Annotated in this window: 56 protein-coding genes (2 of these 56 running past the window's edge); 55 read left to right on the top strand and 1 reads right to left on the bottom strand. The window is 53.4% G+C overall.

Translation table 11 applies throughout. From position 1 onward, the window contains the following. The 6 genes from ispE to KZ483_RS01065 all read left to right on the top strand — a co-directional run. Positions 1 to 725, top strand: the 3' portion of a protein-coding gene (ispE, locus tag KZ483_RS01090) for a 4-(cytidine 5'-diphospho)-2-C-methyl-D-erythritol kinase (RefSeq protein WP_220350968.1). 130 nt of this gene lie to the left of the window's left edge; the window shows 725 of its 855 coding nt (coding positions 131–855); the start codon falls outside the window, past its left edge; the stop codon is at positions 723 to 725. A gap of 81 nt (positions 726 to 806) precedes the next feature. Beyond that, complete coding sequence (gene purR / locus KZ483_RS01085) at positions 807 to 1,637, top strand: pur operon repressor (protein WP_220350967.1); 831 nt, start codon at positions 807 to 809, stop codon at positions 1,635 to 1,637. 29 nt (positions 1,638 to 1,666) lie between these two features. Then, complete coding sequence (locus KZ483_RS01080; protein ID WP_220350966.1) at positions 1,667 to 2,059, top strand: RidA family protein; 393 nt, start codon at positions 1,667 to 1,669, stop codon at positions 2,057 to 2,059. 139 nt (positions 2,060 to 2,198) lie between these two features. Further along, on the top strand, positions 2,199 to 2,483 hold the full coding sequence (gene spoVG, locus KZ483_RS01075) for a septation regulator SpoVG (RefSeq protein WP_018759486.1): 285 nt from the start codon (positions 2,199 to 2,201) through the stop codon (positions 2,481 to 2,483). A 242-nt stretch (positions 2,484 to 2,725) separates the two neighbouring features. Beyond that, positions 2,726 to 4,126 carry a bifunctional UDP-N-acetylglucosamine diphosphorylase/glucosamine-1-phosphate N-acetyltransferase GlmU gene (gene glmU, locus KZ483_RS01070; RefSeq protein WP_309568623.1) on the top strand — a complete coding sequence of 467 codons (1,401 nt, stop codon included), beginning with the start codon at positions 2,726 to 2,728 and terminating at the stop codon, positions 4,124 to 4,126. Positions 4,127 to 4,325: 199 nt separating this feature from the next. Then, positions 4,326 to 4,976 (top strand): 50S ribosomal protein L25, encoded by a 651-nt coding sequence (locus KZ483_RS01065; protein ID WP_220350965.1) that lies wholly within the window; start codon positions 4,326 to 4,328, stop codon positions 4,974 to 4,976. 44 nt (positions 4,977 to 5,020) lie between these two features. Here KZ483_RS01065 and KZ483_RS01060 read toward each other — a convergent pair whose 3' ends face one another. Further along, positions 5,021 to 5,221 (bottom strand): hypothetical protein, encoded by a 201-nt coding sequence (locus tag KZ483_RS01060; RefSeq protein ID WP_220350964.1) that lies wholly within the window; start codon positions 5,219 to 5,221, stop codon positions 5,021 to 5,023. 379 nt (positions 5,222 to 5,600) lie between these two features. On the opposite strand from KZ483_RS01060, the gene pth reads away from it, so the two are divergent. The 49 genes from pth to lysS form a co-directional block, all read left to right on the top strand. Beyond that, entirely contained in the window at positions 5,601 to 6,161 is a 561-nt protein-coding gene (gene pth / locus KZ483_RS01055) for an aminoacyl-tRNA hydrolase (RefSeq protein ID WP_220350963.1), read from the top strand. A gap of 54 nt (positions 6,162 to 6,215) precedes the next feature. Next, positions 6,216 to 6,446, top strand: coding sequence for an anti-sigma-F factor Fin (locus KZ483_RS01050; RefSeq protein ID WP_220350962.1), 231 nt, complete (start codon positions 6,216 to 6,218; stop codon positions 6,444 to 6,446). 298 nt (positions 6,447 to 6,744) lie between these two features. Beyond that, the gene (mfd, locus tag KZ483_RS01045; RefSeq protein ID WP_220350961.1) at positions 6,745 to 10,293 is read left to right on the top strand and encodes a transcription-repair coupling factor; all 3,549 of its coding nucleotides are present in this window, start codon (positions 6,745 to 6,747) and stop codon (positions 10,291 to 10,293) included. Then, positions 10,280 to 11,386, top strand: a complete 1,107-nt coding sequence (locus KZ483_RS01040; RefSeq protein ID WP_220350960.1) for a peptidylprolyl isomerase — start codon at positions 10,280 to 10,282, stop codon at positions 11,384 to 11,386. Before mfd ends, KZ483_RS01040 begins: the two co-directional genes overlap by 14 nt. A gap of 160 nt (positions 11,387 to 11,546) precedes the next feature. Then, positions 11,547 to 12,596 (top strand): lactonase family protein, encoded by a 1,050-nt coding sequence (locus KZ483_RS01035; protein ID WP_220350959.1) that lies wholly within the window; start codon positions 11,547 to 11,549, stop codon positions 12,594 to 12,596. Positions 12,597 to 12,926: 330 nt separating this feature from the next. Beyond that, positions 12,927 to 14,204 carry an urea ABC transporter substrate-binding protein gene (urtA, locus tag KZ483_RS01030; RefSeq protein WP_220350958.1) on the top strand — a complete coding sequence of 426 codons (1,278 nt, stop codon included), beginning with the start codon at positions 12,927 to 12,929 and terminating at the stop codon, positions 14,202 to 14,204. A 131-nt stretch (positions 14,205 to 14,335) separates the two neighbouring features. After that, positions 14,336 to 15,241 carry an urea ABC transporter permease subunit UrtB gene (gene urtB / locus KZ483_RS01025; protein WP_220350957.1) on the top strand — a complete coding sequence of 302 codons (906 nt, stop codon included), beginning with the start codon at positions 14,336 to 14,338 and terminating at the stop codon, positions 15,239 to 15,241. A gap of 18 nt (positions 15,242 to 15,259) precedes the next feature. After that, positions 15,260 to 16,351 carry an urea ABC transporter permease subunit UrtC gene (urtC, locus tag KZ483_RS01020; RefSeq protein WP_220350956.1) on the top strand — a complete coding sequence of 364 codons (1,092 nt, stop codon included), beginning with the start codon at positions 15,260 to 15,262 and terminating at the stop codon, positions 16,349 to 16,351. Then, entirely contained in the window at positions 16,314 to 17,099 is a 786-nt protein-coding gene (gene urtD, locus KZ483_RS01015; RefSeq protein ID WP_258881491.1) for an urea ABC transporter ATP-binding protein UrtD, read from the top strand. Before urtC ends, urtD begins: the two co-directional genes overlap by 38 nt. Then, on the top strand, positions 17,077 to 17,772 hold the full coding sequence (urtE, locus tag KZ483_RS01010) for an urea ABC transporter ATP-binding subunit UrtE (protein ID WP_220350955.1): 696 nt from the start codon (positions 17,077 to 17,079) through the stop codon (positions 17,770 to 17,772). The genes urtD and urtE overlap by 23 nt, the downstream gene beginning before the upstream one ends. 316 nt (positions 17,773 to 18,088) lie before the next feature. After that, positions 18,089 to 19,099: an ABC transporter substrate-binding protein gene (locus tag KZ483_RS01005; RefSeq protein ID WP_220350954.1), complete on the top strand. Its 1,011-nt coding sequence runs from the start codon at positions 18,089 to 18,091 to the stop codon at positions 19,097 to 19,099. A gap of 6 nt (positions 19,100 to 19,105) precedes the next feature. Further along, positions 19,106 to 19,906 carry an ABC transporter permease gene (locus KZ483_RS01000; protein ID WP_220350953.1) on the top strand — a complete coding sequence of 267 codons (801 nt, stop codon included), beginning with the start codon at positions 19,106 to 19,108 and terminating at the stop codon, positions 19,904 to 19,906. Between the two features lie 194 nt (positions 19,907 to 20,100). Next, on the top strand, positions 20,101 to 20,949 hold the full coding sequence (locus KZ483_RS00995) for an ABC transporter ATP-binding protein (RefSeq protein WP_220350952.1): 849 nt from the start codon (positions 20,101 to 20,103) through the stop codon (positions 20,947 to 20,949). 178 nt (positions 20,950 to 21,127) lie between these two features. Next, the gene (locus tag KZ483_RS00990) at positions 21,128 to 22,279 is read left to right on the top strand and encodes an agmatinase family protein (protein ID WP_220350951.1); all 1,152 of its coding nucleotides are present in this window, start codon (positions 21,128 to 21,130) and stop codon (positions 22,277 to 22,279) included. A gap of 103 nt (positions 22,280 to 22,382) precedes the next feature. Continuing rightward, positions 22,383 to 23,021 (top strand): energy-coupling factor ABC transporter permease, encoded by a 639-nt coding sequence (locus KZ483_RS00985; protein ID WP_220350950.1) that lies wholly within the window; start codon positions 22,383 to 22,385, stop codon positions 23,019 to 23,021. Then, positions 23,014 to 23,415 (top strand): PDGLE domain-containing protein, encoded by a 402-nt coding sequence (locus KZ483_RS00980; protein WP_258881490.1) that lies wholly within the window; start codon positions 23,014 to 23,016, stop codon positions 23,413 to 23,415. Before KZ483_RS00985 ends, KZ483_RS00980 begins: the two co-directional genes overlap by 8 nt. A gap of 5 nt (positions 23,416 to 23,420) precedes the next feature. After that, the gene (gene cbiQ, locus KZ483_RS00975) at positions 23,421 to 25,046 is read left to right on the top strand and encodes a cobalt ECF transporter T component CbiQ (protein ID WP_220350949.1); all 1,626 of its coding nucleotides are present in this window, start codon (positions 23,421 to 23,423) and stop codon (positions 25,044 to 25,046) included. A 264-nt stretch (positions 25,047 to 25,310) separates the two neighbouring features. Then, entirely contained in the window at positions 25,311 to 25,853 is a 543-nt protein-coding gene (gene spoVT / locus KZ483_RS00970) for a stage V sporulation protein T (RefSeq protein ID WP_220350948.1), read from the top strand. A gap of 143 nt (positions 25,854 to 25,996) precedes the next feature. Further along, positions 25,997 to 27,976 (top strand): oligosaccharide flippase family protein, encoded by a 1,980-nt coding sequence (locus KZ483_RS00965; RefSeq protein ID WP_220350947.1) that lies wholly within the window; start codon positions 25,997 to 25,999, stop codon positions 27,974 to 27,976. Positions 27,977 to 28,271: 295 nt separating this feature from the next. Then, entirely contained in the window at positions 28,272 to 29,747 is a 1,476-nt protein-coding gene (mazG, locus tag KZ483_RS00960) for a bifunctional methyltransferase/pyrophosphohydrolase YabN (RefSeq protein WP_220350946.1), read from the top strand. A 305-nt stretch (positions 29,748 to 30,052) separates the two neighbouring features. Further along, positions 30,053 to 30,325: an HU family DNA-binding protein gene (locus tag KZ483_RS00955; RefSeq protein ID WP_132490962.1), complete on the top strand. Its 273-nt coding sequence runs from the start codon at positions 30,053 to 30,055 to the stop codon at positions 30,323 to 30,325. A gap of 3 nt (positions 30,326 to 30,328) precedes the next feature. Then, the gene (locus KZ483_RS00950) at positions 30,329 to 30,610 is read left to right on the top strand and encodes an RNA-binding S4 domain-containing protein (protein ID WP_220350945.1); all 282 of its coding nucleotides are present in this window, start codon (positions 30,329 to 30,331) and stop codon (positions 30,608 to 30,610) included. 287 nt (positions 30,611 to 30,897) lie between these two features. Beyond that, positions 30,898 to 31,182, top strand: coding sequence for a sporulation protein YabP (yabP, locus tag KZ483_RS00945; RefSeq protein ID WP_220350944.1), 285 nt, complete (start codon positions 30,898 to 30,900; stop codon positions 31,180 to 31,182). Then, positions 31,179 to 31,817 carry a spore cortex biosynthesis protein YabQ gene (gene yabQ, locus KZ483_RS00940; protein ID WP_258881489.1) on the top strand — a complete coding sequence of 213 codons (639 nt, stop codon included), beginning with the start codon at positions 31,179 to 31,181 and terminating at the stop codon, positions 31,815 to 31,817. The genes yabP and yabQ overlap by 4 nt, the downstream gene beginning before the upstream one ends. Before the next feature lie 27 nt (positions 31,818 to 31,844). After that, positions 31,845 to 32,156: an FtsB family cell division protein gene (locus tag KZ483_RS00935; RefSeq protein ID WP_258881690.1), complete on the top strand. Its 312-nt coding sequence runs from the start codon at positions 31,845 to 31,847 to the stop codon at positions 32,154 to 32,156. Positions 32,157 to 32,316: 160 nt separating this feature from the next. Beyond that, positions 32,317 to 32,880: a S1 domain-containing RNA-binding protein gene (locus KZ483_RS00930; protein WP_220350942.1), complete on the top strand. Its 564-nt coding sequence runs from the start codon at positions 32,317 to 32,319 to the stop codon at positions 32,878 to 32,880. Between the two features lie 397 nt (positions 32,881 to 33,277). Then, on the top strand, positions 33,278 to 35,773 hold the full coding sequence (gene spoIIE / locus KZ483_RS00925; RefSeq protein ID WP_220350941.1) for a stage II sporulation protein E: 2,496 nt from the start codon (positions 33,278 to 33,280) through the stop codon (positions 35,771 to 35,773). A 287-nt stretch (positions 35,774 to 36,060) separates the two neighbouring features. After that, entirely contained in the window at positions 36,061 to 36,786 is a 726-nt protein-coding gene (locus tag KZ483_RS00920) for a vWA domain-containing protein (RefSeq protein ID WP_220350940.1), read from the top strand. Next, complete coding sequence (locus tag KZ483_RS00915) at positions 36,770 to 37,699, top strand: serine/threonine protein kinase (RefSeq protein ID WP_220350939.1); 930 nt, start codon at positions 36,770 to 36,772, stop codon at positions 37,697 to 37,699. The genes KZ483_RS00920 and KZ483_RS00915 overlap by 17 nt, the downstream gene beginning before the upstream one ends. 28 nt (positions 37,700 to 37,727) lie before the next feature. Next, positions 37,728 to 39,173 (top strand): tRNA lysidine(34) synthetase TilS, encoded by a 1,446-nt coding sequence (gene tilS / locus KZ483_RS00910; protein ID WP_258881488.1) that lies wholly within the window; start codon positions 37,728 to 37,730, stop codon positions 39,171 to 39,173. A 50-nt stretch (positions 39,174 to 39,223) separates the two neighbouring features. After that, on the top strand, positions 39,224 to 39,763 hold the full coding sequence (hpt, locus tag KZ483_RS00905) for a hypoxanthine phosphoribosyltransferase (RefSeq protein WP_220350937.1): 540 nt from the start codon (positions 39,224 to 39,226) through the stop codon (positions 39,761 to 39,763). 130 nt (positions 39,764 to 39,893) lie between these two features. Beyond that, positions 39,894 to 41,894 carry an ATP-dependent zinc metalloprotease FtsH gene (gene ftsH / locus KZ483_RS00900; RefSeq protein WP_220350936.1) on the top strand — a complete coding sequence of 667 codons (2,001 nt, stop codon included), beginning with the start codon at positions 39,894 to 39,896 and terminating at the stop codon, positions 41,892 to 41,894. A 303-nt stretch (positions 41,895 to 42,197) separates the two neighbouring features. Continuing rightward, on the top strand, positions 42,198 to 43,136 hold the full coding sequence (gene nadA / locus KZ483_RS00895) for a quinolinate synthase NadA (RefSeq protein WP_220350935.1): 939 nt from the start codon (positions 42,198 to 42,200) through the stop codon (positions 43,134 to 43,136). A gap of 31 nt (positions 43,137 to 43,167) precedes the next feature. Continuing rightward, a complete protein-coding gene (gene nadB, locus KZ483_RS00890; RefSeq protein WP_220350934.1) occupies positions 43,168 to 44,784 on the top strand; it encodes an L-aspartate oxidase in 1,617 nt (538 codons plus the stop codon). Then, positions 44,777 to 45,670, top strand: coding sequence for a carboxylating nicotinate-nucleotide diphosphorylase (nadC, locus tag KZ483_RS00885; protein WP_220350933.1), 894 nt, complete (start codon positions 44,777 to 44,779; stop codon positions 45,668 to 45,670). Before nadB ends, nadC begins: the two co-directional genes overlap by 8 nt. After that, complete coding sequence (locus tag KZ483_RS00880; RefSeq protein ID WP_220350932.1) at positions 45,667 to 46,437, top strand: type III pantothenate kinase; 771 nt, start codon at positions 45,667 to 45,669, stop codon at positions 46,435 to 46,437. The genes nadC and KZ483_RS00880 overlap by 4 nt, the downstream gene beginning before the upstream one ends. 590 nt (positions 46,438 to 47,027) lie before the next feature. Then, a complete protein-coding gene (gene hslO, locus KZ483_RS00875) occupies positions 47,028 to 47,936 on the top strand; it encodes an Hsp33 family molecular chaperone HslO (RefSeq protein WP_397376140.1) in 909 nt (302 codons plus the stop codon). Positions 47,937 to 47,954: 18 nt separating this feature from the next. Beyond that, complete coding sequence (locus KZ483_RS00870) at positions 47,955 to 48,902, top strand: peptidylprolyl isomerase (RefSeq protein ID WP_220350930.1); 948 nt, start codon at positions 47,955 to 47,957, stop codon at positions 48,900 to 48,902. A 137-nt stretch (positions 48,903 to 49,039) separates the two neighbouring features. Continuing rightward, entirely contained in the window at positions 49,040 to 49,978 is a 939-nt protein-coding gene (gene cysK, locus KZ483_RS00865; protein ID WP_220350929.1) for a cysteine synthase A, read from the top strand. A gap of 202 nt (positions 49,979 to 50,180) precedes the next feature. After that, positions 50,181 to 51,767, top strand: coding sequence for an anthranilate synthase component I family protein (locus KZ483_RS00860; protein WP_220350928.1), 1,587 nt, complete (start codon positions 50,181 to 50,183; stop codon positions 51,765 to 51,767). A 5-nt stretch (positions 51,768 to 51,772) separates the two neighbouring features. Further along, positions 51,773 to 52,354, top strand: a complete 582-nt coding sequence (gene pabA / locus KZ483_RS00855) for an aminodeoxychorismate/anthranilate synthase component II (protein WP_220350927.1) — start codon at positions 51,773 to 51,775, stop codon at positions 52,352 to 52,354. Then, positions 52,351 to 53,235, top strand: a complete 885-nt coding sequence (pabC, locus tag KZ483_RS00850) for an aminodeoxychorismate lyase (RefSeq protein ID WP_220350926.1) — start codon at positions 52,351 to 52,353, stop codon at positions 53,233 to 53,235. The genes pabA and pabC overlap by 4 nt, the downstream gene beginning before the upstream one ends. A gap of 35 nt (positions 53,236 to 53,270) precedes the next feature. Beyond that, the gene (folP, locus tag KZ483_RS00845) at positions 53,271 to 54,149 is read left to right on the top strand and encodes a dihydropteroate synthase (RefSeq protein ID WP_220353185.1); all 879 of its coding nucleotides are present in this window, start codon (positions 53,271 to 53,273) and stop codon (positions 54,147 to 54,149) included. 109 nt (positions 54,150 to 54,258) lie between these two features. After that, entirely contained in the window at positions 54,259 to 54,621 is a 363-nt protein-coding gene (gene folB, locus KZ483_RS00840; protein WP_220353184.1) for a dihydroneopterin aldolase, read from the top strand. Beyond that, positions 54,596 to 55,261 (top strand): 2-amino-4-hydroxy-6-hydroxymethyldihydropteridine diphosphokinase, encoded by a 666-nt coding sequence (gene folK / locus KZ483_RS00835; protein ID WP_258881487.1) that lies wholly within the window; start codon positions 54,596 to 54,598, stop codon positions 55,259 to 55,261. The genes folB and folK overlap by 26 nt, the downstream gene beginning before the upstream one ends. Next, complete coding sequence (locus KZ483_RS00830; protein WP_220350925.1) at positions 55,213 to 55,431, top strand: helix-turn-helix domain-containing protein; 219 nt, start codon at positions 55,213 to 55,215, stop codon at positions 55,429 to 55,431. Before folK ends, KZ483_RS00830 begins: the two co-directional genes overlap by 49 nt. Positions 55,432 to 55,463: 32 nt before the next feature. Beyond that, entirely contained in the window at positions 55,464 to 56,495 is a 1,032-nt protein-coding gene (dusB, locus tag KZ483_RS00825) for a tRNA dihydrouridine synthase DusB (RefSeq protein WP_220350924.1), read from the top strand. 277 nt (positions 56,496 to 56,772) lie between these two features. Continuing rightward, positions 56,773 to 57,249 carry a transcription elongation factor GreA gene (gene greA / locus KZ483_RS00820; protein ID WP_220350923.1) on the top strand — a complete coding sequence of 159 codons (477 nt, stop codon included), beginning with the start codon at positions 56,773 to 56,775 and terminating at the stop codon, positions 57,247 to 57,249. A 124-nt stretch (positions 57,250 to 57,373) separates the two neighbouring features. Next, a protein-coding gene (gene lysS, locus KZ483_RS00815; RefSeq protein WP_397376139.1) for a lysine--tRNA ligase crosses the window boundary here: on the top strand, positions 57,374 to 57,671 show its 5' portion. Its footprint extends 1,208 nt past the window's final position; 298 of the gene's 1,506 nt are visible here — the first part of the coding sequence; its start codon is at positions 57,374 to 57,376; its stop codon lies off the right edge, out of view.

Raw genomic sequence — 57,671 nt, 5'->3', positions numbered from 1 at the left:
AAGAGCTCCCGCGGGATACGATTATTATATCTAGTCAGGCCGGTTACATTCCGTTGGATGAGAAGAATCTAGCGTTTCAAGCGGCTAAACTTATCAAAGACCGTTACGACGTCCGAAGAGGCGTTTATATCCATTTGGACAAAAAAATCCCCGTCGCTGCGGGCTTGGCAGGCGGAAGCAGCGATGCGGCCGCCACGCTTCGGGGCCTAAACCGGCTGTGGGGGCTCAGTATCCCGGAGAGCGAGCTATGCACGCTCGGGGCCGAGCTCGGTTCGGATGTGCCGTTCTGCGTGACTGGCGGTACTGCAATTGCGCGCGGGCGGGGCGAGAAGCTTGAGCGCATCGATAACCCGCCCCAGTGCTGGGTTGTGCTTGCCAAGCCGCCGATTAACGTTTCGACGGCTGACGTGTACGGTAAGCTGCGGGCATCGGAACTGAAGAACCATCCTTCAACAGCAGGAATGCTTCGTGCGATCGCGGAAGGGTCATTTGCCGGGATTTGCGAGCATCTCGGCAATGTCCTCGAGAATGTGACGCTCCAGCTGTATCCGGAGGTTATGCAGCTGAAGGAGATCATGCATCGTCTAGGCGCCGACGGGGTACTGATGTCGGGCAGCGGACCGACGGTTTTCGGGCTGGTAAACAAGGAAGCGAAGGTATCACGGATCTATAACGGACTTCGGGGTTTCTGCAAAGAAGTGTATGTGGTAAGAATGCTGACATGAGAAGACGTTCTTCTTGATTAAATCCGTATAAAAATGCTATATTATCATTATAATATTCGGATTTAGCCGGGGGGAGTACCTGTGAAGAAATTAAAACGAAGTGCCAGGTTAGTAGAAATGACGCAGTACCTTCTTAACCGCCCCCATACGTTAATTTCTCTTACAGCATTCGCTGACCGCTATCAATCTGCCAAATCCTCCATTAGTGAAGACCTGGCTATCATTAAAGAGGTGTTCGAGGAAGAAGGGCTTGGCGAGCTGCATACGCACGCCGGCGCGGCAGGCGGCGTCAAATTTACTCCGATGATGGGCAAGAGCCATGCGCTTTCAATAATCAACAACATTTGCCGCCAGCTGGAACAGCCCGAAAGAGTGCTTCCGGGCGGCTATTTGTATATGACCGACATGCTTGGGATGCCGGGCCTTCTGGCCGATGTGGGCAGAATGTTTGCAACCGCCTTCGCGTCATCGGATATCGATTTGATCATGACGGTAGAAACCAAGGGTATACCGCTTGCCTACGCGACGGCATCCTATATGAACCTCCCGGTCGTTATCGTACGGCGGGACAACAAGGTAACGGAGGGCTCCGCTGTAAGTATCAATTACGTGTCGGGCTCGAACAAGCGGATTCAGACGATGTCGCTCGCCCGCCGGGCGGTTAAAGAGCAATCTCGGGTGCTCATTATCGACGACTTTATGAAAGCCGGGGGCACCGTGCAGGGAATGATGGATTTGTTGTATGAGTTTAACGCGATGGTAGCCGGAGTCGGCGTGTTTGTTGAATCCGGCGAGGTAGGGACGGAGGAGCGGCTGCTGGAGGATTATGTGTCGCTCGCGAAGCTGACGGCGGTTGATCTCAAGCTGAAGCACACGACCGTTGTTCCCGGGAATTATTTTGACAATAAATAAATTTTAATAAATGGAGGAAATTACCAATTATGAAGCATGTACCGCAAATCGTCTCGACGGAAAAAGCACCGGCCGCAATCGGCCCCTATTCGCAAGCCATAAAGCTCGGCAATCTGTTGTTCACATCCGGGCAAATACCGCTGAACGCGGAAGGTCAGTTGGTCGAAGGCGGCATCGAGGAACAAACTCACCAGGTGTTCCGCAACCTGGAAGCGGTTCTGGCGGAAGCAGGAGCAACGTTCTCGGATGTGGCTAAAGCGACGGTATTTATCAAAGACATGAATCAATTCGCAGCGCTAAATTCGATTTACGCTACATACTTCGGCGACCATAAGCCGGCACGCTCAACCGTAGAAGTGGCAAGGCTTCCGCGAGACGTCCTTGTCGAAATTGAACTGATTGTATCAATAAAAGTCGAATAGAAGTCGAATAAAATCGAATGATTTTTGTAATAAAAAAATATTTTATTTTGGAGCAGAATTTTCCAAAAATATAAAGGATTTTGCATCAGAATGTGGAATTATACACCAAGTCTTTGAGAGGCAAAGGTGGTGAACACAAGTGCAAATTACTGATGTCAGACTCCGCCGTGTGAATTCCGAAGGGCGCATGAAGGCGATCGCTTCCATTACCATTGACAATGAATTTGTCGTTCACGATATTCGTGTCATCGACGGCAACAATGGAATGTTTGTGGCCATGCCGAGCAAGCGGACTCCAGATGGAGAGTTCCGCGACATCGCGCATCCAATCTCTTCCACGACCCGTGAGAAGATTCAGGCAGCCGTTCTCGCTGAGTACGAGCGCGCCGCCACGGAGGAAGAAGTGATTGAAGAAGGAGCGTAATTAGGAAATTGGGGCATTGCAGGAACTGGTCAAGAGCGAAGCGAGATCATTTGCCTTCCAGCATTCTTGGAGAGAGGGAGCCTTTACGGGCTCTCTTTTCTTTTTGTGCGGAATACGCTATATTCAGTAGAGAATTTATGAGGCAGGAGTTTGTTCCGGCCGCCCGGCGAGGTGCATCAGTATCTCATACGAAAGGTGTTCCAGGACTCACTCAACGCCTGTCTACGCCAGGAGGGACTATTTTGAAAGTAATGGCAATCGTACTCGCTGCCGGACAAGGTAAGCGGATGAAATCGAAATTATATAAAGTGCTGCACCCGGTATGCGGGAAGCCGATGGTCGGCCATGTACTGGAAACAGTCAAAGAGGCTGCTTGCGAGCGGACGGTTGTCGTCGTAGGCCATGGCGCGGAAGCGGTGCAGTCTTATGTCGGAAACGAAGCCGAATTTGTGCTGCAGGAGAGGCAGCTCGGTACAGGGCATGCGGTGCAGCAGGCGGAATCGCTGCTTGGGGGCGAACAAGGCACAACCGTGATATTGTACGGCGATACGCCGCTTGTCACATCGGGGACGATCAGAGCGCTGCTCGAGCTCCACGAGCGTAAGAAATCGGCAGCGACCGTGCTCACTGCCGTCGTCCCGAATCCGCAGGGACTAGGCCGCATCATTCGGGATGAGTCCGGCCTCGTACAGGGAATCGTGGAGCAGAAGGATTGTTCCGAGGAGCAGACTGCGATCACGGAGATCAATACCGGCATGTACTGCTTTGATAACGCAAAGCTGTTCGATGCCCTCAAACAAGTGAAAAACGATAACGCACAAGGCGAGTACTACCTCACGGATGTCATGGGAATTTTGAAAAATGCAGGCGAGACGATTGAAGCTTACAGGGCGTCTGATTTTGCCGAGGGCATCGGTGTAAATGATCGGGTCGGCCTCGCCGAAGCCGAGCAGCTTATGCGGGCGCGGATTGTGCGGAAGCATCAAATAGCAGGCGTGACAGTGATTGACCCGGCCGCCACATATATTGAAGCTGATGTAGTTATCGGTGCGGACACCGTTATATATCCGGGAACGATGCTCAGAGGCCGTACCAGCATTGGGGAAGACTGCGTTATCGGACCTCAGGCTGATATTACGGACACGACGATCGGCAGCGGCGTTACGGTGAAGCACTCGGTGACGGCGGAGGCGGTTATCGGCGATGAAAGCTCCGTCGGCCCTTATGCCTACATGCGCCCAGGCTCCAAGATCGGCGCCCGCTGCAAGATCGGCGACTTCGTCGAATTGAAGAATGCGGAGCTTGGAGACGATACCAAAGTATCCCATCTAAGTTATGTGGGTGACGCCAAGGTCGGCAAAGACGTCAATATCGGGTGTGGTGCGATAACCGTCAATTATGACGGTTACAACAAATCTATCACGGAAATCGGCGACAATGCATTTGTAGGGAGCAACGTCAATTTGATCGCACCGGTGAAGGTCGGGGACGGAGCTTACGTTGTCGCGGGCTCTACGATAACGCATGACGTTCCGGCAGGCGACCTCGCGATCGCGCGCGAGCGCCAAGTAAATAAGCCGGCTTATGCCGATAAGCTTCGAGCCAGAGCGAGAGCAAGGAAGGACAACGCAGGTAAACAGTAGTGCAAGCGTAAGATTCTTTAACCGGGAGAAGCGGTGCTATAACATGCCGATCCCGGTTTTTGTTTATTTCTGGCCCGTAGTGGGTATGAATATATGGTGATTGATCGTAATGTGACCGTTTCTCAAGCGAGATTTTTGAGCTTTCGAGGTCGCTATGCGAGGAAGACTCTCAAAAACAATTTTTTAGGAGGTTCCCATCATGGCCATACCTTTTAAGGCGCAGGAACGGACAGTTGGATCGCAGGGACAATTAAGAAAGTTGCGGCTTGCGGGGATCATACCCGGTGTCGTGTACGGCAAGAAGCTGAACGCGCCGCTGCCCGTCTCAGTGGATGAAAAAGAATTGATGGCGTTATTGCGCTCTCATCCGCATGCTCTGCTTGAAATAGAGCTGCCTGGCTCCGGCAAGCAGCCTGTTATTTTGACGGACGTCCAGCGCGATGCTCTCTCGCAAAGCGTACTCCATATTGATTTTCACCAAATAAATATGAATGAAACCGTCAAGACGCCGGTCCGAATCGACCTAGTGGGTGATTCGCAAGGGGTAAGGGAAGGCGGCGTACTGCAGGCCATGCTTCATGAGATTGAAGTACAGTGCTTGCCAGGCAGCATTCCGGAAGCGCTTGAGCTCGATGTAACCAACCTTCTGGTCGGCGAGAACTTGCTCGTCAGCGACCTGAAGCTGCCGGAAGGCGTTACCACGAGACTTGATCCGGATCAGGTTGTCGTCACTATTCTGGCACCGCAGAAAGAAATCACGGCCGAAGAAGCGGAGGATGCATCCGTGGAAGCGGAAGAAGCGGACAAGCGTGCGAAGGAAGCTAATATGGAAGAGGTTCATACGGAGTAAAACGTGGGAAAAAAGGGCTGCGAGAGCAGCCCTTTTATTTTTTTTCAGTAACCGGGACGGGAAACAAAGGTAAATTGCCTTCGATTGTAGAAAACATTATTAATCTTGATGTACTCAGGGCAGAATTGTTCGACGAAGCCGATATCGCTATGCTCCGCGCCCCAATAGATTTGGACCGGAACATTGGCTTCGCAATGATCCTTGAAATGAAAATCATCAAAAATCAATTGACCGTTTAAATACATCGAGTACGCTCCTTTGTATTCGAAGTTCATGGGCAATTTGCCGTCTATATACATATGACAATTGGCGTGAATGATTCGTTGCATCATTACAAAATAATTACAACAAACGCAAAACCTAAGCATATGCTTTCGAAGTGAGTTTTTGCTCAGACAGCCGCACGCTATGGCGGCAGAGTGGGCCAAGCCACGCAAAACCTAAGCATATGCTTTCGAAGTGAAGTTTTTGCTCAGACAGCCGCACGATATGGCGGCAGAGTGGGTCAAGCCACGCAAAACCTAAGCATATGCTTTCGAAGTGAGTTTTTGCTCAGATAGACGTCGCTGTGCTGGTCTATTGGGCAAAGCCACGCAAAACCTTTTTAGGAGTTGAACGATTTAAATGAAATGGATTGTCGGATTAGGCAACCCGGGCACGGCTTATCAAGGGACGCGCCACAATATAGGGTTTATGGCCGTTGATGCACTCGCGAAGCGGTGGGGTATAAGCGTAACGCAAAATAAATGTAAGGCGCTGCTGGGGGAAGGTATTGCGGCGGGCACCAAGGTCGTGCTGATCAAGCCCATGACCTACATGAATTTGTCCGGGGAAACGGTACGCGGCTTCATTGACTATTTTAAAGCGGACCTGGCAGACTGCATAATCGTATATGACGACCTCGATACCGAAATCGGTAAAATCAGGCTCCGCTATCAAGGCAGCGCAGGAGGCCATAACGGGATCAAGTCGATCATCGCGCATACGGGCACGCAAGTGTTCAACCGTGTGAGGATGGGAATTTCGAGACCGCAGCCAGGCATGAACATCGCCGATTACGTATTGTCCAATTTTCCTAAAGGAGATACGGACAAGGTTGCCTCAATGGTGGAAGAGGCTTGTGACGCAATTGAGTTCGCGCTCGGGCATCCATTCGACCAAACTATGGCCAAATTCAACCGTTAAAGTTGGCTGCAGCCGGGCATACTGAGGGTATAACGAACCTTCAGGAGGCATAATATGGCTGTAAATTATATTTGCCGGCATTGCAAGTCGGCTATCGGTTCCATTGACAGTACTACGGTTTCGGAATTTCAACTCGGGTTCCATTTCTTGACCCCTGAGGAGCGCAGCGATATAATAGCGTATAATCCAAACGGAGACGTGACGGTTAAAGTCATTTGCGACTATTGCCGAGAGGCGATTGAAACGAATCCGGAACTATCACTTGTGAGCAGTCCTTTGCAATAAGGGAAGGGTCCCGGATATCGACAAGTGAGCCTTGGCGCACGGCTGAGGCTCCTTTTGTGACGGAAACCCGCCGCTCCTTTTCCACCGTGCCCTTTTCTTGAAATTATCAGATCGTAAGGAATCCGCTGATCCCTGTTCTGGTATATTTGAGGGAAGAAACTTATATCGCAGCCGCCACACGGCGCGAGAGGTTCTTCTTGAAATATCAGAATAATAAATTTCCCCCATTCTTTTCTGATATTTCTTGGGAAGAAACTTGCATCACCGCAAGGAAGGCGATGCCGTTTCTTCTTGTGGAATGAAACGAGGTGCAGCAAAGTTGAAAGCTTTACTAGAGGCTTACGCCGCGGATATGGACTTTCAGTCGGTCGTATCCGGAATACGAAAAGGAATGCGGGAGCAGCTTGTATCGGGTCTTGCCGGATCTTCGCGGCAGGTAATGATCGGCGCGCTCATGCGGGAGCTGGGCAGGCCGATGCTGGTCGTGACCCACAATATGTTCGCAGCGCAGAAGATCGCGGAGGATTTGCTCGAATGCCTATCCGCCGAAGATGTACTCCTGTATCCCGCCAATGAATTGGTCGCCGCGGAAGCGGCTATATCCAGCCCGGAAACGCTGGCGCAGCGGATGGATGTGCTTATCCGATTGTCGCAAGGCTTTCGCGGGATTATTGTCGTGCCCTTCTCCGGCATCCGCCGGTATTTACCGATAAGAGGCGTCATGGCCGAGGCGCGCATCGAGCTGCGGGTCGGCGAGACGATGACTATGGAAGCGTTTTTACAACAAATGATAGAGCTTGGCTACGTACGGGTCGATAAGGTTGAAGGTAAGGGCGAGATGAGCGTACGCGGCGGCATCGTTGATTTCTACCCGCTCACCACTGCTCATCCTTATCGTATCGAATGGTTCGACGATGAAATTGACTCCATACGGACCTTCGATTCCTCCGACCAACGATCGATAGATAAGCTGGAGAGTTACGTGGTACCCCCATGCCAAGAAATAACAGCCGAGGCCGGCCGGTTTCAAAATGCGGCTCAGCATGCGTCCGAGCTGCTCGAGCAGCAGCTGCAGAAGATGACGGACCGGACGGCAAAGGACCGGCTGCGTGCCGAGATTGGCGCGGAGATCGATAAGCTCCGGGAGCATCAATATTTTCCGGAAATCTATAAATATATTTCACTGCTGTATCCGGAGAGACAGACACTGTTCGACTATATGCCCGAGGATACGCTGCTTATTTATGATGAGCCCACAAGGCTTATTGAAACAGGAAAACAACTGGAGCGCGATGAGGCGGAATGGGCGATGCACCTGCTGCAGAATGGGAAGTCGCTGCCCGGACTTGCGATTGCGCGGCCGTCGGAGGATGTACTCTATCACCGGCCGTTTCCGACGCTGTTCCTCTCGCTCTTTTTAAGGCAAATTCCGCATACTCAGCCGCAAAATATTTTGAACGTCGTGTGCCGCTCAATGCAAAATTTCCACGGTCAGATGAATGTTCTGAAGGCCGAGATGGAACGCTGGCGCAAATCGGGCGCCCAGGTCATGATGCTGGCGGGCAGCACGGAACGGATGGACAGGATTCGCAGGGTACTCCATGATTACGGCATTGAGCCGCCGATTCTTATTGAGGGCAACCTTCAATCGGGGTTCGAGCTTCCGTCGATTCATCTCATTGTTATCACCGAGGGCGAGATGTTCTCGCAGAAGCAGCGCAAGGCCCGGCGGATAGACAAGAAAATCGATAACGCCGAGCGGATCAAAAGCTATACCGAGCTGAAGGTCGGCGACTACGTCGTGCACCAGAACCACGGGATCGGCAAATACATGGGCATCGGCACGCTGGAAATCGCCGGTATTCATAAGGACTATATTCATATCTTGTATGCGGGCGGCGATAAGCTGTCCGTTCCGATCGAACAAATCGACCTGATCCAGAAGTATGTGGGGTCGGAGGAAAAGGAACCGAAGGTATACAAGCTAGGCGGCAGCGAATGGACGCGTGTGAAGACCAAGGTGCGCTCCTCCGTGCAGGATATCGCCGACGAACTCATCAAGCTGTACGCTGAGCGGCAGGCGACGAGCGGGTTCGCGTTCGGGTCAGATACGTCTTATCAGCAGGAATTCGAAGCGATGTTTCCCTATGACGAGACACGCGATCAGCTGCGGGCAATCGAGGAAATCAAGAAAGATATGCAGACGCCGCGTCCGATGGACCGGCTGCTCTGCGGGGACGTCGGATACGGCAAGACGGAGGTCGCCGTTCGCGCCGCGTTCAAGGCGGCTATCGAAGGGAAACAGGTCGCGATTCTGGTTCCTACTACGATTCTGGCCCAGCAGCACTACGAGACGTTCCGCGAGAGGTTCTCGGGATTTCCGTTCAACGTTCAGGTGCTGAGCCGCTTCCGCTCCAAGAAAGAGCAGACCGATACGATGAAAGGGCTGAAAGCCGGAACCGTCGATGTTGTTATCGGTACCCACCGGCTGCTTTCTCAGGATATTATTTTTAAGGATCTGGGCCTGCTCATCGTCGATGAGGAACAGCGGTTCGGCGTCTCCCACAAAGAGAAGCTGAAACGGCTGAAAACAAATGTCGACGTTCTGACGCTGACGGCAACGCCGATACCGCGTACGCTGCATATGTCCATGCTTGGGGTGCGGGATTTGTCCGTTATCGAGACGCCGCCGGAGAACCGGTTCCCGGTACAGACATACGTTGTGGAATACAGTCCGTCGCTGGTAAGGGAATCGATCGAGCGCGAGTTGGCTCGGGGCGGCCAGGTCTATTACCTTTATAATCGTGTACAGGGCATCCATCAGATTGCGGAGCAAATCAACGCTCTGGTGCCCGATGCCCGCGTTGCGGTCGGCCACGGCCAGATGTCCGAGCAGGAGCTCGAGAAGACGATTCTCGACTTCCTTGACGGCGAATCCGATGTGCTCGTCAGCACAAGCATTATCGAGACGGGCGTCGATATACCGAACGTAAATACGCTTATTGTACACGATGCGGACAAAATGGGGCTTTCCCAGCTTTATCAGCTGCGTGGACGGGTGGGTCGCTCCAACCGGATCGCTTACGCCTATTTCACCTACCAGCGCGACAAAGTGCTGACAGAGGTGGCCGAGAAGCGGCTGCAGTCGATCAAGGAGTTCACGGAGCTCGGTTCCGGGTTTAAAATCGCGATGCGCGATCTGGCCATCCGGGGAGCGGGAAACCTTCTGGGCGCCGAGCAGCACGGATTTATCGCTTCCGTCGGCTTCGACCTATATTCACAAATGCTAGCGGACGAAATCGCCAAGCGGAAGGCGGATATGGGCGAAACCGAGGCCGAACCGGTTAAAGAAGTCAGCACCGTGATTGACATGAGTATAGATGCGTACTTGCCCTCGGCGTATATTTACGATAGCATACAGAAGATAGAGATATATAAGAAAGTGGCTGCTGTCCGTTCGCTTGAGGAAGCCGAGGATTTGCGCGAGGAGCTGGTGGACCGGTTCGGCGATCTGCCGCAATCGGTGGACAACCTGCTTGCCGTAGCGCGGCTGAAAGTACTGGGCGCCGCATGCGGCATCGAGCAATTGAGCGGCAAGGGCGATGATCTAAGCTTGCGGTTCGCGGAGCGCGAGAAGCGCCGGTTTGACACGAAGAAAGTCGACAGGCTCTGTATGCAATTCGAGAACCGGATCAAGAGGTCTATCGGACCTGAAGCATATCCGCTTGTCCAGCTTCGCGGCAAAGGGCTTACGATGGAGCAGAAGCTCGAACTGTTGGAGCGTTTCATGATCCAATATAAAGAGAACATACACTCGAAAGGGGAACTACAAGATGTTGCGCACTAACAGTTGGAAAAAGGGGATTCTGCTATCGCTGGCGGCTGTATTGCTAGTCGTGCTGGCTGCGGGATGCGGCAAGAAGAATGCAGAGAGCGCCGTACCCGGAGCAGGTCAAGGCAAAGTCATCGCCACATACAAAGACGGCACGGTGACGGAGACGGAGTTTAACAAATATTCGACTTTCTTTGGCATCGTACAGCCTCAGACAGAAATGTACTTGAGCATTCCGCAGCTGAAGGAACAGTTCCTGCGTGAGTATATCGGTTATAAAATTTTGCAATCCAGACTTCCGGAGAAGAAGGAAGACAAAGCTGCCGAGGACGAAGTAAACAAATTCTACACGCAGTTGAAAACACAAATCGACGCTTCTGCCGACATTAAGGCTAAAGTGGATAAGGCTGGTCTGACGGAAGCCGACATTAAATATTTCTACTCGATGATCACTTCGATCATGAAAGATCAGGAAAGCAAAGTCACGGATGCCGAAGTTAAAGCCCAATATGACAAAACAAAGGACGATTATAACGTCATTACCGTACGTCATATCCTGATTGGAACGGTAAACCCGCAAACCGGCGAAGAGACCCGTTCGGAGGCGGACGCGCTCAAACGTGCGCAGGAAGTGAAGAAGAAGCTGGACGCCGGCGGGGATTGGAAGACGCTGGCTAAAGAATATTCCGACGATGACGGCTCCAAGGAAAACGGCGGCTTGTATGAGAATCAACAAGCAAAATCCTGGGTCGCCGAGTTTAAGGATGCCGCCAACAAACAGGCAATCGGCAAAATCGGCGATCCTGTGAAGTCCTCATACGGCTATCACGTGATGGAGGTTCTGAAACGTGAGCCGACGCCGTTCGATAAGCTGAGTGCTGCGGATAAAGAAGGCCTGAAGCAAGCGGTCGCTTCGGAGAAAATGAACACGTTCATGACGAAAGAACTGCCGGGCCTTATTACGAAGATCGACCTGCCGCAAGCGGAAGCGCCGAAAACCGGCGAAGGCGCGACGAATGGAGCGACAAACGGCGCCACTAATGGGGCGACGAACGGCACCACCGACGGCGCTGCCAAGCCGGACGAGAAGAAAACGGAGACGAAATAATACTTGCCAACGTGCATGAATGACAAGCTCAGCTATCCAATGCTGGGCTTGTTTTTTATGCATACGGTTCGGGGTAAAGGTATGAATGAAATAAAGACATGCGCTTTAGGGGGGATTTTTGTATGATGGTAGAAGTGATGGACAATGGGAGGGATTGTATTTGGGACAACAGCTGCAGTTTTTCGTCGGTTCCTATGCCGCTAAAGACGCTGAAGGGATCACGCTGATCCGTTTAGATACGGCGACGGGAGAGATGGAACGCATCGCCGGAAAGACCGGTATCGCAAATCCGTCTTTTCTGATATTAAACCGCAATCGCACGCGTTTATATGCGGTGAGCGAGACGGATCCGCATCCAGGGAGCGTCGCAAGCTTTGCAGTCGACCCGAATGGTGGCTTAAACCTTATGAATGAGCAGCCTGTCATGGGCACTGCCCCCTGCCACGTTACTCTGGACCAAGAGGACAGGTGCTTGATCGCGGCGAATTATAACGGCGGCAATGTTGTCCTTTTTCCTATTGGGCCGGATGGTACAGTCGGGCCCATAGTCGACAACGTTCGGCACTCCGGGCGCGGCCCGCGCGATGACCGCCAGGAAGGACCGCATCCGCACTCATCGATCATCGACCCCTCGGGCCGCTTTGCGATAGTAGCCGACCTTGGTACGGATAAGCTGGTACATTACCGGATCGACTATAGTGCGGGCCGTCTGATTACCGAGTGTGAGACCACGGCTTCTCCCGGGGCAGGGCCTCGCCATCTCGCTTTTCACCCTGCCGGGCGGTTTCTCTATGTCGTGAATGAGCTGAGCAGTACGATTACGGTTTACCGGTATGAGGGCGGGGAGACGGCTCTTGAGCCTCTGCAAACCATATCAACGCTGCCGGAGTCCTTCGGCGGAGAAAATACATGTGCGGATATTCACCTTACAAGCGGTGGCCGTTTCCTGTATGCCTCCAACCGGGGGCATGACAGCATCGCTGGTTTCCGTGTGGGAGTCGATGGTTTGCTTGAGCCGGTCGAGATAACGCCCAGCGGCGGAAGGACCCCGCGAAATTTCGCAGTTACACCGGATGACCGCTATTTACTTACAGCTAACCAGCAGTCGGACTGTATCGTAAGCTATCGGATCAATGCCGATACAGGGCAGCTTCTGTTTACCGGTCATCGGTTGGAAATAGCAGCTCCCGTATGCATAGCCATCATGTAGAAGGCCGACCAAAACAATAAGCCGTGGATCCTTTCGTTTTTATGAAAGGGTCTTTTTTTATAATTGCGATGATATAATATATAACACGAAATGGACCACAAGTGAATAGAAGAATACTAAACGCAAGAAATAACTAACATATATATTACCTTATGTTGAACATAACCGTGATTTTGTTGAGAATTGGAGAATATCTATATTCGTAAAAGTCTTTGTGTTAACTATATTGACATGAAACCTAACATGATTTTATAATGAAATTCACGAACGATCAAACAGACTACCAGAGAATCGTTCGGAATAGAGAAAAAAGATTTGGGGAGTGGGAGAATGAAACCGAACGTTAAGAAAAGTACTATGCTGATGCTGGTGGCGCTCTGCTTGGTATTGGCGGCATGCGGGAGCAACGGAAGCAAGGAAACGTCAACCAATGCAGGAACGGGAGGCGCAGCCGATGGTGGCAGCGGCAGTGGAGGCGATGACAAAGGGGAAATTAAGGTCGGTATTCTTCATTCGCTTAGCGGCACCATGGCAATCAGCGAGGTGTCCGTTAAGGATGCGGAAATGATGGCGATCGACGAAATTAACGCAAAAGGGGGCGTCTTAGGGAAAAAGCTCGTGCCGGTTGTGGAAGACGGTGCATCCGATTGGCCGACTTTTGCTGAGAAAGCGCGCAAGCTGATCTCGGATGACAAAGTCGCAACCGTCTTCGGAGGATGGACATCGGCAAGCCGGAAAGCGATGCTGCCTGTGTTCGAGGAACTGAACGGACTTCTATGGTACCCGGTGCAATATGAAGGGCTGGAGTCGTCCCCGAACATATTCTATACGGGTGCGACCACGAACCAGCAAATCGTACCGGCGGTTTCATGGCTGCTGCAAAACCGCGGCAAAAAGTTCTACCTGCTGGGCTCGGATTACGTATTCCCGCGGACGGCGAACAAAATCATCAAAGCGCAGCTGAAGGCCGAAGGCGGAGAGCTGGCAGGCGAAGAATACACCCCGCTCGGACATACCGATTACTCCACGATTATCAGCAAAATCAAAGAAGCAAAGCCTGACGTGGTGTTCAATACGCTTAACGGCGACAGTAACGTTGCTTTCTTCAAGCAATTGAAGGATGCCGGCATAACGGCGAAGGATCTGACCACACTCTCAGTGTCCGTTGCTGAGGAAGAAATCAGGGGCATCGGCACGGATGTGCTTGAAGGGCATCTGGCGGCATGGAATTATTATGAGACGACGGATACGCCGGCCAACAAAATATTCGTTGCAAACTACAAGAAGAAATACGGAGCCGATCGTGTAACGGCGGACCCGATTGAAGCGGGTTACGATGCGGTGTACTTATGGGCGGCCGCCGTAGAGAAGGCGGGCTCAACCGATGTCGCCAAGGTAAAAGAAGCGGCGAAGGGACTTGAGTGGGATGCGCCGGAAGGTAAAATTAAAATCGACGGCGACAACCAGCATATCTACAAAACGGTACGAATTGGAGAAGTCCAAGCGGACGGTCAATTCAAGGAGCTGTGGAACTCCGGCGAGCCGGTGAAGCCCGACCCGTACTTGAAAGGGTATGATTGGGCGGCTAGTCTTAGCTCGGGAACGTAATGCGGTTTTGCTTTTAGACTATCATAGCAATAATCAGGCAAGGGAAGTATTCGTCGGCCTCGCTCTCGAATGCTTCCTTTGTCGACATATGGACGTATTGGTGTTGAGCCTGACGCTGTAGGGGTGAATATATGGATGTTATCGTGCTTCAGCTGTTTAACGGAATAAGCATAAGCTCGATTTTGCTGCTGATTGCGCTTGGTCTGGCCATTACCTTCGGTCTGATGAAAGTGATTAATATGGCGCACGGCGAATTGATCATGATCGGCGCATACACGGCTTACGTGGTGCAGAATATGTTTACCTCGTACTTTCCCCAGTCCTTCTTCGGATGGTATTTCGTCCTTGCCATACCGGTGAGCTTCGCAGTGGCGTTTGTTTTCGGCCTGATACTGGAAATGACGCTCATCCGCTTTCTGTATGGAAGGCCGCTCGACAGCCTGCTCGCCACATGGGGCGTCGGACTTATGCTGCAGCAGCTGGCGCGGACCATCTTCGGCGCTCCGAATGTCGGAGTGACAAGCCCTTCGTGGCTGAACGGCGGGATGATGATTATGGGTGACACCGTGCTGCCTTATAAAAGATTGTTTATTATTGCTTTGGTGTTGGTTTGTTTGTCCGTAATGTACCTCTATATTTACCGGAGCCACTCCGGAAGGAGGATGCGGGCTGTCATGCAAAATCGCGAAATGGCCGCATGTCTCGGTATTTCTACGCGCCGCGTGGATGCTGTCACATTCGCCATCGGCTCCGGCATCGCAGGTATCGCGGGCTGTGCGCTTACGCTGATCGGTCCGATCGGCCCTTCTATCGGAACGTACTACATTGTCGACGCGTTCATGGTCGTGGTGCTCGGAGGCGTCGGGAAGCTGGTGGGCACCGTGTTCGGGGCACTCGGCATCGGATTATCGAACACGCTGTTCGAATATTGGACGACGGCATCGCTCGGCAAAGTGCTCGTGTTCCTGTGCATCGTCGCTTTCCTCCAGTGGAAGCCGATGGGACTGGTCGCGATGCGGACGCGTTCGCTGGATTAATGAAAGGTGGAATTAGGCATGCAAAAGCGAATGATGATGACGCCGCAGCGTTTATGGCTGCTGGCAGGCTACGCGGCTGCTGCAACGGCGCTGTTCTGCGCACCGCTGGTTCTGAGCGATTTCCGGCTCAACCTGCTGGCAAAGTTCTTGGCGTATGCCATCGTCGCGCTGGGGCTTGATTTAATATGGGGATATACCGGAATTTTAAGTCTCGGGCACGGCGTATTTTTCGGCCTGGGCGGCTACGCGATGGCCATGTACCTGAAGCTGGACGCAAGCGGCGGAAGGCTGCCGGACTTTATGGATTGGAGCGGACTGACGGCTCTTCCGTGGTTCTGGAAGCCCTTCGGCAGCTTCGGATTCGCCGTTGCGGCCGGCATACTCATTCCTGCGCTGCTTGCGCTCTTCCTCGGTTATTTCACATTCCGCAACCGGATTCGCGGCGTTTATTTTACGATACTGACGCAAGCGCTTGTCATTATTACGACTACGCTGTTTATCGGTCAGCAGGCTTTTACCGGAGGCACGAACGGCGTGACCGGCTACAGCAAGATTTTCGGCAGTTCGCTGGCATCCCCGGGCACAAAGCAGACGCTTTACTGGATTACGGTCGCCGCCCTCATTGCGGCGTTCGCGCTGTGCCGGTTTCTCGTGAAAAGCCGGTTCGGCAAAGTGCTGCGGGCAATCCGGGACGGGGAGAACCGTGTCCGCTTCATCGGCTATAACCCGGCAGTTTACCAAATGGTAGCCTTCGGCATTTCGGCCGGTCTGGCTGGGCTGGCAGGCATGCTGTTCGTGCTGCATGTCGGTATCATCTCGCCATCCATGATGGCCATCGTTCCATCGATCGAGATGGTGCTCTGGGTTGCGATCGGCGGCAGGGGAACGCTGTATGGGGCGGCGCTGGGGGCGATTTTGCTCAATTCGGCGAAGAGCGCATTCAGCGAATCGTATCCTACGATTTGGCTGTTCTTCATGGGTGCATTATTCGTTGTCGTTGTCGTCTTCCTGCCGAAAGGGGCGGCTGGACTGCTCAGCCAATTAAAGCGGATTGGAAGGAGGAAGGCGGCGGATGAAGGAGCAGATGGAGTCCGTTATCCTGCAGTGTGATGATGTTACCGTCGATTTTGACGGCTTTAAGGCGGTACAGGGCATGAATTTCCGGCTTGAGCGCGGCGAGCTGCGCTTTCTGATCGGGCCTAACGGCGCGGGCAAAACCACGATGCTTGATGTGATTTGCGGCAAAGTAAAGCCGACCGCCGGTAAAGTGCTGCTTGGCGGGAATATTGACGTTACACGCAAGAAGGAGCATCAGATTGCGGAGCTTGGCATCGGACGCAAGTTCCAAACGCCTTCGATCTTCCAGTCGCTCACGGTTTATGAGAATCTGGAAATCGCGATGAAGCAGAACCGCGGCGTGTTTGCGGCAATGAGAGCAAAGATGAACGCCGAAGACCACGACCGCCTCGAAGCCCAGCTGGAACTGATAGGACTGCAGGGGAAGTCCGGCTGGCGGGCCGGCGGACTGTCGCACGGTGAGAAGCAATGGCTTGAAATCGGCATGATACTGCTGCAGGAGCCGCAAATTCTGCTTCTCGACGAGCCTGTCGCCGGCATGACTGACAATGAGACCGAGAAGACCGGCGAGCTGCTTGGTCACATCCGGAAGACACAGTCGATTGTAGTCGTGGAGCACGATATGGAGTTTGTACGGAATTTTGCCAGCAAGGTGACGGTTATGCATGAAGGCAAGCTGCTCAAGGAAGGCTCGATGGACGAAGTTCAGCGGGATGAACGGGTGGCGGAGGTATATTTGGGGAAAAGGCGGGGTGCGGATGCTGGCCGTTCAACAGCTTGAAGCGGGTTATGGCGAGAGCGTCATTCTGCGCGGTGTCACGCTAAAGGTAAAACCGGGGCAGGTGGTGTGTCTGCTCGGCCGCAACGGGGTTGGAAAGACGACGCTGATGAAGAGTATTATGGGCGTTCTCAAAGCACGCCAAGGCACCGTATCCTATTACGACGCGGATCTGACGAGGCGCTCGCCGGGAGAACGAGCTAAGCGGGGCATTGGTTATGTTCCGCAAGGGCGGGAAATTTTCCCACAATTAACGGTTTTCGAGAATGTGCTGCTCGGGCTCGAGGCTTCCCGCGAGAAGAAGCGGACCATTCCCGATTCGGCGATAGCCAAATTCCCAGTGCTGAGGACGATGTACGGCCGGAGGGGCGGGGACTTAAGCGGCGGCCAGCAGCAGCAGCTGGCGTTCGCCAGGGCGCTTGCGTCCGAGCCGGAGATGCTCCTCCTCGATGAGCCCTGCGAAGGCATACAGCCATCAATCGTCGATGATATCCGCGACGTTATCCGCTCGATCAAAGCGGACGGCAAGACGGCGATTTTGCTGGCAGAGCAAAGCCTGGAATTCGTAAAGGACGTCGGCGATTATTTTTACATTTTAGAGAAGGGCGCGATTGCCTGGGAGGGCGAATTGGCCGCTCTCAATGACGATGTCATCCGGTATTATTTAACAGTGTAGGTGAGTGTAATAAAACCTGACATATGCATTGACAGAATGTCACGATACCTCTTACAATACAGGTAGATGTAAGGTTGCTTGACAATAAAATAAAGTTCCTTAGCCATAGCGGCTGGGACGACAAGCTGTCTAGGGTTCCGTGGTCTATGCTTACGAATAATTATGTCGTAGTGCGGCCAGGCTGGTCCAAGAGGCGGCGTATGGAAGGAGAATCGGCAACGCGGATAGCTCGTCCATATAACACGGAAGGACAAAAGCCTGGGAGATGATCCCCGGGCTTTTTCTATTTTTACGACAAGACGGGAGCTGAAGATGGATGAAGAGAATGAGACAAACGGTCATTATTTTGCTGCTGGTTGTTATGTTAGCGGCACTTTCAGGCTGCGGCGGGTCGAAAGAAACGCCGGCGGGCGGATCGGACGAGCCGATTACCATCGCGCTTAGTCCGTGGCCCGGGTGGTTCTTCTGGTATCTAGTCGACGAAAAAGGCTTCTTCAAGAAACACGGCGTCAATGTGGAGCTGAAGTGGTTCCCAGTATACAGCGACTCGCTGCAGGCGCTCTCAACGGGTAAGGTTGACGCGAACAGCCAGACTCTGAGCGACACGCTCGCACCCGCTTCCAAGGGCATCGGGCTCAAAGCGGTCCTCGTTAATGATAACTCATTCGGCGGCGATGCGATCGTCAGCAAACAGGAGTTCCAATCGATCAAGGATCTGAAGGGGAAGACCGTTGCGACAGAGCTGGGTACAGTTGACCATTTGCTGCTGCTGACCGCGCTTGACAAGAACGGAATGAAAGAGAGCGATATCAATTACGTGAACATGACGGTGAACGATGCCGGCCCGGCCTTTATTTCCGGTAAAACGGACGCATCGGTGCTGTGGGAACCCTTCCAGACCAAGGCGGTCAAGGAAGGCAAGGGCAAAATTCTGTTTTCTTCCAAAGATACGCCGGGACTTATTCCCGATTTACTTGTGTTCCGGGATGACGTCATAAAGAATCGTCCTGACGATGTTCAAAAAATCGTCGATGCCTGGTTCGACGCGCTGGACTACTTCAAAACACATCAAGACGAAGCAATCCAGCTCATGGCTAAACATGCGGAGACGACGCCGGAGGATTTCAAGCTTGGACTGAGCAGCATCAAGCTGTTTACGGCCGATGATAATCTGACCGCGTTCGGCAAGCGCGATGACTATACATCGCTGAGGTACACTGCCGAGAAAACGGCCGCCTTCCTCAAAAAACTCGATATGGTCGGCGATATCAAAGATTTCGATGCGTTATTCGATCCGCAATTTGTCGAGAAAACTGCGAAGAGGTGATGAAGGGTGAATCCGCCTAAACGCCGGAAACCAAGCAAGCTTCAAATCTTCAAGGATATCGGCGGCAGGCCGTTTGCCTTCACTGCAGGCGTCTCGTTCGCTCTACTGCTGGCCATATGGTCGCTGCTCAGCTACACCGAAGCTGTGAACCCGGTGTTCCTGCCTAAACCGCATCAAGTGCTCATTGAAATGATTCATCTGCTCGGCACTGCCGACTACTGGCATCATATCGGCATCAGCCTGTTCCGCGTAACCTCAGGCTTCGTCCTGGCCTGCATTATCGGCATCCCGATCGGCATATTCGCAGGCACATTCAAGTACGGCGAAGCGCTCGTGGAGCCGCCGATGGAGTTCATCCGCTATATGCCTGCCGTAGCATTCATCCCTCTTATCATGGTGTGGGCGGGCATCGGCGAATGGGCGAAAATATTGCTTATCTTTATCGGCTGCTTCTTCCAACTCGTGCTTATGGTGGCGGATAACACGCGCCGCGTTTCCCATGATTTGCTGCAAGCATCCTTCACGCTTGGGGCAAGTCGCTGGCAAGCGATCGAAACGGTGCTCATCCCTGCTATTCAGCCGCAGCTGATGAATACGATGCGCCTTATTCTGGGCTGGGCGTGGACGTATTTGGTCGTAGCCGAGCTGGTCGCGGTCAACAGCGGTCTCGGCTATGCGATTATGAAGGCGCAGCGGTTTTTGAACACGGATCAGATCTTTGTCGGCATTATCGTTATTGGTTTGCTCGGACTGATCAGCGACCGGATTTTTGCTTTCCTGAGCCGAAGGCTGTTCCCTTGGGCATAGCGGCGTGAGTTTTTTCGAGTTGTATTGTCATAAAAGTATCGAAAAAACTCTTAGGCGAATGCTTCCGAAGTGAGTTTTTTCGAGTTGTATTGTCATAAAAGTATCGAAAAAACTCTAGGTGAATGCTTCCGAAGTGAGTTTTTTCGAGTTGTATTGTCATAAAAGTATCGAAAAAACTCTTAGGAGTGAAGTACATGGAGGCGGCTAAACGGAATGTGTATGACGAGGAACCCGTACGGAGCGGGAATAAAGCTGCAATGAGCGATGACGATCAAATATTTTTCTCGTCATACGGCGAGATTGTCATCCGCGGGGTGTGCAAGGTCTATGAAACGAAGAAGAGTCGTTTCGAAGCGCTGAAAGGTATCGATCTCACCATCGGCTCGAATGAATTTCTTACCATTCTCGGTCCTTCCGGCTGCGGGAAATCGACGCTGCTGCGTATTGTTGCAGGACTCGATGAAATGACGGACGGGATGATTACCGTCGACGGCGAGGAAGTTATCGGCCCAGGCGCGGATCGCGGTATGGTGTTTCAAGGCTACACGCTGTTCCCGTGGCTGACGGTGCGCGAGAATATCGAATACGGGCCCAAGCTCAAAGGGATCGCGACTTTGGACCGCCGATCCATCAGCAGCTATTGGCTGAAAGTCATCAAGCTGGAATCCTTCGATAAATCCTTCCCGAAGCAGCTGTCGGGCGGGATGAAGCAGCGCGTTGCGATTGCAAGGGCGCTGGCGAACCGGCCGAAGGTGCTGCTTATGGACGAACCGTTCGGCGCACTGGATGCGCAAACGAAGCTGGAGATGCAGGAGATGCTGCTTGAAGTGTGGGAGAAAGAAAGGACTACCGTCCTCTTTATCACACACGACATTGATGAAGCAATTTTCTTATCGCAGCGCATTGTTGTCATGGGCTCGAATCCGGGACGCATATTGAAGACGTATGACGTCAAGCTGCCGGCGCAGCGCTCGCCTGAGGTGCGCGAGCACCCGGAATTCCTTGCCTTGAAGCGGGAACTTGCGCAGCTCCTGAAGCATTAAACCAAGGCTTGCCACACAGAAAACTAGGTATATGCTTACGAAGCGAGTTTTCTGCTTGCTTTGGGGTGTAATCGAATGAAGCCGCAAAAAACTAGGTTTATGCTTACGAACCGAGTGTTCTGCTTACCGTGGAGTATATCAAGGAGCATACGCAGAAAACTTTTAGGAGGCTCAAATCATGGGGTTTTTCGATAATCATGGACTTAACTACAGACGTAAGGTGACCGATGAAGCGAGCTTCGAACGTCAGGATTTGCACGGCATTCAAGCATCGCAGAAGGAAGCGACACTGACACATACGCGCGCCGAAGCGGAAATTCAGCGAAACCTGCAGCTTGGCCTGGAAGCGGCCGAAAGCATCGGCGACCGCACAATCTCCTGTTTTAGCCGCGGGGAGCTGCCGCACTGGGCAGGCATTAATACCTTCCTGAAGCTTCCTTACCTGGAAGATGTGAATAAAGTGGACGAATTCGACGTAGCTGTGCTCGGCGTTCCTTTCGACATCGGCACGACGTACCGCTCCGGTACCCGCTTCGGACCGCAGGCGATCCGCCGCATTTCGGCGCTCTACCAAACATACAACTATGAAATGGGCGTGGACCTGCGTGAGCAGCTGAAAATATGCGACCTTGGAGACGTATTCACGATTGCGAATATCGAGAAAAGCTTCGATCAAATTACGAAAGCCGTCTCCCATGTCATGAGCAAAGGAACGATGCCGGTAATTCTCGGCGGCGACCACTCCATCGGATATCCTTGCCTCAGAGGTGTGGCCGAGAACGTGGAAGGAAACATCGGGATCATCCATCTGGACCGTCATATTGATATTCAAGAGAAGGATATGGATGAGCGGATGCATACGACGCCTTGGTTTCACGCAACAAACATACCAAACGCTCCGGCCGTCAACCTTGTCCAGATCGGAATCGGCGGATGGCAGGTGCCGCGCGCAGGCGTTAAAGTCGGGCGTGAACGCGGGACGACGATTATGACGATCAACGACGTGGAATCTCTCGGTATCGATAAGGTGGCGGAAATGGCGCTGGAAACGGCCTGGAAAGGCGCGAAAGCAGTATACCTCAGCTTTGATATCGACTCGATTGATTGCGGCTTTGTGCCTGGTACGGGCTGGCCCGAGCCGGGCGGCTTCCTGCCTCGTGAAGCGCTCAAGCTGATGCAGCTTGTCGCTAAGGAAGGGCTTGCCGCAATGGAGGTTGTCGAAGTTGCTCCCGCGTACGACATCAGCGACACTACGGCGCTGCTCGCCTGCCGGGCTGTTCTTGACGTACTGGCTACGATGGTTGACAATGGAAAAATAGGCGGCAGATAATCGCATTATATGGGAAACTGGCAATTATGGCGGTAAATACTTAAGATGGCGGCGGCCCTTGGAAATCGGGCCGTCGTTTGATGATTAGGAGGGACGGGTGATCATGCATATTCCTGACGGCTTTCTGGATACGAAGGCTTGGGTATCAACGACGGTAGCGGGCGCCGCGGCTGTCGGATACAGCTTGCGCAGGACAAAGCTCGCTTTGAATCCCAAGCAGGTGCCGATGGTTGCGCTTATGGGGGCATTTGTCTTCGCGGCGCAAATGCTGAACTTTCCAATCGCGGGAGCCACATCGGGACACTTTCTCGGCGGGGCGTTGACCTCAATATTATTCGGACCTTGGGTGGCTGCTATCGTAATGGCTGCAGTGCTCATAATACAAGCACTAGTGTTTCAGGATGGAGGCATTACCGTGCTTGGCGCCAACATTCTATGCACCGGATTTATCGGGTGTTTTGTCGGCTACGGAACTTATAAAGCCGGTATGTTTATTCTGCGCGGCCGTGCAAGGGCTGCGGTTACTTTCTTCGCCTCGTGGCTTTCCATTGTCACAGCATCTGCAGGAGTTGCGCTTCTGCTGGCCTGGTCCGGTACTTTCGAGCTTGGCACTGCTCTCAAGGCGATGGTCGGTTGGCACAGCTTGATTGGTATCGGCGAGGGCGTTATCACCACGCTCGTGACAGGCTATCTGCTGGAACGTAATACGTCGATAACGAAAGGCGTGACGTTCGATGCATGAGGAGACGGACAAGAGGCAGGAGGCCGCCGCAGAGCGGCATATGCGGCGGCAAGCTGGGGAAAAACAGCTGAGCGTTACGATGAGCCGAAGGAAATGGACGGTCATTCTGGTTGCTGCCATTGTTGCTGCAGGACTCCTGTCGCCATGGGCTTCGTCTGCGCCGGATGGGCTGAACCGGGTAGCTGAGGATCACGGGTTCAGTCACTTGGGGGGCTCTATAAACAAATGGGCGCTTTTTCCCGGGTATGAATGGAACGGACTGCCTGTTTCTGCAGTGAAAATCGGAGGTCTGATCGGTGTCGGTCTTATGATCGCCGTATTGTGGGCCGTGTCCCGGTGGTTATCGCGTAAAACGAGGGATGACGGGGCCAAATCAGAAAACAATCAGGAGTGATGCTCATGTCTCTCGGCAATCCGATTCAAACTCCCCTGCACGACGAGCAAACACAGCCTCCCTTCCTGAGGAAGGCGAACCGGAGGCTCTTAACGATTCTTGGACTGCTCGTCACGGTCATGCTATTCGGGCATCCGGCTGCTCTTTCGGGAGCTGCCGGATGTTTTCTGTTCTTTATGCTTTGGTCGGGAATCTCGATCCGCCATATCTGTAAGCGGCTGCTCCTTATCGTGCCGTTCGGGCTCGGCGCGGTCGCCTTTATTCCGTTTCAAGGCGAGGGCACGCCGCTCTTTCATCTGTGGGTATGGACCGCCACGGAGGAAGGGGTGGGCGATGCGGCCGTTATTTTGCTCAAAATCGTCTGCGCTAATTTGCTTATCACGTATTTGATGGCGGTAACGCCGCTGTTCGATCTGATCAAGAGCCTTCGGACGATCGGCTTTCCTTCGCTTTTTATCGAGATGATGGCTCTAATGATGCGTTACTTCTTCCTGCTCAGGGAAGAAGCGGCCAGCATGCTGAAGGCTCAACGTTCGCGAGGTATGAAGATCGAAGGCTGGCTGTGGGATAAGCAAACATACAAAAGATTCGGGGAGCTGCTGGGCGTGCTCTTCCTGCGCGCTTACCGGCGGAGCGAGCGGATCTACCAGTCCATCTCGGCGCGGGGCGGATTTGCCGGCGGCGTGCACGAGGGATCTGGGTCCCCCGTTAATACTGGGGAAATAAAGAAGAAGCCGCAAGAAGGGAGAGTCAGACAAATGGCGATTGATGTGCGTAATGCCGTCTATCGATATGGGGAAATCGAAGCGCTGCGCGGGGTGTCATTCACGATTGAACGAGGTGCGAAGGCAGTGCTGATGGGGCCTAATGGAGCCGGTAAATCGACGTTAATCTCACTCCTAAACGGGCTCGAGCAGCCTTCGCGGGGCGAGGTGTTCGTGCTTGGCGAGCAGTTGACGAGGGAAAGCGGTGTCCGGCTTCGTCAGCGGGTGGGCGTCGTTTATCAGGACCCGGACGATCAAATCTTTTCCACTACGGTCGAAGAGGATGTCGCTTTCGGACCGCGTAACCTCGGGCTCTCCGAAGCCGAAGTAGGGGAACGCGTTGACACAGCTCTTGGCTCGGTAGGAATGCGCGAGCTGCGCAAACGGTCGCCGTTCGAGCTGAGCTACGGCCAGAAACGCCGTGTCGCAATTGCCGGCGTGCTGGCGATGAGGCCGGAAATCATCATTCTCGATGAACCAATGGCGTTTCTCGATCCGAAGAGCCGGGACGACCTGCATGCGCTCCTTGAAACGATGCATCTGATGGGAATAACGCTGGTCGTGGCCACGCATGATGTAGATTTTGCGGCGGAATGGGCTGATCAAGTGCTCATTCTGGTGGATGGGCGCATGCTGGCGTCGGGCACGACCGAGCTGCTGTTCGACGACAGCCTTCTGGCAGAGGCCGATCTTCATTTGCCGCGGCTTGTCCGTCCCTTCAGGCTGCTTCAGGGCGCAGGCGATTTGCGTCCCAGAACGGTCCGTCAGGCAGCGCAGTTAATTTGGAAGCTAATGGTCCGAGGTCCCGAGCCTGAGGCGGAAGAATTGACGGAACGAAGGGCTGCATCAAGGCGTGAGCGCTTGTAGGGCGCGCGAAAAGTGGAAGTTACCCCCAACAACGGATATTCAAGGGTTGCGGCGATTTTCCACGTGCATAAGAAAATGGGAGCCGATGAATACTATGGTCAGATTCGAAAACACCTTTTTACAAAATATAAGGAAGTATAAGTGCTCGGCATACTTTGCTTATATTTTCTGGAGAAGAGCAAATCCCTTCTCTTATGCTATAGACAAGCGCAAAAAGGATCCAGTGGAATTCAAAACCTTCAAGGAAAGTGGGGCAACCAGAACATGAAAGCAACTGGAATTGTTCGTCGAATTGATGATCTCGGCCGGGTCGTCATCCCAAAAGAAATCCGCCGGACGCTGCGTATACGCGAGGGCGACCCGCTGGAAATATTCGTTGACCGCGACGGTGAAGTTATTTTGAAGAAGTATTCCCCGATCGGGGAACTTGGAGATTTCGCCAAGGAATATGCGGAATCGCTATCCGAAAGCACTAACCATATTACGCTTATTACGGACCGCGATACAATTATCGCAGTGGCCGGCGCGCCGAAGAAGGAATACCTTGAGAAACAAATCGGTGCGATGCTCGAGAGCTGCATGGAAAACCGCAAAACGGTAACCGAGTTCGGCGGCGGTTCATTCGAGATTATCAAAGATCTCGGCGAGACGTTCAGCGCGTTTGTAGCTGCTCCCATTATAGCCGGCGGGGATCCGATCGGAACTGTGGTCCTGCTTAGCAAGGAAGAGAACGTTAAAATGGCGCAAATGGAAACCAAAATGGCCGAAACTGCGGCTGGATTTCTAGCCAAACAGATGGAGCAGTAAACAACAAGCTGTCTGCAAAGTGGGTGCACTTGCAGCAGCTTGTTTTTTTTGCGTTCTCGAGCGATAGAGATGAATGTCAGGCATGGCTGCATTCCAAGTATTCCGCTTTCGGGTATAATGAGGGGAGGAGAAGAGATAGGCAGGTGCAGGGTTTGGAGGAGAATGGACGCAAGAACAAGGCCGCTGCTTCCACCGCCGGCAAGGCGAGCTTCGTAGAAACAGGGGAAACGGGGACACTTCCACTCTCTGACCGTATCGCCCGCAAGGCCGAACCGGCATCGGAGGATATTCTTACGGGCCGCCCTCCCTTAATGAAGGGCGCGGCATTGATGGGCTTGGCGATGCTCATCAGCAAAACAATCGGCACACTGCAGAAGATTCCGCTGCAAAATGTAGCCGGAGACCGTGTGTTCGGCATTTATAACGCGGTTTATCCTCTATATCAGCTGCTGCTTGTGATGGTTACCGCGGGTTTTCCGGTAGCGGTCTCACTGCTGGTTGCGGAGCGGGAGAGCGAAGGAGACCGCCAAGGGGCGCAGCAGGTGCTGAAGGCAAGCGTGCTGCTGCTGGGCGTCAGCGGGACGGCCGGCTTTGCGTTGATGTGGCTCGGAGCGGACCGTGTGGCGCTTTGGATCGGTGATATAAGCACTGCGCCGGCAGTAAGGACGGCGGCTCTCGCGCTGTGGCTCGCACCCGTAATGTCAGGGCTGCGCGGGTATTACCAGGGGATCGGCCGCATGCTGCCATCGGCAGTCTCGCAGCTGTCCGAGCAGTCGGTGCGGGTGGCCGCGATGCTGGCGATGCTCGCAATCGGCTGGCATTTGGGCTGGGGTGACGATTCGCTTGCAGCCGGCGCAACCGCAGGCTCTGCGTTCGGCGCGGCTGCGGGGCTCGCGGTGATCTCAGCGTATTGGCTGCGTGACCGCCGGGGAGGCGGGACCGCCATGAGCGGCGGAAATGCCGGGGAGCCGACGAGAGTGAGTGAAGGGTCCGGTATGGGACAGGCATCGGTATTGGGAGGTATAAAGGCGGCTGATATTACGTCAGACGCAGCAGAGGCGTGCCGTAACGGGAGAGGAAATTCCGGCCGACGGGATTCAGCCCGCCAACCCGTCGCGGGCGGGGCATTGAGGAGCCGCCGTGAGGATGCCCAGAACGCGGAGGAGCGGCTTCGAGGTGGCTTGATGCCGCTGGTGCGCCGGCTTGCTGCACTTGCCGTGCCCGTGACGCTTGGCGCGCTTGCTGTACCGGCGCTGAGCGTTGTCGACGCATTCACCGTGCCGCGGCTGCTGCGCGAGACGGGGGCTGACGGGGCCGATGCGATGGCGCTATTCGGCCTATACAGCCGGGGCCAGCCGCTTGTGCAGCTGGTCGTTATGGTGGCGAGCGCAGTGGCTGCAGCGCTTGTTCCGGCACTTGCCGCTGCCCGTGTACGCGGCAACCTGGCCGAGACGAAGCGGCACGCGGCGTTTGTGATGCGCGCCGCCTGGGCGATAGGAGCGGCGGCAGCGGCTGGGCTCGCACTGTTGGCCGAGCCGGTCAATGTGATGCTCTACGCGGACAATGCAGGTACGCTTACGTTCGCGCTAGTCGCGTGCACCGCGCTTGCGGGAACCGTCAACGCAGTCGCGGCAGCGGTCCTTCAGGGGCTTGGATCGGTACGCGCCCCTGCGCTGTTCATGCTCGCCGCCGCTGCGCTTAAGGCGGCGCTTAACGCCGCGCTCGTGCCGGCGCTTGGCATAGCCGGCGCCGCTTGCGCCGGCATCGCTGCGCTCATGGCGGCCGCCCTGCTCAGCGCGGGCGCCGTCCGCCGCGCCACGGGCGCGGCCATGCCCGCGCGGAGCGCCGCGGGCATCGGACTTGCGCTCGCGGTCATGGCCGCGGCGCTCGTCCTGGCCGAGCGCGGCGGTGCAGCGCTGCTCGGCCCGCTGCCGCCGAGGGCGGCAGCTGCGGCGCTTGCGCTCGGAGGCACCGCCCTCGGCGGAGCGCTGTTCGCCGCCGCACTGCTGCGCTGCGGCGGCATAAGCGAGCGCGAGCTGCGCGGTCTGCCCGGCGGCGCAGCGGTCGCCGAGCGGTTGCGCCGGTGGCGGCTGCTGCCGCGCAGCGACCAGCAGTCGCTTTAGCCGCCCCTAAGCCGCCCGTAAGCAGCCCAAGGGTGCCCGGCCCGTATCGAATAGCCGCCCCAGCGATAGCTAAATTCGCGGGCCATCGAGGTCGCACCCGTAGCACTAAATCACTAACGGGCTATCGCCCAACGCGAAATAGTAGCACCGGTAACACTAAGTCACACTGGCTACCGCCCAACCCGAAATAGTAGCACCCGTCCACCAAATCACTCACGGGCTGCCGCCCAACCTTAAACAGCTGCGCCTCAAGCGCGGCCGAAATACATAATCCACGAATCAAGGAGGGTTCACCATGCAACCAACCATCACTGTCGTCGGGCTCGGCTCGGGCGATGCCGACCAGCTGACGCTGGGGGTCTGGCGTAAGCTGCAGAGTGCCTCAGTACGCTGCGTGCGAACGGACAAGCACCCGATGATGCGGCTGTTTGAGGAGAATGATCTGACCTATGCGTCGTTTGATCGGCTGTACGAGCAGCTCGATTCATTTCCCGAGGTTTACGCCGCCATCACCGAAGCTTTAATCGAACAATCCAAAGCCGGAGAAATCGTCTACGCGGTCCCTGGCCATCCGATGGTGGCCGAACGCACGGTGCAGCTGCTGCGGGAACGATGCCCGCAGGAGGGCATCGCCCTCAATATTATCGGCGGCGAGAGCTTTCTTGATCAAGCTTTCACGAGGCTGGGCTTCGATCCGATCGAAGGATTCCAGCTGCTTGACGCGGCTGGACTTAAGGCTTCTCTCATACGGCCGGAACTCCATACCGTTATCGGCCAAGTCTATGACGAATTCACCGCCTCGGACGTTAAGCTCACGCTGATGGAACGTCTGCCTGACGACTATCCGGTTGTTGTCGGACATGCGCTCGGTGTGGCGGGGGAGGAGCAAATCGTCACCGTCCCGCTCTACGAGCTTGACCGGACGCCGGGTTACGGCAATTTGTCGCTCATCTGGCTGCCCCGCACCTCGGACGATGCTCTTCGCAATCGCTCATTCGAGCGGCTGCATGAGATTGTCGCTATTTTACGAAGCCCCGAGGGCTGTCCATGGGACCGGGAGCAGACGCACCAATCGATCCGCAAAAACTTCATCGAAGAAACCTACGAAGCGATCGAAGCGATTGACAATGACGACCCGGACGGCATGCGCGAGGAGTTCGGCGACGTGATTCTGCAAGTGATGCTGCACAGCCAGATCGAGGAAGAGGTCGGTTCCTTCTCCGTCTATGATGTCATCCAAACGCTCAATGAGAAGCTGCTGTTCCGTCATCCGCATGTGTTTGGCGAACTGGGAGCGAGCGATGCGGGCGAGGCGCTTCAGAACTGGGAGCAAATGAAAGCCGAGGAGAAGCGCCGCAAAGGCATCGATCCGGCCAAGGCATCGCTTCTGGATGGAATACCGCCGGATCTTCCCGCGCTTATGAAAGCCTACAAGATTCAGAAGAAAGCCGCTAAAGTCGGCTTTGATTGGGACGATATCAAGCCGGTTCTCGATAAAATCGAAGAGGAGCTGGGGGAGCTGCGGGAAGCCATCGCAACCAAGGATACCTCCGAGCAGGCGGCGGAGCTTGGCGACCTGCTGTTTGCCACGGTCAACGCTTCGCGGTTTATTCAGGCCGATCCGGAAGAAGCGCTTGCACGGACCAATCAGAAATTCAAGAAGCGTTTTGCATATATTGAAGAACAGCTCCGTATAAGCGGCCGAACCTTTGACCAAACTGATTTAACAGAGATGGACCGATTTTGGGAGGAAGCCAAGCGTCTTCCTTGATAGACAATCAGAAACCAAATTGCGAATTAGCAGCATTTCTGAATTGTTCAGGGAAGCAGACTTGCTCCGCCGCCCAGGAGAGAGCCTAACCGATTGCAGCATAACGGTTCCAGTTTAATGGTATCTATTCCTTCTTGTTTTCGTCAAAATTCGGCTAAATTCCTCACGGTTCGCAAAAAAAGTTTACCAAATTAGCAGGATTTATTTAGAAACAAGCAGAATAGTAACAATCGGGGAAAGCACACTCAATGCGGCGGCACGATGGCTGTCTACTAGGATAAAAAAATTAGGAGGCTATGAAAACCATGAACAAAACTGACCTGATTAACAACATTGCAGCAAAAAGCGGACTGACCAAGCGCGACGTCGAATCTGTACTTAACGGATTTCTGGGAGAAGTAACCGATGCGCTGGCAAGCGGCGACAAGGTTCAATTGATCGGCTTCGGCACATTCGAAACCCGCAAACGCTCCGGCCGTACGGGCCGCAACCCGCAAACGGGCAACCCGATCACGATCGCCGAATCCAAAGTTCCTGCGTTCAAAGCCGGCAATAAATTAAAAGACGCGATTAAGTAACTGATGCGTCTCGATAAATTTCTCAAAGTATCCCGGCTAATCAAGCGTCGTACCATCGCGAAAGACGTCTCCGATCAAGGACGCGTCTGGATCAACGGCCGGGAAGCCAAAGCGAGCAGCACCGTCAAAGCCGGCGACGAGCTCAAGATTCAATTCGGCCAGAAAATCGTAACCGTCCGCATTGAGCGGCTTGTGGAGACGACGAAGAAGGACGAAGCGAGCGGCATGTATACTTTGTTGAAAGAAGAATCGCGCCAATCTGAGAATAAACTCGAATGGCAATAAGAAAGAGGCGGCCTCCCGGTTTAACGGGACAGGCCGCTTTTTTAGTTTCCATATCAACATGCCCGCTGTTCTCTCTGATTTATGTGAGCAAGTTTTTTTATTATACAAAACTACCTTTGTTTAAGAGCGCTCCTGCGCCGCTTCCAAGTGAGTTCTAAAACCTGTCCCACCGCCATAAGCTAGTCTCAGGTGATACTGTTGAAACCGGGTTAGCTGTAGGAAACCGGCGGGCGCCGCGAAGGATGGCGCGGTTTCTTCCGGCCAAACTATAAGGAGGGGACGAGGCAATGATCGAACAAGGTAAGGGACAGAAGCGCCAGGAAATCAAAATGCTCAATCGCAAAATCCTTGAGATTACCGGCGTTATGAATGTGGAGAGCTTCGATAATGAAGAGTTTTTGCTTGAGACCGAGCTCGGCTTCCTGGCTATTCGCGGCCAAAACTTGCATATGAAGCATTTGAGCTTGGAGCAAGGCCTTGTTGCCATTGAAGGACTCGTCCATTCGCTCGCCTATTTGGACGGAAATACGGCCGGCAAGTCCAAAGGCCTGTTCGGGAAGTTATTTAAGTGAGTTTGACGGTACAATGGTGGACAATGGTAACGATGCTGCTCTCGGGAATCGGGATGGGGATCGTGTTCGATAGCTATCGCGTCGTGTCGGACGAGCTTCGGATCAACCGTTGGTGGATCCCGGTTTTCGATCTTCTGTACTGGATCGCCGCTACCATTGCCGTATTCCAGGTGCTGTCCGCAAGCAACGAAGGCGAAGTGCGGACTTACGTATTCCTGGGACTGCTGCTCGGCATAGGCTGCTATTACTGGCTGCTTAGCAAGCTGGTTGTTATCATTGTGCATGGCATTATCCGCATCATACGCGCGCTCATACAATTTACGATCCGGACGTTCGTTCTGCTTGTCATTCGTCCGCTGCAGCTGCTCTACCGTCTCGGCAGACTGGTTTTTGCATTTTTACTTGTGTTCACTATGTTCCTGTTGAAACTTGTGGTACAATTAATTCGTCCGCTCTGGATTTTGACCCGCTGGATGACCGCTCCCCTTATAAGACCTGCCGGTCAATGGTTCGCAGGATGGGGTGGACCGCTTCTTGCAAAGTGGCGGGTACGCGATAGGTACCAAGCGCTGCATACCGGCATCGTTAAGCTCTGGCGGCGATGGAAGAACCGGAAGCAGGACAACAATAACTAGCAATAACGACAGGGGGTCTATGAATTGGTGACGACAGCTGGGAATCATCAATCAACTGCATCGGCAGGGACGAAACGCCGGCTGAAGATTTGGTTTATCGTCGTCGCATTATTCATGGGCTGGGCGTCGTACACTCTTCTATCTCAGCTGGAACGGCAGGGTCAATCGGAACTTAAGCTTGCGGAAGCGCAGCAGAAAATAGATGCGGCGACCAAGCAGATGAACGACCTGAAGCAGCAGGCCGCTCGGCTGAACGATAAGGAATATATCGGCCAGTTGGCTACGAAGGACCAAGGAATGGTAAAGAAAGGCGAGAAGCAGATTCAGGTCATTGAATAGGCTTACAATCGGGTATACGTCTGTTGCCTTGCTTCTCTCATTCGGGTATAATCACGATAGGAACAGCATTTTAAGAGCTTTCATGTTATATATTTTAACGTGCATATCCATCTCGAGGCCTACGGCTTCGCATAACGGTTAGGGAGGAACATTTTTACCTATGGCAATTGAAGTGGGCGCCAAGTTAGAGGGCAAGGTGACAGGCATTACGCATTTCGGGGCATTCGTCGATTTGTCGGGAGGTGTCACGGGGCTCGTTCACATCTCAGAGATTGCCGATAATTACGTCAAGGATGTTAAGGACCATTTAAAACTGGATGATGTCGTCACAGTAAAGGTCATTAATGTAGATAAAGACGGGAAAATCGGACTTTCCATTAAACAGGCGATCGACCGGCCAGAAGGTTCTGCGCCACCTCAGAGGGAACGCGGTGCAGGCGGCGGAGGCGGCGGCTTCAATCGTCCTAGCAGCGGAAGCGGCGGAGGCGGAGGCGGAAGCTTCAATCGTCCAAGTGGCGGCGGAGGCGGCGGCTTTAATCGTACAGGCGGCGGAGGCGGCGGTGGACGTCCTTTCAATAAAGCGTCAGGCGGTAAACCTTCCTTTGGTAAACCCACCTTCGAGGATAAAATGTCGCGTTTCCTTAAGGATAGCGAAGAGCGCATGTCTTCATTGAAGAAGAATACGGAATCCAAACGCGGTGGCCGCGGAGCGAAGCGCGTTTAATTGTATATCGAAGTAATGCAGGCAGGGCCGACAAGGCTCTGCCTTTTTTAGTTCCGGTTTTTAGCGGCCCATTATTCACATTACACCGAAATATTCCTCTCCGAAGAAAAAACTTTTCCCTTGTTATCCACCAATCCCGACACGTTCGGACGGCGTTTCACCGGCAGCGGCGGGAATTCGGGCAGCGGTTTTTGTTGAACGATAGTCCGGAAGGGGTACCGCTGCGAAGCCTTAAACGCACGCTGTCATTACGTTTGACAAGGCGTCGCGAGCCTGCCTGGGAGAGCGGCATTTTTGTCGGAAAAAACTTTTGCAATGACAACGCTTTCTGACAAACTTCCTGTGGACATGCTCCTATAATGGGGAGACATTAATTGGGAATGGATGGTGTCTTGATATGACGGAGAAACACAATGTGGTCATGTTTCCAACTGTACAGCGGACAAGCATCGTACAAGCGGCGGTCCGCAAAGGCCTTAACTGGGCTATGGCCCATCGGCTCGTACAGATGATGTCCTCTAAAAAATGGACCTTCGTACTGATGGCCGTCGGATTTCTGCTCGGCCGGGCAGTCATATTGGAGTCGCTTACGCCGTTTGCGGTCGCTTACTTTGCCGTCATTTATTTTCTCAGACGAGATTCTTATTTTACGGTTGGGCTATCGATCGTTGCCGGCAGCTGCTTTGCAATATCTCCGGAGCCGATGTGGATAGCCATGGAGTTGGCAGTGCTTTATTTACTCATGAAGGGGCTGGAAGCTTACGAGCGGGCCGAACTGTCTTATGCGCCTATACTCGTGTTTCTCGCTACCATGCTTGTCCGGCTGTTCGGAGTGGTCATCGCCGACACGCTTAACTGGTACGAGCTTATGATGGTGGGTGTGGAGGCTGCGCTCGGTTTTGTACTCACGCTCGTGTTTGTACAAGCCATCCCCGTGCTGACAATGACGCGCAAATCTTCTGCACTGAGGAATGAAGAAATTATATGCCTCATGATTCTGCTTGCTTCGGTAATGACCGGGGCGGTCGGATGGTCGGTTTACGGCTTATCCGCAGAGCATGTCATGTCACGATATATGCTGCTGCTCTTCGCGCTGGTAGGAGGGGCGCCGCTGGGAGCTTCGGTTGGGGTGGTAGCCGGGCTTATCCTGAGCTTGGCGGATTTCAACGCTATTGTTCAAATGAGCCTGCTGGCCTTCGCCGGCTTGCTTGCCGGGCTGCTGCGGGACGGGGGCAAAATGGCGGTCGCCTTCGGTATGCTGCTTGGATCATCCATTCTTTCTATCTATGTCGGAAACCAGAGCGATGTGATGGCATCGACCTGGGAGTCGGTTGCTGCGGCCGTACTGTTCCTGCTCACTCCACGTTCAATCGTGCGTACGATTGCCAAATACGTCCCGGGAACGCAGGAGCATGTCAAATCTCAGCATGAATACGCAAAACGGGTCCGCGATGTTACGGCACAGCGCGTTGCACAGTTCTCAGAAGTATTCCGCCAGCTGTCGCGAAGCTTCGGCCAAGTGGCCAGCGTTAATGATAGTGCGAAGCGAGAGGAAGCGGTCGGCCATTTCATGAATGCGGTCGCCGAGAAAACATGCAGCTCTTGCCATCGCAAAGAACTTTGTTGGGAGGGGAGATTCTATGATACGTACAGGGTAATGACAGGCATGATGACTGCAGTTGAAGAAGGGAGGCGTATAGGACCGAAGGAAATGCCGAAGGAATGGAGCTCTCATTGCATTCGGTCACATCAAGTGCTGGGCGTTATGCAGCAGCAGTATGAATTGTTCAAGCACGACCAGCGTTGGAGAAAGCAGCTGAACGATTCCCGCCAGCTTGTCGCCGAGCAGTTATCGGGCGTGTCCCAGGTTATGGAGGACTTGGCGCGGGAGATCAAGCGGGAAGGACAGCAGCTGCATTTGCAGGAAGAACAGATCCGAGAGGCGCTAGAAGGGCTCGGTTTATCCATACAGGGTATCGACGTCGTTAATTTGGAGGAGGGGAACGTAGAGATTGAGGTTTACCATGCATTTGGGAGAGGGTACGACGAATGCCGCAAAATCATTGCGCCGCTGCTCTCCGACATATTAGGCGAGCCGATCGCCGTTATGTCGGAGCGCTATCCGGAGAAAAGCGGAGAGCCTGCGATGGTCATATTCGGCTCCGCCAAAGCTTTCGAGGTGGAGACCGGTGTGGCCGGTGTGGCTAAGGGAGGGGAGCTGCTTTCGGGAGACAGCTTCAGTACGGTAGAGCTTGGCAATGGCAAATTTGCCGTGGCTATCAGCGACGGGATGGGAAACGGCGAGCGGGCCAAGCTCGAGAGCAGCACGGCCCTGACGATTCTTCAGCAGCTGCTGCAGTCGGGAATGGATGAGAAGCTGGCGATTAAATCCGTCAATTCGGTGCTTCTTCTCCGTTCCTCTGATGAAGTGTTCGCCACCGTCGATGTGGCGTTGATCGATTTGTATACGGCGAAGACGACGTTTATGAAAATAGGGTCCACCCCGAGCTTCATCAAGCGGGGCGGCGAGGTCATTCCGATAACGGCAAACAATCTGCCGGTCGGCATTCTGCAGGATATAGATGTCGACCTGATTCGGGTGCAGCTGCAGCCGGGCGACACGCTCATCATGATGACCGACGGCATCTATGATGCGCCCGGTCATGCGGTTAATAAGGAGATGTGGATGAAGCGGGTCATCCAGGAAATCTCAGCCGATAACCCGCAGGAAATCGCCGATTCGCTCCTTGAGACGGTCGTGCGTTATCATAAAGGCGATATTTTGGACGATATGACAGTCGTCGTGGCCAAGGTCGACAAACATCAGCCCGAGTGGGCGACCTTCCGCTGGCCGGGCCTAACCAAGGTCGAGCGACCAAGGACGGTGAGCTAGGAGGGGTGGAGATAAGCGCATTATGCAAAGCCTGCCTGGAGGCGGGCTTTTTTGGTGCGTTTTCTTGAAGGGATGGGAATTGTGAACATATATCTCGGCATAGAGTGTTCTCACTACCTTACATAGGTGCAAATGATGGCGCTTATTCATATCGGTTCGTTGTTAGTACAAACGGTTAATGTCCTAGCAGGGCTAAGGGTCCTTACGGTTAAATCCTCTCAAAACTGGGAAAGCTGATAGAGATACTCTACTGGCGGTAGACTCTAATGTTTTGGGGGATTGGGATAATGAAACAGATTCTATTGATTACTGACGGCTGCTCCAATGTCGGTGTCAGCCCGGTCATAGCGGCTGCGCAGGCCTATGCCGAAGGCATTACGGTTAACGTTGTCGGCGTTGTCGATCAGGGGGATCTCGGTGAATTCGGTTCGGCTGAGATAGAAGAGATTGCCAGGGCGGGGGGCGGGTTAAGCCGGCTGGCCCAAACCAGGCAGCTTTCGCAAACGGTGCAGATGCTTACCCGCAAGACCGTGGTACAGACAATTCAGCAGGCGGTGCAGCGGGAGCTGAGGCAGGTGCTCGGCACGTCGTCGATTGAATCGCTCCCGCCGGAGAAGCGGGGCGAAGTCGTTCGTGTCATCGATGAGCTCGGCGAAACGAGCAAGCTGCGCGTTGCGCTGCTGATCGATGCGAGCGCGAGTATGAAGCCGAAGCTGCAGGCAGTGGAGGAAGCGATTCGCGATTTGGCTCTCAGCTTGCAGGCGAGACAGGGAAGCAGCGAAATCTCGGTGTTCCACTTTCCGGGATCGGCGTACGGTGAAGACTGCAAGCTCGACCTCGACTGGACTCCGAACGTTAACGGAGCGGCGTCTCTATTCCCCAGACTGCAGATGCGGGGGACGACTCCCACGGGGCCGGCGCTGATGCATGTCATTGATTTTTACCGAAAAGCCGATTATGGTAATAGGATGAATGATGAAACGGACGGGATGATGAGTGACTACGTCGTTTGAGTGGAGCCTTCCGCGCGGCACCGTTGTCCGCGGCAAATGGAAGCAGGGGAGCTACCGTGTAGAACGGTCTCTTGGCGAAGGAGCCAATGGCAAGGTGTTTCTCGTCGAGCGGCAGCGAAATTGGTATGCGCTGAAAATCGGCGCGGACGCGGTTGATATGCAATCCGAGGTAAACGTGCTGCAGGCCATATTCCGACAGAAGCAGGGACGGGGCGGCGAGCCTTTCCTCATTGACGTCGACGATTTGCATGCGGCGGACGGGAAAGACTACCCGTTCTATGTCATGAAATATATTAGGGGAGTAACACTCGCTGATTACTTGTCGCGTCAGGGCGCCGAGTGGTTTCCGGTCGTCGGCTACAGCTTGCTTGGTAAATTGGCCGAACTCCATGAAGCGGGATGGGCATTCGGCGATTTGAAGGTGGAAAATGTGCTGGTGGCCGATTACGGCCGGACCGAACTCGTCGATTTTGGCGGCGTTACGGCTTTTGGCAAAGGCGTGCGGCAATTCACCGAAATATATGACCGCGGCTATTGGAACGCGGGGAGCCGTACGGCGGATGCGGGCTATGACCTGTTCTCGTTCGCCGTTCTTTGCGTGCAGGTGCATGAGAGCAAACGACTATCTCAGCTGACCGGCGCGCTGCTGCCCCAAAATCGCGTGCCTGAGGAGCTGCTCAAGCTTGCCTACGCGAATCCGGCGCTGAAACCGTTAAGCGGCTGGCTGCGCAAAGCCGCTTTGGGTGAATTCATCAGTGCCCGCGAAGCAGCGTCCGCCTGGCAGCAATGCATGCACCGGCAGGGAGCCGTCCGCTCTTCCGCTCCGGCGCCGCGCTGGATGAAAGGACTGTTCGTTGCTTCGGCGGCACTGCTCGCCACTACGATTTATTGGCTTCTGCGCGCCGGACAGTGACGAGTGTTATAGCGAGGAGATGAAGCTTATGGATGAATGGTTAGATGAAATGGCGGAGCTCGCGGCCCGTGAGGGTTTATGGACCCCAGGCGATACGATTATTGCAGCCGTTTCCGGCGGTCCGGATTCGACGGCGCTGCTGCATATCCTTCATCGATTGGCCTCGGCCGAACGCTTAACGATTGTAGCGGCCCATGTCGACCACGGATTTCGCGGCGAGGAATCGGCAAGCGAGGCGGAATCGGTGCGGCGGCTTGCCGCCGGCCTTGGAATTGACTGCGAATCCACTTTCATCGATATGCCTGCATATATAGAAGAAACAAAAATGAACGCACAGGCCGCAGCGCGCAAGAAACGGTATTCGTTCCTTCACGAAACGGCTGTCAAATACGGCGCTTCCCGCATAGCGCTGGCCCACCATGCGGACGATCAGGCCGAAACCGTGCTCATGCGGATTCTGCGGGGGACGAGCCCGGGAGGGCTTGCCGGCATCCCGATTAAGCGGACAGAAAAAAACGTGGAACTTATTCGGCCGTTGTTGCGTAAGAACAAGGCAGACATCCTCCGCTATTGCGAGCAATGGGGGCTCTCCTACAGTTATGACAGCAGCAACGGGAAAAGGACTTATTTTCGAAACGTCGTCCGCCTGGATGTACTGCCATATCTGGCGAATTTCAATCCGCATGTGTCCGAAGCGCTCGTCCGGCTCTCCGAGCTTGCGACCGCGGAAGACGACTGGATGGAACGGGAGACGAAAGCGGTATTTGGGCGCCACATCATGCTTGAGCGCGAAGGATGCCAAATGACCCGCAAAGCGCTGCTTGACCTGCATGTCGCTTTACAAAGGAGATTGATTAAACTAATATTAAACTGTGTTGGAATGGAAACGGAAACCATCTCATTTGACAGTGTGGAGACGATTCGACAAGCGGCTACGGAGAGCGCTGCCGGGGCGTGGAGCATGGATGTGGGAAGCGGTGTCCGGTTCGTGCGAGAATACGACAAACTGCGGTTTATCCGTGTGGAGAAGGCGGCTGACACTGCGCTCTCACCGGGCGGTTATGCATATGTCGTCGGGAAAGACGTTTCACGCCTGGAATTGCCCGAAGCGGGTGCGACGCTCACGTTCGAGGAACTGACGCCGCCGTTCGAAGGCAAGCCGGCAAGCAGAAGGGAAGCCTTGTTCGATGCGGATCTGCTGGAATGGCCGCTCACCGTACGCAATCGACGCCCGGGCGACCGAATGCAGGTGCTGGGTTTAAACGGCACCAAAAAAGTACAAGATATGTTCGTTGACGACAGAATCGCACCATCTCTTCGCGGGGTGCTGCCGCTTCTGGTCGACGCCAAAGAGTCCCTGCTGTGGATTCCCGGCGTAAGAAGATCCCGCCTTGCCCAAGTGGACGCGTCAACAAACCGTGTTTTACGAGTTAGGGCGGAGTTTGCACAGACGGACGATTTTGTACCCGAATAAGATGCACTGATCCATTCATAGTATAGGTAAAAAAGTAGGAGGGCCCGGCATTGCTGAATGACATTCAGGAAATATTGTATGATGCAGATCAGATTCAGCAGAAAGTAAGCGAGCTTGGCCAAGCGATAAGCCGGGATTTCGAAGGACGTAACCCGCTCGTGATTTGCGTCTTGAAGGGCGCGTTTATTTTTATGTCCGATCTGGTCAAAACAATAACAATCCCGCTCGAAATCGACTTCATGGCGGTGTCCAGCTATGGACAATCCACCAAGACGTCAGGTGTCGTCAAAATCATCAAGGATCTCGATGCACCTGTGCAGGGACGCGAGATTCTGATTGTCGAAGACATTATCGACAGCGGGCTCACGCTCAGTTATTTGATTGATGTCCTTGAACGGCGCAATGCCAAATCCGTCACGCTCGTTACGCTGTTCGATAAACCGGCGGGCCGCAAGGTGGAATTGGAAGCCGATTATAAGGGGTTTGTCCTGCCGGATGCGTTTGTCGTCGGCTACGGGCTCGATTATGCGGAGAAATACCGCAATTTGCCGTTGATCGGCATTTTGAAGCCCGAAATTTATGAGAAGTAGCCGTCACTCGCAGCAGGCAGCGGTCCGAACCGATGAGATTCACCGTACATGTCCTCCCGTGACCGATCCGGTTTGTGGCGGTAAACATGCTATGGTAAAATATTTTAAGCGTCTTGAGAGGAGGTAGGGGATGAATCGGATCATCCGGAACACTGGATTTTATTTGATTATTTTTTTAGTGACCGTCGGGATTTTCCAATTTATCAGCAACCAGAACGATACCACCGTTGAAATTCGATACGACCAATTAAGACAAGAGCTCAAAGACAACAATGTAGCCAGTCTTAAGCTTCAATTTGACGGTTATTCCTATTTGGTCACTGGTAAATATAAAGTAAAGCCGGAAAAGGCGGAGTCAGACCAGTTTTACACCCACTCCAATGTAGAAGAATTTGCGGTTAAAGAAATTTACGATGCCCAGACGAAGAACGGGTTTGAGTTGGTCGTAAAACCGACTGAAGGCCCAAGCATCTGGCTTACGTTCTTAACGTCGATCATCCCTTTCGTGATAATCTTTATACTGTTCTTCTTCCTTATCAACCAAGCGCAGGGCGGCGGCGGCAAAGTGATGAACTTTGGCAAGAGCCGGGCGCGCTTGTACAATGAGGAGAAGAAACGGGTCACATTTGAAGATGTGGCCGGGGCCGACGAGGAGAAGCAGGAGCTTGTGGAAGTCGTGGAATTCCTCAAGGACCCGCGTAAATTCGCGGCGGTCGGGGCGCGCATTCCGAAAGGCGTCTTGCTTGTGGGCCCTCCGGGTACCGGTAAAACGCTGCTTGCCCGCGCTGTTGCGGGTGAAGCGGGCGTACCGTTCTTCAGCATATCCGGTTCCGATTTCGTCGAAATGTTCGTCGGTGTCGGCGCCTCCCGTGTTCGCGATTTGTTCGAGAACGCGAAGAAAAACGCCCCTTGTATCATCTTCATTGACGAGATCGACGCTGTCGGCCGTCAACGGGGAGCAGGGCTTGGCGGCGGGCACGATGAGCGTGAACAAACGCTTAATCAGCTGCTCGTCGAGATGGATGGCTTCGGCGCCAACGAAGGTATCATCATCGTAGCAGCGACGAACCGTCCTGATATTCTTGATCCCGCGCTTCTGCGCCCGGGACGTTTCGACCGTCAAATAACGGTAGACCGTCCGGATGTTAAAGGCCGCGAAGCGGTGCTTAAGGTGCATGCCCGTAACAAGCCCCTTGCGAAGGACGTCAAGCTCGATGTCATTGCAAAGAGGACGACAGGCTTCACCGGCGCAGATCTGGAGAACCTGCTTAATGAAGCCGCGCTTTTGGCGGCACGCCGAAATAAGAAGGATATCGCGATGGTTGAGGTTGATGAAGCGATTGACCGTGTTATTGTCGGTACGGAGAAACGCAGCCGCGTAATCAGCGACCGTGAGAAGCGGATCGTCGCTTATCACGAAGCGGGTCATACAATCGTAGGTTATTTCCTCGAACACGCCGATATGGTGCATAAGGTAACGATTATCCCGCGCGGCCGGGCCGGCGGATACGTCATCATGCTGCCTAAAGACGGCGATCGTATGCTGACGACCAAGCAGGAGCTGCTTGATAAAGTTACCGGGCTGCTCGGTGGCCGCGTGGCCGAAGAAATATTTATCGGCGAAATCGGCACCGGCGCATACAGCGACTTCAAGCAGGCGACCAGCATTGTTCGCAGCATGATCATGGAATACGGGATGAGCGAAAAGCTCGGACCAATGCAGTTCGGCAGCTCGCAGGGCCAAGTATTCTTAGGCCGCGATATCGGACACGAGCAGAATTACTCCGATGCGATTGCTTATGAAATCGATCAAGAAATGCAAAGCTTCATCAATGACTGCTACACCCGTGCGAAAAACCTGCTTAACGAGAAGAGCAAGGAAGTGCATCTGATCGCGCAAACACTGCTTACCGAAGAGACGCTTGAGCTCGAACAGATTAAGCGCCTCATCGAAACCGGTACGATTGACGGCAGCGGCGACGGCGGATCTAATGATTCGAATGGAGAGCCGAAAGCCGAACCAATTATCGACACGATCGGCGGCGTCAAGGTCCGCATTCAGACTAAGGAATCGGGCGACATCGTTCCCCCTGCAGATCCGGATGGCGGAGACGACACGAATAAGGGTTAGCGTATTTCATAATAGGCTGTCCGAGCGAAATTGCTCGGGCAGCCTTTTTCCTCATAAAAGCGTTTTAACAGGAGGTCGTGTAAGCTTTGACGACGTTAAGCGTTCCATGCAGCACTTTCTTTCCTAAGAACGGTCAAATCGGCTCCATTTGTCGGTTGACAGCATCCCGTTCACTTGTGTAAATTAAGTGTTAAACAATCGAAATTGTAGCCGACGGATTGTGTGCGGGGGCACTTCATAAATAAGGCATGTCTGGGATTGTGCATCTGTTCACAAAGTCAGCGAAAAGAGGAGATCATAACCATGGAAGCATTGGCTCTCGAGCGCAAAGCGGAACAAAACCGTGAGCTGCGGGAACGTTTAATGCAGCTTAAGAAAGAGCGTAACGCAATTATTTTAGCGCATTATTATCAGCGTGATGAGATACAGGAAGTGGCGGATTTCCGCGGGGACTCGTTTCTGCTCGCACAGAAAGCCGCTCAGACCGACGCAGACGTCATTGTATTCTGCGGCGTACATTTTATGGGGGAAAGCGCCAAAATTTTGGCTCCGAATAAAACGGTAATCATTCCCGACGAACGTGCCGGCTGTCCGATGGCAGATATGGTCAACGTCGATGGTCTTCGCAAGCTTAAAGCGCAGCATCCCAATGCGAAGGTTGTCACCTACATTAATTCCTCGGCCGAAATTAAAGCGGAGACCGACATCTGCTGTACATCTGCCAATGCCGTGCGTGTAGTTAATTCGGTGGAATCGGATGAAGTGATTTGGGTGCCGGATAAAAATCTCGGTCACTACGTGCAGCAGCACACCGATAAAAAAATGATAATCTGGGAAGGTTACTGCAACACGCACGACATGCTCACCGTCAAAGATGTAGAAGAGATGAGAGCGAAGTATCCGAATGCGCAGTTCGTTGTGCATCCCGAGTGCCGCCCGGAAGTGGTGGAGCTCGGCGATTTTGTCGGCAGCACAACGGCCATCATCAAATACTGCAAGGAGTCAGACTGTAAGGAGTTTATCGTGGGGACGGAAGATGGTACAGGCTATCAGCTGCGTCTTGACAGCCCGGATAAAACGTTCCATTTTGCAACCAAATATCTGGTTTGCCCGAACATGAAAGTGAACAACTTGAAGAAGCTTGTTAAATGCCTGGAGACGATGCAGCCGCAGATTTACGTTCCGGAGCATGTTGCAGATCAGGCTCGTTTATCCTTGGAGCGGATGCTGCAGGTGAAATAGCATCTGCTGCCCAGAAAGGAAACTCATACGAATGGTTCCACGATATTTAGTTGATGCTTCACTGGAAGATCTGCCTGTTATAGATAAAGATGTCATCGTCATTGGGGCCGGCATAGCCGGCCTTTTTACCGCGATTAAAGCGAGCGCTGCCAATGAAGTGCTCATGATAACGAAAAAATCGCTGCTTGACAGCAACACCCGTTATGCGCAGGGCGGAATTGCCGCTGTTATTTCCGAGGACGATTCCCCTGCATATCATCGCCAGGACACGCTGATCGCCGGTGCAGGGTTATGCTCGCATGAAGCGGTTGAAGTATTGGTACACGAGGGTCCGAAGGGCGTTCGTGATTTGGTGCGCATGGGAACACAATTCGATCAGGAGAACGGGGAGTTCGCACTGACGAAGGAGGGTGCGCACAGCCAGCGGCGCATTTTACATGCGAACGGAGATGCGACAGGGTTCGAGATTGTCCGCGCTCTTTCGGAGAAAGCCGTTGAAAACCCGCGAATCGAAGTTTGGGATGACCATTTTGTTATCGATCTGATAACGGAGAATGGCGAGTGCATCGGCGCCCTTGTGCAGAAGCCGGACGGCCAACGTTTGTTTGTGCGGGGAAAAGCGACTATTCTGTGTTCAGGCGGTGCCGGACAGCTTTACCGGTATACAACGAACCCTGATGTGGCCACCGGGGACGGTATCGCGATGGCATACAGGGCGGGTGCCTACATACAGGATGTAGAATTCATACAGTTTCATCCGACGTCGCTTTGTTACCCGGGAGCGCCGCGGTTTCTTATTTCCGAGGCCGTGCGGGGAGAAGGCGCAGTTCTGCGGAACATCAGAGGCGAGCGCTTTATGGAAAGGTATCATGAGCAGCTCGAGCTTGCACCCCGGGACATTGTCGCCCGTGCGATCGTCAGTGAAATGGAAGCGACTAAATCAACGTTTGTGTATATTGACGTAACGCATGAGTCGGCGGAAATGGTGAAGCACCGTTTCCCGAACATTTATGAGTTTTGCTTGAATTTCGGACTTGATTTAACCACGGATTGGATTCCGGTTGCTCCTGCAGCACATTATATGATGGGTGGAGTCAAAACCGATCTGAGCGGCGAAACGAACATCGCGCGTCTGTTTGCTTGCGGCGAGTGCTCGTCCACCGGCGTGCACGGAGCAAATCGCCTGGCGAGCAACTCATTGTCCGAAGCGATCGTATTCGGACGGCGGATCGTCGAACGAATTAATTCGCTGAAGCCGCTGCAGAAGCAAGGATTGGCACGGCTGGAGTCGCTGGAACGAAGTGGAGCCCCGATGCAGGCGGTTGTGGAGAAACGGTTGAAGCTGCAGAAAATTATGGTGCGCTATGCCGGGCTGCGCCGCGATGGCAATGGTTTAAAGAAAGGGCTGGAAGAATTACGCCGACAGCTGCCGATTTTTCAGTCTGTGCTTACCAAGCGCGAGGAGTACGAGTTTGCCAACCTGCTCACATGCGCAATACTGACAAGCGAGGCTGCATTGACGCGAGAGGAAAGCCGCGGCGCGCATTACCGTGAAGATTTTCCGGAACGGGATGACCTGTTGTGGCGCAAGCACGCGATGCTGCATCGGGAATATGGCGTAACAGAGGAGCGGATAGACGATGTATGAAGCAACATTCGCAGTCGGCGGCGGAAGCGTAGAAACGCTGCGCGAGCAAATCCGGCTGTGGCTGGCCGAAGACGTCGGCAAGGGCGATGTTACGAGCTGGTCGACCATTCCAGCAGGCAGCAAATCGAAGGCTGTCATTCATGTCAAAGAGAACGGTATCCTGGCTGGCATGCCGATTGCGCGTCTTGTCTTTGAAGTGGTTGACCCTTCGCTTACTTTCCGGGCGCTGGCGGCCGACGGGGACAAGGTTGAGAAGGGAACCGTGCTGGCTGAGGTGGAAGGCAGCACTCACAGCTTGCTCACCGGCGAACGCCTGGCCCTTAATTTACTGCAGCGGTTGTCTGGAATTGCAACCAAAACCCGCGCCTTCGTCGATGCGCTTGGCGGACTTCCGGTCAGGCTTGTCGATACACGCAAAACAACGCCTGGTCATCGGCTTTTGGAGAAATACGCTGTACGCGTTGGCGGAGGTTCCAATCACCGGTTCGGGCTGTATGATGCGGTGATGATCAAAGATAATCATATTAAAGGCTCAGGGGGCATCACGCAGGCCGTTCAAGCCGCCCGTAGGCAAATTCCGCATACGATGAAGATCGAGGTGGAAACCGAATCGCTTGAACAGGTAGAAGAAGCTCTTGCGTGCGGGACGGATATCATTATGCTTGATAACATGATATATGAACGGATGAAGGAAGCGGTACAGCGTATCAGATCGCAAGCGCCTCATGTTATTATAGAAGCATCGGGAGGCGTGCGGCTGGATACGGTACAAGCCGTTGCAGAATGCGGCGTAGATGTGATCTCCGTAGGGGAACTGACATATTCGTTCCATTCGCTGGACATAAGCCTCGATTTAAACGGGAAGAAAGGAGGACCGGAAGCGTGATTCTAGTCGTTGATGTCGGCAATACCAATATCGTGCTTGGCATATATAAAGGCGAGAAGCTGCTCCATCATTGGCGGCTTAGCACGAACCGGTCCGCCACGGTAGACGAGTACGGCATTATGATCCATAACTTGTTCCATTTGGCCGGAGCAACGCTCGATCAGATGGATGGGGTCATTATTTCCTCAGTTGTTCCACCGCTTATGCGGACGCTTGAGCAGCTGTGTGCGAAATATTTGCGCAAGGTGCCGCTCATTGTCGGGCCGGGCGTTAAGACCGGCTTAAACATCCGGTATGAGAACCCTCGCGAGGTGGGTGCCGACCGGATTGTCAACTCGGTTGCGGGGATCGAGAAATACGGGACACCGCTGATCGTGGTTGATTTTGGAACAGCGACGACCTTCGATTATATCGATGCTGGAGGCAACTATCTCGGCGGCGCTATCGTCCCGGGTATCGGTATTTCCACCGAGGCTCTATACCAGCGGGCGGCCAAGCTGCCGCGTATTGAGCTGGTTAAGCCCAAGAGCGTAATCGGGCGGAACCCGGTGACATCGATGCAGGCGGGTATTATTTTCGGCTATGCCGGACAGGTTGACGGTATTGTAAGACGAATACGTTCAGAGTTCAATGTCACGCCGCGCGTTATCGCGACAGGCGGGCTCGCCGAGCTCATCTCTGCGGAATCCGAGACCATTGAAGAGGTCGACCCGCTGCTTACCTTAGAAGGTTTGCGCATTATTTATGAGCGAAACCAGGAACACTAAGTTTAAATGAAGTGAGACCAACGAAGCATGGCTAAAAGCTCGGTATATGCTTACGAAGTAAGCTTTTAGCTCGCAAGGAAGCGACTCAACGAAGCATGGCTAAAAGCTCGGTATATGCTTACGAAGTAAGCTTTTAGCTCGCAAGGAAGCGACTCAACGAAGTATCGCTAAAAGCTCGGTCTATGCTTACGAAGTAAGCTTTTAGCTCGCAATGAAGCGACTCAACGAAGTATCGCTAAAAGCTCAGTCTATGCTTACGAAGTAAGCTTTTAGCTCGCAATGAAGCGACTCAACGAAGTATCGCTAAAAGCTCAGCTTACGAAGTAAGCTTTTAGCTCGCAATGAAGCGACTCAACGAAGTATCGCTAAAAGCTCAGCTTACGAAGTAAGCTTTTAGCTCGCAATGAAGCGACTCAACGAAGTATCGCTAAAAGCTCAGTCTATGCTTACGAAGTAAGCTTTTAGCTCGCAATGAAGCGACTCAACGAAGTATCGCTAAAAGCTCAGTCTATGCTTACGAAGTAAGCTTTTAGCTCGCAATGAAGCGACTCAACGAAGTATCGCTAAAAGCTCTTGGGAGGGAAATAAAGTTGCAGCATGATAAAACGAATGATTATTTAATTCGAGGCACAGCGTGGGGCGGGAAGCTGCGCGTCTTCGGAGTACGCACGACTGATCTTATTGAAGAGCTTCGCAGGCGCCATGGCACGCTTCCCACAGCCACCGCTGCACTGGGCAGAACGGCAACGGCGGGAGCTATGATGGGCGCCATGCTTAAAGGCGAGGAGAAGCTGACGATCCAGGTGAAAGGCGACGGTCCGGTAGGGCAAATAGTCGTCGACGCGAATGCGCATGGAGAGGTGCGCGGTTATGCGGATAATCCCGAGGTTCAGCTTCCAAGCAATGCTTTGGGAAAGCTTGACGTAGCGGGTGCGGTTGGCCGGAACGGCCATATCCACATCATTAAGGATCTCGGGTTGAAAGAACCTTACCGCGGGAGTACTCCCATCGTATCGGGTGAGTTGGCAGAGGATTTTACGTATTATTTTGCCACGTCGGAGCAAACCCCATCCGTTGTCGGATTGAGTGTCCTCGTGGATGAATATGGAAAAGTAATGACTGCCGGCGGGTTTATCGTTCAACTGCTGCCGGGAGTAAGCGAAGAAGAGATTACCCGCCTCGAACAGGCGATCACAATACTGCCTCCTATCTCGGCGCTGCTCGATCAAGGGGAAACACCTGAAGGACTGCTTCGCTGGGTAGTCGGCGACGATTTACAGCTGCTTGATACGCTGGATATCGTGTTTGCTTGCAAATGCTCGCGCGAACGGGTGGAGCGTACGCTCATAAGTATGGGGGAGCAAGAGTTGAAGCAGTTAATTCAAGAAGACGGAAGAGCTGAAATCGTGTGCCATTTCTGCAACGAGACTTATGAATTTGACCGTCCGCAGCTGGAGATGCTGCTCGATCAGGCGAAGCCGCAAAAACCGATTCAATAAATCGGAGGCCAAGCGACAATGAAGAAAGACCAGGTGTTGAAGAGCATCATGCTGCTTCAAGCCGTATGTATGATCGTTCTTGCAGCAGTCGTCGTCACTCGCGTGATTAGTGCCCCGAACCAAGGGGTACCGCAAGGTGATGATAAGGATGAAATGAAAGAACCTGCTGCGGCAGTGGACCGGCTTGCAGCCACGGTTGGAAGCGTGCGGATTACAGATGCGGAATTAATCGGACAACTGCGCAGCCAGTATGGGAGTTCGGTACTGAGAACCTTGATGGTACGCGCTGCTATACGGCTGGAAGCGCATGCCGATAATTTGACTGCCTCGGCACAGGAAATCGATGAAGAGCTGGCAGTGGTAATAGCCGGTTACGATAGTGAGCAGCAGTACTACGCTTCTATGAAAGAGCAGCTTGGCTTAACGCCTGAGACGATACGTGAAGATACCAAATACAAGCTGCTGCTTGAGAAAATCGCGATTCGGTCGGTTCAGGTATCCGAGGACGAAGTGGATTCCTTTATTGATGAGAATAAGGAGCAGCTTATGCCGCGTACCCAATACCGGCTAGCCTGGATTGTGACCGACAACAAGAAGGACGCCGAAGAGCTGCTGCGCAAGCTGGAGCGCGGAGAAGATTTTGCGCTTATGGCCAAAACCTATTCGAAGGATCGGGACAGTGCGGACAGCGGCGGAGATCTGGGTCTGATCGACGAGAACGACCCCTTTATAAGTAATGAGATTCTTTCTGAGGCTGCCAACCTTGAAATCGGTGAAACAACCGGACCAATCCCTGTGGATGGTGGTCAGGCCATTATCCGTCTTCTGGAAACGCATACGACCGGGAAGACGGACGAGAGGCTCATGCGCGAGAATGCCCGCAAACAAGTGGCGTTGTCCAAAGCCAGCCCGCTTAATACGCTCGAAGATAATCTGCTGGCCAAGTACAATGCCAGTATCAAATAGGACTAAGCTTGAAAATGGAAATACGTGCAAGACGCCGCGGCGAAAGACAAACTGACTATTGACAACGGCTGGTTACCATTGATAAGATGAAAGAAAAACCAACTGAATTAGTCGGAATAAGGAGGAGCTCTTTTATCATGGCTAAAATTGTGCAGAATGTAACCGAACTTATTGGTGATACACCGCTCGTCCGTTTAAATCGTTTGGTGCCGGAAGACAGCGCGGAAATCTACGTTAAGCTTGAGTACCAAAATCCGGGCGCGAGCGTTAAAGACCGGATTGCTATCAGCATGATCGAAGTAGCCGAGCAGGAAGGCCTGATCAAGCCGGGCGACACTATCGTTGAGCCAACGAGCGGCAATACGGGAATCGGCCTCGCAATGGTAGCGGCTGCCAAGGGCTACAAAGCAATTCTGGTTATGCCTGAAACGATGAGCCTGGAGCGCCGCAATCTCCTTCGCGCTTATGGTGCGGAGATCGTCTTGACACCGGGTTCCGAAGGAATGAACGGTTCTGTACGCCGCGCGGAAGAAATTCAGAAGGAAAACCCTTCCTACTTTATGCCGCAGCAGTTTAAAAACCAGGCGAATGTGAAAATTCACCGCGAAACGACCGGTCCGGAAATCGTGGAAGCGATTAACTCGCTTGACGGCAAGCTGGATGCGTTCATTTCAGGTATTGGTACAGGCGGTACGATCTCCGGTGCAGGGGAAGTATTAAAGAAGAATTTTCCGAACATTAAAATTTATGCTGTGGAGCCGGCTGCTTCGCCGCTGCTTTCCGGCGGCAGCCCGGGACCGCACAAAATTCAAGGCATCGGCGCTAACTTCATTCCGGAGATTCTGAACCGTGAAATTTACGACGGCGTCATTACAATCGAGAACGACGAAGCGTTCGAATATGCCCGGCGTGCGGCGAAAGAAGAAGGCATCCTATGCGGCATTTCGTCCGGTGCAGCTATTTACGCCGCGTTGAAAGTGGCGAAGGAACTTGGCAAAGGCAAGCGCGTAGTCGCTGTTGTGCCTTCTAACGGCGAACGTTACCTCTCTACACCGCTGTTCAACTTCGAGAACTAACAGAGGCTTACAGGCCGATTATGGAATGGACTCCCATGTAATGTGGGGGTCCATTTATTTTTTCAATAACTAACGCCAGACGCGGGTAAAATAACGGATAAAATCTTTTCTTTTCCCTCCTTATTCGGTATACTAGCTTCCAACAGAACGAGCGGACGATTTTCGCCCTTACTCGACATTTCAGAAAAGCGGAGGGCTGGATATGACGATGACAGCCTTTACACAATGGCAGGAATGGCAGAGGGAGCAGCAATTTACTACCCTTCCTCTGCTGCTCAGAATGCCGTTGTCAGACGGCGAAGACAGACCCGCATCCTGGGAGAAGGCTTGGGAGACGGCATCCCCTAATGCTTTTGTGCTGGAGAGCGGCAAGAACGGCCGATACACCTACCTGGGGCTCTCGCCGGTGTCACTTATTCGCGGAAAAGGGGATCTGGCGGTAACAACCGATTGCCGGAACGGGAATGTTAACGAATATCGGTCCAAGCCGTTGGATGCGGTCCGTTTATGGATGAGCGGCTTTAAGGCCCCGTGGCTGCCCGAAGGTCCCAAATGGACGGGCGGCTGCATCGGTTTCTGGAGCTACGACGTCGTTCGCTCGATTGAGCGGATTCCGGAGTTTGCAGCGGACGATCTCGGTTTACCTGATTATCTGTTTATGCGAATGGACGAGCTGTGGATTGTAGACCATCACGAACAAGCGCTTTATTGCGCTGTGCACAGCCAAGTAACAGGCGAAGAATCGAGCGGGCGGCTGCTGCAATTATACAATGCCGCCATTGAACGGGCACAGGCAATGTCGCAGCTGTGGGCCGAGCTCACAGCGACCGAGTCAGTTGGGCGGATTTCCGGGGAGCGCAGCGCGGTGAAGCTGAAGCAAGCGCGGGTCGAACTGATGGAGAAGGGATCGCTTCATATCGATGTCGAAGCGGTGACCGGCAAAACTTCTCCGTTTTCCAAGGAAGGTTTCATGGAAGCCGTTGAACGCATTCGTGCCTATATCGCGCAGGGAGACGTGTTTCAGGTAAATCTATCGCTTCGCCAGAGCAGGGAAACGACGACGTCCCCGGAAGAGCTTTATGAGTGGCTCCGATTGCTCAACCCATCTCCATATATGGGATTTCTGCGCTCTCCCGACTTCCAGCTCGTATCGGCATCGCCGGAGCTGTTGGTCGAGCTGCGGCGCGGGCAGCTCGCGGCGAGACCGATCGCGGGCACTCGCAGACGCGGGCGCACCGAAGAGGAAGACCAGGCTATGGCCGACGAACTGATCGGCAATGAGAAAGAGCGGGCGGAACATATTATGCTCGTCGATTTGGAGCGTAATGATCTCGGACGCATTTCGGCCTATGGTTCGGTCCATGTCAAAGAGCTGATGGTTATAGAATATTACAGCCATGTCATGCATCTGGTTTCACAAGTGGAGGGGACCCTCGCTGCAGGGAAAGATGCTTATGACGTAATCGCGGCAACTTTCCCGGGTGGTACCATCACAGGCGCTCCCAAAATCCGGACTATGGAAATCATCGAAGAGGTGGAACCGGTGCGCCGCGGACCTTATACCGGATCGCTCGGATGGATTGACTATAACGGCGATATGGAATTTAATATTATTATAAGGACAATGACGGTTAAAGACGGTGTCGTCCATATACAAGCAGGTGCGGGGATCGTCATCGACTCCGATCCGGAACGTGAATACCATGAGTCGCTGAATAAGGCCAAGGCGCTTTGGAAAGCGATCCAATACAGCGAGCAATGGGCTCGCGCCCAACCTATAAGGGGGTAACGCAAATGGTTTTGGTCATCGATAACTACGACTCTTTTACGTATAATTTGGTTCAATATCTCGGAGAGCTGGGCGAGGAAATCGTTGTGAAGCGGAATGATGAAATCGATCTTGAGGGCATCGCGGAGCTTGCTCCGGACCACATCCTGATCTCCCCCGGGCCGTGCAGCCCGAACGAAGCTGGAATTAGCCTTGCGCTAATCGAGCGGTTCAAGGGTGTTATTCCCATATTCGGCGTCTGCCTCGGTCACCAGTCGATCGGACAAGCGTTCGGCGGCGATGTCGTGCGTGCAGAGAAGCTGATGCATGGCAAGACCTCCGAAATCTTTCATGATGAAAAATCAGTCTTTGCGGGGGTCCCGTCACCGTTCACGGCAACGCGCTACCATTCGCTTATCGTAAAACGTGAGACACTGCCGGATTGCCTTGAGGTTAGCGCACAAACGGCCGATGGCGAAATTATGGGACTGCGGCACAAGGAATATCCGATAGAGGGCGTGCAGTTTCATCCCGAATCGATCATAACCGAGAACGGGCTGACCCTTCTTCGCAATTTTCTGGGCATGCGGGCAGGCGCTGCACGATGAACGTTGGCTGGAACGGAACCGTCCGGCCAGCGGAAGAAGCCGTGATCTCGGTATTCGATCACGGTTTTTTGTATGGAATGGGCCTATTTGAAACTTTTCGCACATACGAAGGCCGACCGCACTTACTGGAGCGTCATTTGAAGCGTCTTTCAGATGGCTGCCGCTCACTCGGAATCGTTTACGATGCAGATGCGAATGCGGTGCGGAAGTGGCTGTCTGATCTGATGGAAGCGAATGACCTGAATGACGCGTACGTACGTCTTACTGTCACGGCGGGCGTCGGTGAGCTTGGGCTTCCTTCGAGCGACTACACGAAGCCGGATTCGCTGCTGCTGGTCAAGCCCCTGCCGTCCCCCCCTGCCCGGTTGTACACCGAGGGACGCGAGCTGGTGCTGCTAAAGACCCGGCGCAATACGCCGGAGGGCGAAATCCGGCTGAAATCGCTGCATTATATGAATAATATCATTGCGAAGCGCGAGCTGTTGGAGCTTGCCGCCGCGCCCGGTGCCGAAGGGCTGATGCTGACCCGCGAAGGCTGGCTGGCCGAAGGCATCGTCAGCAATGTATTTTTTGCCCGGGAAGGAACAATATATACCCCATCCGTTGCAACCGGCATTTTGCCTGGGGTAACGCGTGCGCGTATCATTGAACTTGCGCAGGCAGCCGGAATAGAAGTACAGGAAGGTCTGTATACCTGGAATGACCTGATTACGGCGGAGGAAGTATGGGTAACCAATTCCATACAGGAGCTGGTACCGGTAACGACGCTTCGCAATCTCGAGGGAAATAAGTTAGCCGTTGGCGGCGGGACCGCCGGCCCGGTGTCTAAGAAGCTGTTAGCAGCTTACCGTGAGGAAGCGGTATTCGGGCGCGATGTCTAGTGCATAATGGACTTGCCAGGAAAGGGATGAACACAATGCAGCAGCAGTCAACCGGAAGAGGCGGGCAATGGCCCTATATCAGGTCATACGAGCTTGACGAGGGCGTTCGTCTTGAACTAGGCCGGCGTACACTCATTATGGGAATACTGAATATGACCCCGGACTCCTTCTCGGACGGCGGCCGCTATAACGATATCGATGCTGCGATCAAATACGCCCGTAAAATGGTACAAGACGGTGCAGATATCATTGACGTGGGCGGAGAATCTACCCGCCCCGGGAGCGATCCGGTTACCTTGGAGGAGGAGCTTCGCCGTGTGCTTCCGGTTATTACGGCACTGCGGGAAGAACTGCCTCGCGTGCCTGTATCGATCGATACTTACAAAGCCGAGACCGCACTTCAAGCGCTTGAAGCCGGCGCGCATATTATCAACGATGTCTGGGGATTCAAAGCCGATCCCCGAATTGCCTCGATTGCCGCGGAATATGGCTGTCCCGTTATTCTCAGTCACAACCGGCATACGCTTGATTATGCCGACTTAGTGCCGGATGTGATAGCCGATTTGAACGTCAGCATCGGAATCGCCCGATCGGCAGGCGTCGCCGAACCGAATATCTGGCTTGATCCAGGCATTGGTTTTGCCAAAGATTACAACAATAACCTGGAGTTGCTTGGCCGGTTGGATGAACTCACATCGCTTGGTTTTCCGGTTCTATTAGGTACATCGCGCAAAAAGTTTATACGCGAAACACTGCGGTTGTCTGCTGATGAGGTCGCCTTCGGAACGGCCGCAACAATCACTATGGGAATCGCTCAAGGCTGTCAGATCGTTCGCGTGCACGATGTCATCGACATGAAGCGGAACGCGTTGATGGCGGATGCAATCGTATACCGGGGGCAGCCCATCTCTTAAACAATCTGAGAGTATAAAATTTCTTGCTGCTTTCTGGCATCGGAGCACGGTCGGCGAGAGTCGGTCAATGTTACACATGAAGAAGCAAGCGGGTAAGGGGGAGCATGGAATGGATCGGATGACACTGAAAGGGATGCGTTTTTTCGGATTTCATGGCGTTTTTCCGGAAGAAAACAAACTGGGCCAGCAATATTATGTCGATATCGAGCTGAAGCTTGACCTCTCACAAGCGGCGCAAACAGATGATCTCGAGCACACGGTTAACTATGCAGAGATTCATGCCCTTGTGAAATTCATTGTCGAAGGACCGCCTTTTAAATTAATTGAAGCTTTAGCGGGTCACATTGCATCAAGGCTGCTCGAAGCTTATACTAATGTAAATGAAGTGACGGTTCGTGTGACGAAACCTCACCCGCCTTTTGATATTCATTTCGAGGGTGTAACCGTTGAACTTTGCAGAAAGCGGGATTGATATGGATAACAACAGCCCGCTAAACGATAAATCCGCAAGCGTGCGAGCAACCGATTCTGCTTCGAATCGGCAGGCATCGGCCGCGGACAGCAAGAAATCATGTGCTGAATCCCGCGGCTTTGAGGCATATATCGCACTTGGCTCAAACGTCGGCGACCGCGAACGGCTGATTACCGAGGCGCTGCTAATGCTTCAAGCGCATCCGGCCATCGAAGTGCTGCGTGTATCCGGAATTTATGAGACCGAACCGGTCGGTTATACCCAGCAGCCGGCTTTTCTTAATATGACAGCTGCGGTCTGTACGTCTCTTGAGCCTCTTGCGCTGCTGCGGGCGATGCTCAGCATAGAGAAACAGCTTGGCAGGACGCGGGATATCAGATGGGGTCCGCGGACAATCGATCTCGATTTGCTGCTGATGGAAGACGTTGCAATGGAGGCGGGCGAACTGAATCTGCCCCACCCGAGAATGATGGAGAGGGCATTTGTGCTGGTACCGCTGCGCGATATACTTGAAAGCGGTCATCCGCTCAAGGAGCAAGTCGATCAAGCGGCAGCCCTGGCGTTAGAGGATGGAGGGGAAGGCATCAAGTTATGGAATATGATCAAATGGCACAACGAGTCCGCGCATTCCGAAAATTGAAAGGATTCACTCAGCAGGAGCTTGCAGAGCGGCTCAAGGTATCGGTGGCAGTTCTCGGTTCGTTGGAGCGGGGAACGCGAAAGCCCGACCCGAAGCTGCTTGAACGCATTTCGGAAACGCTCGGTATCAGCTACAACGAACTCACGGCTGACAACACCGGTTATAAGTAAAATAGGGTACATCAGAAGGGAGTGGGAGCGGCATGCTCAAAATCGGTAACATCAAGATGAAAAATAAAGTCGTGCTTGCGCCGATGGCAGGCGTGTGCAATCCGGCTTTTCGACTGATTGCAAAGGAATTCGGCTGCGGGCTAGTCTGCGCCGAAATGGTAAGCGACAAAGCGATCCTGCATGGGAATAAGCGGACGCTTGATATGCTGTTCGTTGACGAGCGGGAGAAGCCGCTCAGCCTGCAAATATTCGGCGGTGACAGGGAATCGCTCGTAGAGGCGGCGAAAATCGTCGATACACAGACAAATGCCGACATTATCGACATCAATATGGGGTGTCCGGTACCTAAAATTACAAAATGCGACGCAGGTGCCAGGTGGCTGCTCGACCCGGATAAAATCTATGAGATGGTATCGGCTGTCGTGGATGCCGTCAATAAACCGGTAACCGTCAAAATGCGTATCGGCTGGGACAGCGAGCATATCTACGCGGTGCAGAATGCACAGGCCGTCGAGCGTGCGGGCGGTAAAGCAGTAAGCGTTCACGGCCGGACCAGAGAGCAGTTGTATACCGGCAAGGCGAATTGGGATATTATAAAGGATGTTAAACAAGCGGTAACGATTCCCGTTATTGGAAACGGGGACGTATTTACTCCCGAGGATGCGAAACGGCTGCTCGACCATACCGGCTGCGACGGCGTCATGATCGGACGCGGAGCGCTAGGCAATCCGTGGATGCTGTACCGGACGATTCATTATTTGACCGAGGGCGAGCTGCTTGCAGACCCGACACCGAGGGAGAAGATGGAAATCGCCATTGTTCATATGGATCGCCTCGTCAAGCTGAAGGGCGAATCCGTCGCCGTACGCGAGATGCGCAAGCATCTGGCCTGGTACTTGAAGGGGCTGCCTGGTGCCGCAAGGGTGAAAGACGTCATCATGGAAGAGACGAGCAGGGATAAGATGGCGCAAATTCTTTCAGGATATATTGAATCGCTGGGAGCCGAAAGCGAGAAACCGGCTGCTTCTGGTTCTGCCCAGACTGACGAGGTCGTATATCATTAACTCGTGAAAGCCCAAGGGTTGATCGAAGCCTTCGGTATAGTCTGATAAAGCGTTTTCAGCATACATTCGTGCTTTCGTTGACATTCGGGGTAAATTTGCAATATAATTTTTCAATAATCAGATTCGTTGGTAATTGATCGGATTGTCCGCCTGGTATAATGAACTGACAAACTTGACCCCTGCGCGGTGTCATCAAGGGTATGAAGCGTAATATATTAGGTAACGGTGAATTCATACACGGTATGAAAAAATGTCACACGACAGGAGAATCAGTAACATGAGCGATAAAGAGATCATTCTGACTCAGGACGGACTTAAGAAGCTGGAAGAAGAGCTTGAGAATTTAAAGTCGGTCAAGCGTCGTGAAGTAGCTGAACGGATCAAAATCGCAATCGGTTACGGCGATATCAGCGAGAACTCCGAATATGAGGATGCCAAGAACGAGCAGGCATTTATCGAGGGACGGATCATCACCCTTGAGAAAATGCTTCGCAATGCGCGGATCATCAACAACGACGATATCAACATCGATACGGTGAGCATCGGTTCGACCGTTACCGTTGAAGATATGGAGTTTGGCGATACGATGGAATATGCGATTGTCGGAACGGCCGAATCGGATCCGCTGCACAACAAAATTTCAAACGAAAGCCCGGTTGGCAAAGCGATTCTCGGTAAAAATAAAGGGACGATCGTAGAAGTTAACGTTCCGGCCGGCATTATTCAATATAAAATTGTCGACATCAAAAAATAACTGGCATGCCTTTTTGGAAAAGCTTCCTCCGGAAGCTTTTTTCAAAAGATGAGGAAGTATGGTGTCACGCTATACTTTCTTCTTTTTCACCGATGCTTTTGGGATAACAAGGAGATGAATGCAATTGGAGCATCAAACGCAAGAACAGGAACTTAGCGAGCTGCTGCAGATTCGCAGAGACAAGCTGGATCAGCTTCGCGGGTTAGGAATAGACCCGTTCGGCGGTAAATTCGAGAGAACTCATAACGCCAAAGAGATTTTGGATGCTTATGATAATGTGAGCAAGGAAGAGCTGGAGACGCAAGGCGTGGAGGTTAGCCTGGCTGGCCGCATCATGCAGAAGCGGGGCATGGGCAAAGCCGGATTTGCTCACATTCAGGATTTAAGCGGCAAAATCCAGATTTATGCGCGCAAAGACACCG

The sequence above is a fragment of the Paenibacillus sp. sptzw28 genome, from assembly GCF_019550795.1.
Classification (GTDB): Bacteria; Bacillota; Bacilli; order Paenibacillales; family Paenibacillaceae; genus Paenibacillus_Z.
The sequence above is the reverse complement of the archived record's forward strand: the minus strand, read 5'-3'. Positions and strand labels throughout refer to the sequence as shown.

Bases quoted from the DNA above. Each gene is read 5' to 3' on its own strand.
- KZ483_RS00995 (WP_220350952.1), top strand. From the start codon at position 20,101: ATGGAGGCGGCTAAACGGAATGTGTATGACGAGGAACCCGTACGGAGC.
- KZ483_RS00980 (WP_258881490.1), top strand. From the start codon at position 23,014: ATGCATGAGGAGACGGACAAGAGGCAGGAGGCCGCCGCAGAGCGGCAT.
- KZ483_RS00830 (WP_220350925.1), top strand. From the start codon at position 55,213: ATGGAATATGATCAAATGGCACAACGAGTCCGCGCATTCCGAAAATTG.
- KZ483_RS00920 (WP_220350940.1), top strand. From the start codon at position 36,061: ATGAAACAGATTCTATTGATTACTGACGGCTGCTCCAATGTCGGTGTC.
- pth (WP_220350963.1), top strand. From the start codon at position 5,601: ATGAAATGGATTGTCGGATTAGGCAACCCGGGCACGGCTTATCAAGGG.
- KZ483_RS01065 (WP_220350965.1), top strand. From the start codon at position 4,326: ATGGCCATACCTTTTAAGGCGCAGGAACGGACAGTTGGATCGCAGGGA.
- spoVT (WP_220350948.1), top strand. From the start codon at position 25,311: ATGAAAGCAACTGGAATTGTTCGTCGAATTGATGATCTCGGCCGGGTC.
- tilS (WP_258881488.1), top strand. From the start codon at position 37,728: ATGGATGAATGGTTAGATGAAATGGCGGAGCTCGCGGCCCGTGAGGGT.
- folP (WP_220353185.1), top strand. From the start codon at position 53,271: ATGCAGCAGCAGTCAACCGGAAGAGGCGGGCAATGGCCCTATATCAGG.
- KZ483_RS00990 (WP_220350951.1), top strand. From the start codon at position 21,128: ATGGGGTTTTTCGATAATCATGGACTTAACTACAGACGTAAGGTGACC.
- ftsH (WP_220350936.1), top strand. From the start codon at position 39,894: ATGAATCGGATCATCCGGAACACTGGATTTTATTTGATTATTTTTTTA.
- nadB (WP_220350934.1), top strand. From the start codon at position 43,168: ATGGTTCCACGATATTTAGTTGATGCTTCACTGGAAGATCTGCCTGTT.
- KZ483_RS01050 (WP_220350962.1), top strand. From the start codon at position 6,216: ATGGCTGTAAATTATATTTGCCGGCATTGCAAGTCGGCTATCGGTTCC.
- cysK (WP_220350929.1), top strand. From the start codon at position 49,040: ATGGCTAAAATTGTGCAGAATGTAACCGAACTTATTGGTGATACACCG.
- nadC (WP_220350933.1), top strand. From the start codon at position 44,777: ATGTATGAAGCAACATTCGCAGTCGGCGGCGGAAGCGTAGAAACGCTG.
- folB (WP_220353184.1), top strand. From the start codon at position 54,259: ATGGATCGGATGACACTGAAAGGGATGCGTTTTTTCGGATTTCATGGC.
- KZ483_RS01080 (WP_220350966.1), top strand. From the start codon at position 1,667: ATGAAGCATGTACCGCAAATCGTCTCGACGGAAAAAGCACCGGCCGCA.
- KZ483_RS01040 (WP_220350960.1), top strand. From the start codon at position 10,280: ATGTTGCGCACTAACAGTTGGAAAAAGGGGATTCTGCTATCGCTGGCG.
- KZ483_RS00985 (WP_220350950.1), top strand. From the start codon at position 22,383: ATGCATATTCCTGACGGCTTTCTGGATACGAAGGCTTGGGTATCAACG.
- urtA (WP_220350958.1), top strand. From the start codon at position 12,927: ATGAAACCGAACGTTAAGAAAAGTACTATGCTGATGCTGGTGGCGCTC.
- greA (WP_220350923.1), top strand. From the start codon at position 56,773: ATGAGCGATAAAGAGATCATTCTGACTCAGGACGGACTTAAGAAGCTG.
- nadA (WP_220350935.1), top strand. From the start codon at position 42,198: ATGGAAGCATTGGCTCTCGAGCGCAAAGCGGAACAAAACCGTGAGCTG.
- urtD (WP_258881491.1), top strand. From the start codon at position 16,314: ATGAAGGAGCAGATGGAGTCCGTTATCCTGCAGTGTGATGATGTTACC.
- KZ483_RS00930 (WP_220350942.1), top strand. From the start codon at position 32,317: ATGGCAATTGAAGTGGGCGCCAAGTTAGAGGGCAAGGTGACAGGCATT.
- cbiQ (WP_220350949.1), top strand. From the start codon at position 23,421: ATGTCTCTCGGCAATCCGATTCAAACTCCCCTGCACGACGAGCAAACA.
- mfd (WP_220350961.1), top strand. From the start codon at position 6,745: ATGAAACGAGGTGCAGCAAAGTTGAAAGCTTTACTAGAGGCTTACGCC.
- mazG (WP_220350946.1), top strand. From the start codon at position 28,272: ATGCAACCAACCATCACTGTCGTCGGGCTCGGCTCGGGCGATGCCGAC.
- pabC (WP_220350926.1), top strand. From the start codon at position 52,351: ATGAACGTTGGCTGGAACGGAACCGTCCGGCCAGCGGAAGAAGCCGTG.
- yabP (WP_220350944.1), top strand. From the start codon at position 30,898: ATGATCGAACAAGGTAAGGGACAGAAGCGCCAGGAAATCAAAATGCTC.
- KZ483_RS00870 (WP_220350930.1), top strand. From the start codon at position 47,955: ATGAAGAAAGACCAGGTGTTGAAGAGCATCATGCTGCTTCAAGCCGTA.
- KZ483_RS00955 (WP_132490962.1), top strand. From the start codon at position 30,053: ATGAACAAAACTGACCTGATTAACAACATTGCAGCAAAAAGCGGACTG.
- pabA (WP_220350927.1), top strand. From the start codon at position 51,773: ATGGTTTTGGTCATCGATAACTACGACTCTTTTACGTATAATTTGGTT.
- KZ483_RS01060 (WP_220350964.1), bottom strand. From the start codon at position 5,221: ATGTATTTAAACGGTCAATTGATTTTTGATGATTTTCATTTCAAGGAT.
- spoIIE (WP_220350941.1), top strand. From the start codon at position 33,278: ATGACGGAGAAACACAATGTGGTCATGTTTCCAACTGTACAGCGGACA.
- urtE (WP_220350955.1), top strand. From the start codon at position 17,077: ATGCTGGCCGTTCAACAGCTTGAAGCGGGTTATGGCGAGAGCGTCATT.
- KZ483_RS01005 (WP_220350954.1), top strand. From the start codon at position 18,089: ATGAAGAGAATGAGACAAACGGTCATTATTTTGCTGCTGGTTGTTATG.
- KZ483_RS00950 (WP_220350945.1), top strand. From the start codon at position 30,329: ATGCGTCTCGATAAATTTCTCAAAGTATCCCGGCTAATCAAGCGTCGT.
- KZ483_RS00860 (WP_220350928.1), top strand. From the start codon at position 50,181: ATGACGATGACAGCCTTTACACAATGGCAGGAATGGCAGAGGGAGCAG.
- urtC (WP_220350956.1), top strand. From the start codon at position 15,260: ATGCAAAAGCGAATGATGATGACGCCGCAGCGTTTATGGCTGCTGGCA.
- urtB (WP_220350957.1), top strand. From the start codon at position 14,336: ATGGATGTTATCGTGCTTCAGCTGTTTAACGGAATAAGCATAAGCTCG.
- dusB (WP_220350924.1), top strand. From the start codon at position 55,464: ATGCTCAAAATCGGTAACATCAAGATGAAAAATAAAGTCGTGCTTGCG.